Origin of the sequence: Mycobacterium sp. E3339 (genome assembly GCF_001666915.1) — a bacterium.
Taxonomy (GTDB): Bacteria; Actinomycetota; Actinomycetes; order Mycobacteriales; family Mycobacteriaceae; genus Mycobacterium.
Genome location: NZ_LZIZ01000118.1, coordinates 1 through 56,760, shown reverse-complemented (window position 1 = coordinate 56,760; position 56,760 = coordinate 1). Strand labels below are relative to the sequence as shown.

Sequence of the window (56,760 nt, the reverse complement as noted above, 5' to 3'; positions counted from 1 at the left end):
TTCCGCCAACGACAGGTCGGCGACCTTGAAATCGATGCCGTTGCGGACGTCGGCGGTCAGCGAGCTTTCGGTCGTCGTCATAAAAGTTCTCATTCCTTCTGCGGCTTGGGTTCCAAGCGGATTACTTAGCTTAGGTATCCGCTCTTGCGCCACTGTAGTCGGCGGCCTGGGCACCGGGAGGCGTCAGGGGACGTTGACGACGCCGTGCCGCTCGGCGAACGGCGTCATCAGCCGCGCCAGGTCCGCCGCCACATCGTGATCGGCCTCGGGCGGCATCGACACGTAACTCATCGCCAGCCGCACGATCGCCCGCGCCAGCACGCCGGCGTCCTCGTCGCTGGTGGCCACCCAGCTCTGGGTGAAGGCGGTGCTCAGCCGCTCCGACGCCCGGGTGATGATCGGACCGCTGTCGGTGGTGATGATCTGCAGCAGGTCCGGCTTGGCGACGCCGGTCAGCAGGGAGATCACCAGCGGGTCGGCCGCCGACTCCGCGAAGAAGGCGCGAAAACCCTGCAGAAACGCTTCGTAGATGTTGCCGACGTTGGCGTCGATCGCGCCTCCGACCGCGTCGACCAGCCGGTCGGCCAGGCGCAGGGCGTATCCCTGCGCCAGGCCTTGCCGCGAGCCGAATTCGTTGTAGATGGTCTGCCGGCTGATGCCCGCGGCGCGGGCCACGTCCGACAGCGTGATGGCGGACCAGTCGCGGCTGCCCAGCAGCTCGCGCATCGCGTCCAGCACCGAGTCGCGCAGCAGGACGCGCGACGCCTCGGGGTAGGGCATCCGCTTCACAGGCGCGACAATAGCCGCTTTCACCGCGGCGCCGGTGCCGATCACGACCGGGCTATCTCCACCATTTCGAAGTCGGATTTCGCGGCGCCGCAGTCCGGGCAGCTCCAGTCGTCGGGGATGTCGTCCCAACGGGTTCCGGGCGCGATGCCGTCCTCGGGCCAGCCCTTGGCCTCGTCGTACTCGAACCCGCACTGCACGCAGATGAAGAGCTTGTAATCGGTCATCGGATGGCTCCTATTTCTTGGAAATCGATCTTTTCGCGCACCGCGCAATCAGGGCAGCACCAGTCGTCGGGGATGTCGCCGAAGGGCGTGCCCGCGGGAAAGCCTTCCCGCGGATCGCCTTTCGCCTCGTCGTAGGTGTAGTCGCAGCCCGGGCAGCGGTAGGCGGTCATGCCGACGCCCCGTAGCGCGCCAGCACGCGCTCGCGCACCCGCGGGTGGATGTTGACCTTGGTGATGTCGCCGTCGTAGTGCTCGAGCACCCGGTGGTCCATCACCCTGCGCCACAGCGGCGGCACGTAGGTCAGGGAGATCATCGACGCGTAGCCGCTGGGCAGGTTGGGCGCGCCTTCCATGCTGCGCAGCGTCTGGTAGCGGCGAGTGGGGTTGGCGTGGTGGTCGCTGTGCCGCTGCAGGTGGTACAGGAACAGGTTGGTGACGACGTGGTCGGAGTTCCAGCTGTGCACCGGCGCGCAACGCTCGTAGCGACCGTTGGCGTTCTTCTGCCGCAACAGCCCGTAGTGCTCCAGATAGTTGACGGCCTCGAGCAGGCTGAAGCCGAAGACGGCCTGGATGATCACGAACGGGATGAGCGCCGGGCCGAAGACCGCGATCAGCACGCCCCACAACACGATTGACATCAGCCACGCGTTGAGGACGTCGTTGGACAGATACGTCGCCGGGTTCCACGGGTTCTTGTCCTGGCGGCGCAGGCGCTGGGCCTCGAGCCGCAGCGACGAGCGCAGGCTGCCGAACACGCTGCGCGGCAAGAACTCCCAGAAGGTCTCCCCGAAGCGGGCCGACGCGGGGTCTTCCGGCGTCGACACCCGCACGTGGTGGCCGCGGTTGTGCTCGATGTAGAAGTGGCCGTAGCAGGTCTGCGCCAGGGTGATCTTGGACAGCCACCGCTCCAGCGCGTCCTTCTTGTGGCCCATTTCGTGGGCGGTGTTGATGCCGACACCGCCGAGGACGCCCACTGACAGCGCCACGCCCAGCTTGCCCGCCCAGCCCAGCGGGCCGTCAGAACCAGCCGGGAAGCCCAGCCAGCTGAGGTTCGAGGCGGTGAACAGGTACGCGCCGAAGACCACGCTGAGGTACTGGAAGGGGATGAAGATATAGGTGCAGTAGCGGTAGTACTTGTCGTTCTCCAGCTGCTCCATCACCTCGTCGGGCGGGTTCTGCCCGTCGGGCCCGAAGCGCAGGTCCAGGATCGGCAGCAGGACGTAAACCAGGATCGGCCCGATCCACAGCGGCGCCTGCGCGGCGGCGTGCCAGCCGAGCTGGTTGAGCCCCCAGACGACCGGCAGCATCACGAACAGCGCCGTCGGGGCGATCAGTCCCATCAGCCAGAGGCGACGCTTCTTGTCCCGCCAGACGGGCGGCTCGGCCGCTTCCGGGTTTACCTGCCGTTCGACTGTGGTCATATGCCAAACCTCCTTGTGAGTCACACCACGCTTGAGGTTGACAATATCGACTCTTCCGTCTCGTGTCTAGACACAGAATGCTATTTTGTAAACCAGTTTGAGCGTGCGTCCACGGCGTCGAACGTGCAGTGAGGTCGCTGACCGGGCCCGTTTTTCGCCCGGGACGCACCCGCGAAAGCCGCAAGCGCACGCGCAAGGCCCGGCGCGCACACCGGACGAGCTGGATTTGCGCCCGCCGGCGCCCGTCGGCCTACGCCGCGGTGGAAGTCGCGTCGGGGTCGGGTTCCTTGTCGGGATGCCCGGCGTCGCGCGTGCCCTGCACGGAGTGCCGGTAGCCGTAGCCGACGTAGATCGCGGTGCCCACCACGAGCCAGACGCCGAACCGCACCCAGGTCAGCGCGGTGAGGTTGAGCATCAGCCACACGCAGGCGCAGATCGACGCGATCGGCAGGGCCGGCACCCACGGCGCCCGGAAGCCGCGCTCCAGGTCGGGGCGGGTGCGGCGCAGCACGACGACGCCGGCCGAGACCAGGACGAACGCGAACAGCGTGCCCACGTTCACCATCTCCTCGAGCTTGGCGATCGGAAACACCGAGGCCGTCGCGGCCACGACGATCGCGACGAGCACGGTGATGCGCACCGGGGTGCCGCGCGAACCGGTCTTGGCCAGCTGCCGCGGCAGCAGGCCGTCGCGCGCCATCGCGAACAGGACGCGGCACTGGCCGAGCATCAGAACCATGACCACGGTGGTCAGTCCGGCGAGCGCCCCGATGGCGATGATCTTGCTGGCCCAGTTGATGCCGTTGGCCGTGAACGCCGTGGCCAGGTTCGCCGGCTTGTGGCCGGGCGCGGTCTTGAGCTGGGTGTAGGACACCATCCCGGACAGCACCACCGACACCGCCACGTAGAGCACGGTCACGATCGCCAGCGACGCCAGGATGCCCCGCGGGACGTCGCGCTGGGGCCGCTTGGTCTCCTCGGCCATGGTGGCGACGATGTCGAACCCGATGAACGCGAAGAACACGATCGAGGCGCCGGCCAGCACGCCGTACCAGCCGTAGTGGCTGCTGTGCGCCCCCGTCAGCAGCGACAGCACCGACTGGTTGACGCCGGAGGCCTCGTGCCCGGCCTCGGGCTTGGGAATGAACGGCGAATAGTTGGAGGCCTTGATATAGAAGGCTCCGACGACGACCACCAGCAGCACCACCGACACCTTGATGCCGGTGATCACCGCGGAGAACCTGGACGACAGCTTGGTGCCCAGCGCGATCAGGGTCGCCACCCCGGCGACGATCAGCAGTGCGCCCCAGTCCAGGTTGACCGACCCGAACTGGCTGGTGCCGCCGGCGAACCCGAACACGTTGCCCAGGTAGCTCGACCACCCCTTGGCCACCACCGCCGCGCCGATGGCCAGCTCCAGCAGCAGGTTCCAGCCGATGATCCAGGCCAGGAACTCGCCGAAGGTGGCATAAGAGAAGGTGTAGGCGCTGCCGGCGACCGGCAGGGTCGAGGCGAACTCGGCGTAGCACAGCGCCGCGAGCGCGCAGGTGACGGCCGCGATCACGAACGAGATCCAGATCGCCGGGCCGGTGATGTCGCCGGTGGTGGACGCGGTCACCGTGAAGATTCCGGCGCCGATCACCACGGCCACCCCGAAGACGACCAGGTCCAGCCAGGTCAGTTCCTTGCGTAGCCGGGTGTCTGGCTCGTCGGTGTCAGCGATCGATTGTTCGACCGACTTCATGCGCCATCGATTGGCCATCCGCCGCCCTTTCCCAACGAGTGGGACCCATTGGTCCGTCACAGTACTGGGTACTCTGCCGAGATGCCGGACACCAAAGCAAACACCAGGGACCACGCGGTGGTCATCGGAGCGAGCATCGCCGGCCTGTGCGCCGCGCGGGTGCTCTCGGACTCCTATGCCCGCGTCACCGTCTACGAACGCGACGAGCTGCCGAGCACGCCGTCGAACCGCGCGACGGTCCCCCAGGACCGGCACCTGCACATGCTGATGGCCCGTGGCGCAATGGAGTTCGAGAGCCTGTTCCCCGGCCTGCTGGAAGACATGGTCGCCGCCGGCGTGCCCATGCTGGAGAACCGGCCGGATTGCATCCACCTCGGCGCCGCCGGGCACGTGCTCGGGACCGGACACACCCTGCGCGACGAATTCACCGCGTACGTGCCCAGCCGCCCGCACCTGGAGTGGCAGTTGCGCAAACGGGTCCAGAACACCGCCAACGTCACCATCGCGCGGCGCTCGGTGGCCGAACCGCGGTTCGACCCGGTGCGTCAGCGGGTGACCGGGGTGCTGCTGGATCCGGCGGGCGACGGCGGCGGGGAGCCGGAATTCGTTGCCGCGGACCTCGTCGTCGACGCGGCCGGCCGGGGCACCCGGCTGCCGGTGTGGTTGACCCAGTGGGGCTACGAGCGCCCGACGGAGGAAGTCCTCGACATCGGCATCTACTACGCCACCCAGCAGTTCCGCATCCCCGACGGGCTGATCGCCGAGAAGGTGGTGGTCGCCGGCGCCTCGCACGACAAGTCGCTGGGGCTGGGCATGCTGTGCTACGAGGACGGCACCTGGGTGCTGACCACCTTCGGGGTGGCGAATGTCAAACCGCCGCAAACCTTTCCCGAGATGCTGGAGCTGGCCGAGGAGCTGGTGCCGGCGCACGTGAACGCGGCGCTCAAGCAGGCCGACCCCATCGGCGAGCCGGCATTCCACGCCTTCCCGGCCAGCAAGTGGCGGCGCTACGACAAGCTGGACCGCCTACCCGCCGGCATCCTTCCGTTCGGAGACGCCGTGGCCAGCTTCAACCCCACCTTCGGGCAGGGCATGACGATGACCTCGCTGCAGGCGGGGCATCTGCGCCGCGCGCTGCAGCTGCCCGACGACGAGGTGGCCGCCGCGCTGAGCCGGGCGACGGCCAAGAGCACGTTCCCGGTCTGGACGATGAACGCCATCGGCGACGTCACCTTCCACCACGCCGAGCCGAAGCAGCCCGCCCCGTGGTGGTGGCGGCCGTCCGGCGCGCTGTTCGACCAGTTCCTGGGGGCCGCGGAGACCGATCCCGTTCTGGCGGAATGGTTTTTGCGGCGGTTCTCGCTGCTGGACAGCCTTTACATGGTTCCGCCGCCGCGCATCGTCGGGCGGACCATCGCGCACAACATGCGGCTGTGGCTGGGCGAGCGCCGTCAGGCGGTCCGTGGCGACCGCCGGCGCACTCCTACAGCCCTACGGTCGCCCTGAACAACTTCGTGGGCTCGCGCGCGACCAGCCGGATCGGGGCGTCGTCGGCCGCCACCCACGCGGCCATCCCCCGCTGCAGCGTCAGCGATCCGGACTTGCCGTGCACGGTCGTGCAGCCCTCGGTGCACAGCAGGATCTGCGGGCCCTCGTGGCTGCACGACGCGTCGACCTCGTGACCCAGATACTCACCGTCGAGCTCCAGCAGCGCGACGGCGAACTCGTCGGCCGGGGTCTCGTAGATCAGGCCGAAGCCCTCGCGGCGCATCGGGGCCCGCACCTGTTCCTCGGTGGTGGGCGTGAAGTTCAGCACCCGCAACAGCTCGGGGACGTCGACGTGCTTGGGGGTCAGGCCGCCGCGTAACACGTTGTCCGAGTTGGCCATCACCTCCAGCGCGAAGCCGCGCAGGTAGGTGTGCAGGCTGCCCGCCGACACGAAGATCGCCTCGCCCGGGGCCAGCGTGATGCGGTTCAGCAGCAGCGCCGCCAGCACGCCGGCGTCGCCGGGGTAGCGCTCCCCCAGCTCCAGCACCGTCTTCACCTCGCCGGCGAATTCCGTTGCCCCGGAGCTGATGTACTGGATGGCGCCGTCCAGCACGGCGGGCACCAGCACGTCGATGTCGGGCTGCGGCGCGGTGATCCAGGTGGTGAACAGCGCGCGCAGGCCGTCGGCGTCGGATTGGTCGTTGAGCAGGTCGATGAACGGGTCGAGGTCGGAGACGGCCAGCGCCCGCAGCAGCGCGATGGTGCGCGAGGCCTGGCGGAATCCGGCGAGCGCCTCGAACGGCTGCAGCGCCACCAGCAGTTCGGGTTTGTGCGACGTGTCGCGGTAGTTGCGCACCGGGGAGGTCAGCGGGATGCCCAGCCGCTCCTCCCGCAGGTAGCCCTCGGCGGCCTGCGCCGCGCTCGGGTGGGCCTGCAGCGACAGCGGCTCGTCGGCCGCGAGCACCTTGACCAGGAACGGCAGCACGTCACCGAACCGGGCCCGCGCGCCGGGACCGAGCTGGCCCTCCGGGTCGGCGACCAGGGCGTCGAGCAAAGATATCTCGCCCGCGTCGGTTTCCAGCCAGGCCGGGTCGCCGGGGTGGGCGCCGAACCAGAGCTCGGCCTCGGGATGGGCGGCCGGTACCGAACGCCCGGTGAATTCGGCTATGGCGGTACGCGATCCCCAGGCGTAAGTACGCAACGCCCCGCGAAGCAGTTCCACTGTTCTATCTATCCCCGCGCCAGGCGCGCGTAAACCGCGGCCATCTCCAGTCGAACGGCTAATACTGCCAGTTGCTGCTCGGCGCTGATGGCACCGCCCAACTTCGGCGCAACCGTCGAGCCGGCCGAGCCGCCGGGTCCGTCGGGCACGTCCTCGGCGGCGAGCAGGTACACGTCGTCGAGCCCGGCCGTCCGGGCGGCCACCACCGTCTGTTCGGCGGACAGGGTGAGCGCCAGCACCAGCAGCCGCTGGGGCAGCGGCCCGTCGATCTGTTCGTCGTGGAAGATCGCGTCGGCGGGATCCGGCAGGCCGCCGGGCCCCCCGGCGCGCAGCGCGACGACGGCGTCCGCCAGCCCGCTGGCGGCGACCACCTGATGGGCCACCCGCAGCAGCACCGAGCTGCCGTGCCGGGCCAGCGCCAGCGTGGCGGCGCAGTCGCCGGTCAACGCGACCTGCCGGCCGGCCAGGCGCGCGGCGATGGTCTTGGCCGGGTTGGTGAACAGCTCGCGGGCCGCGCTGTTGCGCAGCGCCTCGGCGGCCAGCTCGTCGGCCAGCGCCCGCAGGTCGATGCTGGGTCGCTGGTCCACCGCCTGCACGACGGCCAGGCCGGCGGCCAGGTAGCGGCACAATCCGAACTCGTCGGGGATCGGGAGCCGCGGGGCCAGCACCGCCGCCCGCCCCGCCGTGGAATCCCGCAGCGGGCCCTCGTACGGCGCGGCGACGACGACGCGCGCCCCACGGCGCACCCCGGTGGCGGCCGCGCTGACCAGCGCGGGATCGCCGGGGTCGTCGCCCGCGACCACCAGCACGTCGAGCGGGCCGATCCACGGCGGCACCTCGGCGGTCAGCGCGATCGGCTCGGAGGCGGCACCGGCCACCGTCGCGGCCACCATCGCGCCGGCGGCCTCGGCGGCCCCGCGGCCGGCGACCCAGATCAGGCTGCGCGGCCGGTCGTCGGACCGCAGCGGGTCCAGCGCGCCCTCGTCGACGGCGGCGGCGACGGCGCGCACCTGCGCCCCGGCCGACGAGGCCGAGCGCAGCAGGCCGTCCCGGTCGGCGGCGAGCAGGCCCTCGGTGTCCTCGAGATCGATCGCCCGCACGGCGTTCACGTCGCGGCCCCCGCGGGGGCGGACTGGGCGCGGATCTCGGCGCTGACCTCGGCGACCACCGCGTCGACGTCCTCGGTGCTGCGCGCCTCCACGTTGAGCCGCAGCAGCGGCTCGGTGTTGGAGCTGCGCAGGTTGAACCAGCTGCCGTCGCCGAGGTCTACGGTCACCCCGTCCACATGGTCTATGGAGTGGATGCGGCTGCCGAAGCACTTGAGCACCGCCTCGGTGCACAGCGCGGCGTCGGACACCGTGAAGTTGATCTCGCCGGACGATTCGTAGCGCTGGTAGTCGGCGGTCAACTCCGACAACGGCCGGTCCTGCTCGCCGAGGGCGGCCAGCACGTACAGCGCCGCCAGCATCCCGGAGTCCGCGCCCCAGAAGTCACGGAAGTAATAGTGCGCCGAGTGTTCCCCGCCGAAGATGGCGCCGGTGTCGGCCATCATCGCCTTGATATAGGAGTGCCCGACGCGGGAGCGCAGCGGCGTGCCCCCGCGCTCGGTCACCAACTCCGGCACCGCCCGCGAGGTGATGACGTTGTGGATGATGGTGGCGCCGATCTCCCGGCCCAGTTCCCGCGCGGCCACCAGGCTGGTGACCGTCGACGGCGACACCGGGCGGCCGAGTTCGTCGACGACGAAGCAGCGGTCGGCGTCGCCGTCGAAGGCCAGCCCGACGTCGGCGCCGGTCTCGCGGACGTAGGCCTGCAGGTCCACCAGGTTGGCCGGATCCAGCGGGTTGGCCTCGTGATTGGGAAACGAGCCGTCGAGCTCGAAGTACAACGGCAGCAGGGTGATCGAGTCGATCGCGCCGAGCACGGCGGGCGCGGTGAGACCGGCCATGCCGTTGCCGGCGTCCACGGCGACCCGCAGGGGCCGCAGCCCCGAGGTGTTCACCAGCGAGCGCAGGAACGCGCCGTAGTCGTCGAGCACGTCGCGGTCGGTGACGGTTCCGGGTTGTCCGTCGTAGGGCTCGACCCCGGCGATGACGTCCTCGCTGATCGCGCGCAGGCCGCTCTCGGCGCCGACCGGCTTGGCGGCGGCGCGGCACAGCTTGATGCCGTTGTAGGCCGCCGGGTTGTGGCTCGCGGTGAACATCGCGCCCGGGCAGTCCAGCGACCCCGAGGCGAAGTAGAGCTGATCCGTGGAGGACAGGCCGATCCGCACCACGTCCAGGCCCTGGCCCAGGACCCCGGCCGCGAACGCCTCGGCCAGCGCCGGCGAACTGTCCCGCATGTCGTGGCCGATCACCACCCGCCCGGCACCCTCGCCGCGCATCAGCTTGGCGAAGGCCGCCCCCAACGCGGTGACCAGAGGCTCGTCGATCTCCTCGCCGACCAGCCCTCGCACGTCGTACGCCTTGACGACACGATGCACAGTCGCGGCGAGCCGAGACATGCGGGGGCCTCCTGACGCCTTGGAATTGCTTCGTTCCTTCGCCTCTTGGCCGTCAGCCTATCGGCCCGGAGGAAACACGGGACCGCAGTGGTGCGCGGGGATTGCCCGCGACGCCGGAACGGCTAGTCACTGGGGTCGGGCAACACCCGCAGATGCCCGCGGCGCCGGCCGGAACGATGCTCGGGCGGCGCCAGCACACTGCTGCTGGGCGCGGTGGCCTGCGACCCGCCGTGATGGACGAGCGGATCGCCGAAGCCGTCAAATCCGTTGCGGGGCGCGCCGGTGCCGCCGTAGGCCGCGCCGCGCTCGCCGGGAGCGCCCTCGCGCACCGCGTCGGCGAGGGCGACCAGGTCGTCCTCATCGGGATGGGTCGGCTCGGTGAAGAGCGGGCCGGCGTGGCGCACGAGATCCCATCCGCGGGGCGCGGTGATCCGGCCGGCGTGGCCGACGCACAGGTCCCACGAATGCGGTTCCCGCGCGGTCGCGAGTGGGCCGACCACCGCCGTCGAGTCCGAGTAGACGAACGTCAAGGTCGCCACGGCGTAGTGCGGACACCCGGGCCGACAACAGCGACGGGGAACGTTCACGCCGAAAGGCTATCGTGCGCAAACGTCCGGGAAGCGCCGGACACGCGCAACGCCTCGGCGCCCGATGTGCAACCGTTACCATCGGCCCGTGGGCGATTCGCGCAGCTCCCCGCACAGGGGCCGGTCTCCGGGCCGGTTCGCCTCCCACCGGTCGTCGCGGCGGGGCCGCGATGTGCGCGGTCCGCTGCTGCCGCCGACGGTGCCGGGCTGGCGCAGCCGGGCCGAGCGGTTCGACATGGCGGTGCTCGAGGCCTACGAACCGATCGAACGACATTGGCAGGCCCGGCTGGCCGAGTTGGACGTGGCGGTCGACGAGATTCCCCGCATCGCGGCCAAGGATCCCGACAGCGTGCAGTGGCCGCCGGAGGTGATCGCCGACGGGCCGATCCCGCTGGCGCGATTGATCCCGGCCGGCGTCGACGTCCGCGGCAACGCCACGCGGGCACGAATTGTCTTGTTCCGCAAGCCGATTGAACGACGGGCCAAGGACACCGTCGAGCTCGGTGATTTACTGCACGAAATCTTGGTGGCCCAGGTGGCCATCTACCTCGATGTCGAACCGTCGGTCATCGACCCGACGATCGACGACGAATAAACTCCGGCGGCGCGGGCGCGCTAGATGATGCCGCGCTTGAGGCGCCGACGCTCGCGCTCGGAGAGACCGCCCCAAATGCCGAAGCGCTCGTCGTGCTCCAGGGCGTACTCCAGGCACTCATGACGCACCTCGCACCCCAGGCAGATCTTCTTGGCCTCGCGGGTGGATCCGCCCTTCTCCGGGAAGAAGGCCTCGGGATCCGTTTGAGCGCACAGCGCCCGGTCCTGCCACTGGTCCGCAACGGGCATCGGCATCGGCTCGGGCTCGAATGCGACTGGCGCATCAGGAACCACGGTCAGGTGCGGCCGCGCGGGCAGGGCCGGCGCCGAAGCGATGGGGGTGTGCGGCGTGCTCGCCATGACTCCTCGAAGATGTTCGTAAGACATACGGTCGTCCGCCTCCTCAGTTTGATTGAGAGAGTGAGTGGTTCCCACTTTTCTGATGTGTACAGACAATTCGAACAAGTGATCGAATCTCGGTCTGCGACACCGGAACCGGCCGGCCAACCGGGAAATGACACTGTTGTGATTAGACACGGGTTGACCTGCCGGGTCAAGCATTACGGCGCATTTCCATACCATCTCGTGACCGAATTACGGCGTTTCCGTTGTTTTGCGCATTCGGCGTGTCGATCACACCGCCCGCAACTATGCTTAAGGGCCGCGTAACGGCCCCGACACCGCACGGTCGCCGGGCAGTACTGTCGTCCAAGTGAAGGTCACCGTTCTGGTCGGTGGGGTTGGCGGCGCCCGCTTCCTGCTGGGGGTTCAACAGCTGCTCGGGCTCGGTCAGTTCGAAACGCAACGGCACCCGGATGCGGGAACCAGCAACCACGAACTCAACGCCATCGTCAACATCGGCGACGACGCCTGGATTCATGGACTGCGGGTCTGCCCGGATTTGGACACCTGCATGTACACCTTAGGTGGAGGCGTAGACCCGGAGCGAGGGTGGGGTCACCGCGACGAAACCTGGCACGCCAAAGAGGAATTGGCGCGCTACGGCGTGCAACCGGACTGGTTCGGTCTCGGCGACCGGGATATCGCCACCCACCTGGTGCGCACCCAGATGCTCAACGCCGGCTACCCGCTGTCACAGATCACCACGGCGCTGTGCGACCGCTGGCAACCCGGCGCCCGTCTGCTGCCGGCCAGCGACGACCGCTGCGAGACCCACGTGGTGATCACCGATCCCGACGACGGCAACCGGCGGGCCATCCACTTCCAGGAATGGTGGGTGCGCTACCGCGCCGACGTGCCCACCCACAGCTTCGCCTTCATCGGCGCCGAAAAGGCCTCCGCCACAAGTGAAGCGGTGGCGGCCATCGCCGACGCCGACGTCATCCTGCTGGCGCCGTCCAATCCGGTGGTGAGCGTCGGCGCCATCCTGGCCGTCCCCGGAATCCGCTCCGCGCTGCGCTCGGCGCGCGCCCCGGTCGTCGGCTACTCGCCGATCATCGGTGGAAAGCCATTGCGCGGCATGGCAGATGCGTGCCTGTCGGTCATCGGGGTCCCATCCACCGCGGAGGCGGTCGGCCGGCACTACGGGGCGCGCCGCGGCACCGGGATCCTCGATTGCTGGCTGGTGCACGAGGGCGATCACGCCGACATCGACGGCGTGGCGGTGACCGCCGTTCCGCTGTTGATGACCGATCCCAAGGCGACGGCCGAGATGGTCGCCGCGGGGCTCGAGCTTGCGGGCGTGACGGCGTGACCGAACACGGCACGGCCGCGGCGATCGAAATCCTGCCCGTCGCGGGGCTGCCCGAATTCCGGCCCGGCGACGACCTGAGCGCGGCGTTGGCCGCGGCCGCCCCCTGGCTGCGCGACGGCGACGTCGTGGTGGTGACGAGCAAGGTGGTGTCCAAGTGCGAGGGCCGGCTGGTGCCGGCGCCGCAGGACGCCGAGGAGCGCGACCAACTCCGCCGCAAACTGGTCGACGACGAGGCGGTGCGGGTGTTGGCGCGCAAGGGGCGCACCCTGATCACCGAGAACCGCATCGGCCTGATCCAGGCCGCCGCGGGCGTGGACGGATCCAACGTGGGCCGCGACGAACTGGCGCTGCTGCCGCTCGACCCGGACGGCAGCGCCGCCGCCCTGCGCGCCGGGCTGGCCCGGCTGCTCGGCGTCGACGTCGCCGTCGTCATCACCGACACCATGGGCCGCGCTTGGCGCAACGGCCAGATCGACGCGGCGGTGGGATCGTCCGGTCTGGCTGTGCTGCACGGCTATTCGGGGTCCGTCGACCGGCACGGCAACGAGCTGGTGGTCACCGAGATCGCGGTCGCCGACGAGGTGGCGGCGGCGGCCGATCTGGTGAAGGGGAAATTGACCGCCATGCCGGTGGCCGTGGTGCGCGGCCTCACGGTGAGCGACGACGGCTCGACGGCGCGGCAGCTGCTGCGGCCCGGCGAGGAGGACCTGTTCTGGCTGGGCACCGCCGAGGCCATCGACCTGGGCCGGCGGCAGGCCCAGCTGTTGCGCCGATCGGTGCGCCGGTTCAGCGCGGAGCCGGTGGCGCCCGAGCTGATCGAAGCCGCCGTCGCCGAGGCCCTCACCGCCCCGGCCCCGCACCACACCCGCCCAGTCCGGTTCGTCTGGCTGCGGGCCCGCGACGCCCGGATCCGGTTGCTGGACCGCATGAAAGACAAGTGGCGCGCCGACCTTTCCGGTGACGGCCGGCCCGCCGACTCGGTGGAGCGCCGGGTGGCGCGCGGCCAGATCCTTTACGACGCACCCGAGGTCGTCATCCCGATGCTGGTCCCCGACGGCGCGCACTCCTATCCCGACGCCGCCCGCACCGAGGCCGAGCACACCATGTTCACCGTCGCGGTCGGGGCGGCCGTGCAGGCGCTGCTGGTCGCGCTGGCAGTGCGGGGGGTGGGCAGCTGCTGGATCGGCTCGACGATCTTCGCCGCCGACCTGGTGCGCGCCGAGCTCGAATTGCCCGCCGACTGGGAGCCGTTGGGCGCCATCGCGATCGGCTACCCGGAGGAAACCGCCGGGCCGCGCGACGCGGTGGACCCCGGGGATTTGCTGATCCGCAAGTGAGCGGCGTCCGTCGGCGATAATCGGCCCATGAGATTCGCGGGCAAGCCGGCGGCGTCCGCCGACAAGGTCCGCGGCGGCTACTACACGCCCGCGCCGGTGGCCCGGTTCCTGGCCCGCTGGGTCGGCGAAGCCGGCCCGCGCATCGTGGAACCGTCCTGCGGCGACGGCGCGATCCTGCGCGAGCTGGCCGCCCTCGGCGGCGGGGCGCGCGGCGTCGAGCTGGTGCCCGGAGAGGCGGCCAAGGCGCGCCGATTCGCCCCCGTCGACGCCGCGAACCTGTTCGCCTGGCTCCCCGCGGCCGAGCCCGGCGGCTGGGACGGGGTCGCGGGGAATCCGCCCTACATCCGGTTCGGCAACTGGGCGCCCGAGCAGCGCGACCCCGCGCTGGAACTGATGAGGCGCGCGGGTTTGCGGCCGACCCGGCTGACCAACGCGTGGGTGCCCTTCGTGGTGGCGAGCTCGATCCTGGTGCGCGAGGGCGGTCGGGTGGGGCTGGTGCTGCCCGCCGAGTTGCTCCAGGTCTCTTACGCCGCGCAGCTGCGCGAGTTCCTGCTGGGCCGCTTCGCCGACATCACGCTGGTCACGTTCGAGCGCCTGGTCTTCGACGGCATCCTGCAGGAGGTCGTGCTGTTCTGCGGGGTCGCCGGCGCCGGGCCGGCGCGCATCCGCGCGGTCCACCTCGCCGGCGCCGACGCGCTCGCGGGCGCGGACTTCGACGTCGAGGCGGCTCCCGCGTTGTTGCACGAAAACGAGAAGTGGACCAAGTACTTCCTGGACCCGGCCGCGATCCGGCTGCTGCGCACGCTCAAGCGATCGCCGGCCCTGACCCGGCTCGGGTCGGTCGCCGCGGTGGACGTGGGCATCGTGACGGGCCGCAACAGCTTCTTCACCTTCACCGACGCGCAGGCCCGCGAACTCGGGCTGCTCCCCCACTGCGTCCCGCTCGTGTCGCGCAGCGCGCAGCTGTCCGGACTGGTCTACGACACCGATTGCCGGGCAGGCGATGTCGCGTCCGGGCGACGGACCTGGCTGCTCGACGCGCCGCGCGAGCCGGACGACCCCGCGCTGATCGCACACATCCGGGCCGGTGAGTCCGCCGGCGTCCACCGGGGCTACAAATGCTCGATCCGCAAGCCGTGGTGGACCACGCCGTCGCCGTGGGTCCCGGATCTGTTCCTGCTGCGCCAGATTCACCTGGCGCCGCGGCTGACCGTCAACGCCGCCGCCGCGACGAGCACCGACACCGTGCACCGGCTGCGCCTGAACGCGGGCTCCGATTTCGAAGACGCGACCGCGCTGGCCGCCGTCTTCCACAACAGCGTGACGTTCGCCTTCGCCGAGATCATCGGCCGCAGCTACGGCGGGGGCATCCTGGAGCTCGAACCCCGCGAAGCCGAGCAGCTGCCCATTCCCCCACCGGCGCTCGCCGGCCCCGGCCTCGCCGGCGACGTCGATGTGTTGTTGAAGGCCAACGAGATCGAGAAGGCGCTCGACCTCGTCGACCGCCGCGTGCTGATCGACGGGCTGGGGCTGCGGCCCGAGGCGGTGGCGGACTGCCGCGCGGCCTGGGCGTCGCTGCGGGATCGCCGGAAACGGCGGGGTTCCCGGTGAGCGTGCGGGAGTCGGTGATCGCGTTGCTGACCGATTGGCGGGGGCCCGACGCGGCCCAGGATTCGTTGCGGCACGCGGTGCTGGCCTTCGTGCTCGCCCGACCGGACGCCTGCCGGCGCGAGTGCGTGCCGGGCCACGTCACCGCCTCGGCGCTGGTGGTCGACCACACCGGCGACCGGGTGCTGCTCACCTTGCACCCGCGGGTGGGCCGCTGGGTGCAGCTGGGCGGCCACTGCGACGAAGACGACGGCGACATCGTCGCCGCCGCGCTGCGGGAGGCCACCGAGGAGTCCGGCGTCACCGGTCTGCGCATCGAGCCCGAGCTGGCCGCCATCCACGTGCACCCGGTCACCTGTTCGCTGGGCGTACCCACCCGGCACCTGGACCTGCAGTTCGTGGCCCACGCGCCGCCCGGCGCGCGGATCGCGATCAGCGACGAGTCCGACGATTTGCGGTGGTGGCCCGCCGACGCGCTGCCGGACGGCAGCGACCACGCGCTGGCGTACCTCGTCGCCCGCGCGACGGGCCGAGCGTCACGCTAGCGCGGCCGTCGGCGTCGAGCGCTACGCCAGCGTGACGTTCGAGAGGATGCGGCCTCACACGTCGGACGAGTAGCGGATCCCGCCGTCGGGAATCGAGACGCCGGGCCACACCCGGGCGCCGCGCAGCAGCTCGCAGCGCGCCCCGATGTCGGCGCCGTCGCCGATCACGCCGTCGCGGATCAGCGCCCGCGGCCCGATGCGCGCGCCGAATCCGATGATCGAGCGCTCGATCACGCTGCCGGCCTCGACCTTGACACCGTCGAAGATCACCGCGCCGTCCAGCCGGACGCCGGGGCCGATCTCGGCGCCCCGCCCGACGACGGTGCCGCCCACCAGCACCGCGCCCGGTGACACCGCGGCGCCGTCGTGCACCAGCTGCTCGCCGCGGTGGCCGTGCAGGGCCGGCGACGACACGATCCCCCGGACCAGGTCGGCCGAGCCCCGGACGAAGTCCTCCGGCGTGCCCATGTCGCGCCAGTAGCTGGCGTCGACGTAGCCGCACACCTTGACGTCCGGATCGGAGAGCAGGGCCGGGAACACCTCGCGTTCCACCGACACCTCGCGGCCCCGCGGGATCCGGTCGATGATGTCGCGGGCGAACACGTAGGTGCCGGCGTTGATCTGGTCGGTCGGCGGGTCCTGCGTCTTCTCCAGGAAGGCGGTGACCCGGCCGTCCTCGTCGGTGGTCACGCAGCCGAAGGCCCGCGGGTCGCCCACCCGCACCAGGTGCAACGTGACGTCGGCCTGCTGGGCCCGGTGGAACTCGATCATCTCGCCGAGGTCGGACCCGGCGAGGACGTCGCCGTTGAACACCATCACGGTGTCGTGCCGCAGGTGCCCGGCGACGTTGGCGATGCCGCCCCCGGTGCCCAGCGGCCGCTCCTCGGTGACGTATTCGATCTGCAGGCCCAGCTTGGACCCGTCGCCGAACTCGGCCTCGAACACCGCGGCCTGGTACGAGGTGCTCAGGATGACGTGCTCGATGCCCGCCGCGGCGATCCTCGACAGCAGGTGGGTCAGAAACGGCAGCCCGGCCGTGGGCAGCATGGGCTTGGGCGCGGACAGCGTCAGCGGCCGCAGCCGGGTGCCCTTGCCGCCGACCAGGACCACGGCATCGACCTGGGGGTTAGCCATGTGAGCGCCGCCCTTCCGCCAGTTTGCGTCTCCGGTCGCGCAGCGCGCCGCGCACCATCAGGCGGGAGCGCAGCGCCAGCGAGGCCCGCAGCGTCCACCGCAGCGGCGCCCGCCACCAGCCCGAATGCCGGTCCGCCAGGAACAGGTAGGTGCTCTGGTGGTGTGCCGCCAGGTGGCTGGCCGGGTCGTGCCCGGTGGAGTGGCCCTTGTGGTGCAGCACCTCGGCCGACGGCACGTAGACGCTCAGCCAGCCGGCCCTGCCGAGCCGGTCACCCAGGTCGACGTCCTCCATATACATGAAGTAGCGCTCGTCGAACCCGCCGACCTGGCCGAAGGCCGACCGGCGCACCAGCAGGCACGAGCCCGACAGCCAGCCCACCACCCGCTCGCTGGGCTCCTGCCGTTCCTGGCGGTAGGCCGCCGTCCACGGGTTGCGCTTCCAGAACGGCCCGACGACCGCGTGCATGCCGCCGCGGACCAGGCTGGGCAGGTGGCGCGCCGACGGGTAAACCGAGCCGTCCGGATCGCGGATCAGCGGGCCCAGCGCGCCGGCCCGCGGCCAGCGGGCGGCGGCGTCCAGCAGGGCGTCGATGCTGCCCGGCCCCCACTGCACGTCCGGGTTGGCCACGATCACCCAGTCGGCGTCGACGTCCGCCGACTCGGCGAGCTGCGCGACCGCGCGGTTCACCGCGGTGCCGTAGCCGAGGTTGGCCCCGGTGTGGAACAGCCGCACGTTCGGGTACCGCTCGACGGCGGCCTGCGGGGTGCCGTCGGTGGAGCCGTTGTCGGCCATCAGCACGCACACCGGCCGCTCGGTGGCCAGCGACAGCGAGGCCAGGAAGCGCTCGAGGTGTGGGCCCGGTGAGTAGGTCACCGTCACGACCGGCAGAACGTCAGTCACGCGTAGAGGGTAACGGTCGAGCGGCCGCCAGCGCCGCGACAAGCGCAGGGCGCCAGGGCCTTAACGGTCGCAGCCCGGCCGCGGCGGACTGCCGGCCGGACAGCGCGGTGTAGGGCGGGCGCGGCGCCGGCCTGGGGAACTCCGCGGTGCTGACCGGCTGCACCCGCTCCGGGTCGGCGCCGCATTCGGCGAACACCGCGCGCGCCTGCTCGAAGCGGGACACCGCGCCCTCGTTGGCGGCGTGCAGGATGGGCCCCGGCACGTCGTCGTCGATGACCTGCAGCAACGCGGCGGCCAGGTCGCCCACGTAGGTCGGTGACCCGATCTGGTCGGCGACCACCCGCACCGGGCCGTCGCCCGCGGCCAGCCGGCGCATCACGGCGACGAAGTCCTTGCCGGTGCCGCCGGTGTAGACCCACGCGGTGCGCACCACGACCGCCTCGGGCAGCGCCGCCAGCACGGCCCGCTCGCCGGCGAGCTTGCTGCGGGCGTACACGCCCTGCGGGGCGGTCGGGTCGTCGGGCTCGTAGGGGCGCGGCTGCGCGCCGCCGAAGTCGCCGTTGAACACGTAGTCGGTGGAGACGTGGATCAACCGGGCGCCGGCACCGGCGCAAGCTTTGGCCATGTGCTCGGGACCCTCGGCGTTGACGGCGTAGGCGCCGGCCTCGTCGCTCTCGGCGCCGTCGACGTCGGTGTACGCCGCGCAGTTGATCACCACGTCGCCGCGCTCGATGATCCGCTCGGCGGCGGCCGGGTCGGTGATGTCCCACTCCGACGACGTCAGCGCCAGCACGTCCCGCTCCTGATCGGCCGCCAGCGCGCGCAAATGGGCGCCCAGCTGCCCACCGGCGCCGGCGATCACAATCCTGCTCGACATGGTTTGAGTCTGGCATGCCCGGGAAAGCGCGGGCGAACGCCCGGGGCGCGCGGGGCTTCGCTACCCACGAAGCATGTGTGCCGCAAGTAATCTAGTGGGATGCCTGTGCAACGTGTGGTTCGTGTGATTGCCACTGCGCTCACGCTCGTCGTCGTTCTCGGCACCGGGCTGGCGTGGAGCAACGTCCGCTCGTTCGAGGACGGCATCTTCCACATGTCCGCACCCTCGCTGGGCAAGGGCGGCGACGACGGCGCGATCGACATCCTGCTGGTGGGCCTCGACAGCCGCACCGACGCCCACGGCAACCCGCTGTCCGCCGACGAGCTGGCCTCGCTGCGGGTCGGCGACGAGGAGGCGACCAACACCGACACGATCATCCTGATCCGCATCCCCAACAACGGGAAGTCGGCGACCGCCATCTCGATCCCCCGCGACTCCTACGTCGCCGCGCCGGGCCTGGGCAAGACGAAGATCAACGGCGTCTACGGCCAGGCCCGCGAGGCCAAGCGCACCAGCCTGGTCAAGGCCGGCGACTCGGCCGCGGACGCCGCGGCACAGGGCACCGAGGCCGGGCGCGAGGCGCTGATCAAGACCGTCGCCGACCTCACCGGCGTCACCGTCGACCACTACGCCGAGATCGGCCTGCTCGGCTTCTCCCTGATCACCGACGCGCTGGGCGGCGTTGACGTCTGCCTCAAAGAGCCGGTGTTCGAACCGCTTTCGGGCGCCGACTTCCCGGCCGGCCAGCAGCGGCTCGACGGGCCGGAGGCGCTCAGCTTCGTCCGGCAGCGCCACGAGCTGCCGCGCGGCGACCTGGACCGGGTGGTGCGTCAGCAGGTGGTGATGGCCTCGCTGGCCCACCGCGTCATCTCCGGCAAGACGCTGTCCAGCCCCACCACGCTGAAGCGGCTGGAGGCGGCCGTGCAGCGCTCGGTGGTGATCTCGTCGGGCTGGGACGTGATGGACTTCGTCCAGCAGATGCAGAAGCTGGCCGGCGGCAACGTCGCGTTCGCCACCATCCCGGTGCTCGACGGCGCCGGCTGGAGCGACGACGGCATGCAAAGCGTGGTGCGGGTGGACCCGCACCAGGTCGCCGATTGGGTCAGCGGGCTGCTGCACGAGCAGGAGCAGGGCAAGACCGAGGAGATCGCCTACACCCCGGCCAAGACCACCGCCAGCGTGGTCAACGACACCGACATCAACGGGCTGGCGTCGGCGGTCTCACAGGTGTTGACCGCCAAGGGATTTGGCGCGGGCACGGTCGGGAACAACGACGGCGGCCACGTCAAGGGCAGCCAGGTGCGCGCCGCCAAGACCGACGACCTGGGCGCCCAGGAGGTGGCCAAGGAGCTGGGCGGGTTGCCGGTGGTCGCGGATCCGTCGCTGGCGCCGGGCTCGGTGCGGGTGGTGCTGGGCAACGACTACAGCGGGCCGGGCTCGGGGCTTTCCGGCACCGGCTCGGTGATGCCGGCCCGGGTGTCCAACGTCGGTTCGGTGGCGGCCGACCCGAACGTCCCCGCGCCGTCGCCGATCCTGACGGCCGGTTCCGACAAGCCCGAGTGCATCAACTGAGCACGCTCTCCGCCGCGATCCTCGACCCGATGCTGCGGGCCGACCCGGTGGGCCCGCGCATCACCTACTACGACGACGCGACCGGCGAGCGCATCGAGTTGTCGGCGGTGACGCTGGCCAACTGGGCCGCCAAGACCGGCAATCTGTTGCGCGACGAACTGGGCGCCGGGCCGGGCAGCCGGGTCGCGATCCTGCTGCCGGCACACTGGCAGACCGCGGCCGTGCTGTTCGGGGTGTGGTGGATCGGCGCCGAGGCGGTCCTCGGGGCGCACGGCCCGGCCGACGTCGCGCTGTGCACCGCCGACCGGCTGGACGAGGCGGACGAGCTGGGCGCCGCCGAGGTGGCGGTGCTGTCGCTGGATCCGTTCGGGCGCCCCGCCGGCGACCTGCCGATCGGCGTCACCGACTACGCCACGGCCGTGCGGGTGCACGGCGACCAGATCGTTCCCGAGGGCCGGCCCGGGCCCGCGCTCGACGGGCGATCGGTCGACGAGATCCTGGCCGCGTGCCAAAGTTCTTCCGCCGCAAGGGAATTGGCGGCCACCGACCGTGTCCTGTCCACCGCCGCGTGGTCGCGACCCGACGACCTGGTGGACGGCCTGCTGGCGATACTGGCCGCCGGCGGGTCGCTGGTACAGGTGGCCAACCCCGACGCGTCGGCGCTGGCGCTCCGGATCGAGACGGAGAAGGTCACCAAGACGCTGTAGCCCGCCGATTCATATTGATATCGCTATATTTCAATGTTAACGTCGAGCGAGCATCAGCTGTCGCGGCGACGATACGGAGGTCCGGGCAAATGGCGGGGTACGCACTCTTGGCGAAGGCGGCATCGACGGTGGTCACCGGCCTGGTCGGCGTGACGGCCTACGAGGTGGTGCGCAAGGGGTTGGCCAAGGCGCCGCTGCACGAGACCGCGGTGTCGGCGGCGGAGCTGGGGCTCCGTGGAACCCGCAAGGCCGAGGAGGCCGCCGAGTCGGCGCGGCTGAAGCTCGCCGACGTGATGGCCGAAGCCCGCGAACGCATCGGCGAGGAGGCGCCCACACCGGCCGTCGCAGACGTCCACCAGCACGATCACTGAATCTTTCGCGGACATGCCCGCCCATCTGGCCGTGGTGCCCGACATCGCCACGAATGACGCCGCGCTGCGGGTCATTTCGGACGCCGCCGGGCGTATGCGGGTCTCCGTCGAATGGCTGCGGGGCGATTCGCGCCGCGCGGTGGCCGTCGAGGAGGGGGTCGCCGCGCAGGACGGCGTGCGCGTGGTGCACGCCTACCCGCGCACCGGATCCGTCGTCGTCTGGTATTCGCCCCGGCGCTGCGACCGCGCCGCGGTGCTGGCCGCGATCGGCTCCGCCGCCCACGTCGCGGCGGAGCTGATCCCGGCGCGCGCGCCGCATTCGTCGGAGATCCGCAACACCGACGTGTTGCGGATGGTCGTCGGCGGCGCGGCGCTGGCCCTGCTCGGCGTGCGGCGCTACGTGTTCGCCCTGCCGCCGCTGCTCGGCCCCAACGGCCGGGTGCTGGCCACCGGGGTCACGATCTTCACCGGCTACCCTTTCCTGCGCGGCGCCCTGCGCTCGCTGCGCTCGGGGCGCGCCGGCACCGACGCCCTGGTGTCGGCGGCGACGGTGGCGAGCCTGGTGCTGCGGGAGAACGTGGTGGCCCTGACCGTGCTCTGGCTGCTCAACATCGGCGAATACCTGCAGGACCTCACCCTGCGCCGCACCCGGCGGGCCATCTCGGAGCTGCTGCGCGGCAGCCAGGACACCGCGTGGATCCGGCTGGCCGACGGCCAGGAGGTGCAGGTCCCCATCGACAGCGTGCAGATCGGCGACGAGGTGATCATCCACGACCACGTCGCGATACCGGTCGACGGCGAGGTGGTCGACGGCGACGCGATCGTGAACCAGTCCGCGATCACCGGCGAGAACCTGCCCGTTTCGGTGATGGTCGGCGCGCACGTGCACGCCGGATCGGTCGTGGTGCGCGGCCGGTTGGTGGTGCGCGCCCAGGCTGTCGGCAACCAGACCGCGATCGGGCGCATCATCACCCGGGTGGAGGAGGCCCAACACGACCGCGCGCCCATCCAGACCGTCGGCGAAAACTTCTCCCGCCGTTTCGTTCCCACCTCGTTCGTCGTCTCGGCCCTGACCCTGGCGGTCACCGGCGACGTGCGCCGCGCGATGACGATGCTGCTGATCGCGTGCCCCTGCGCGGTGGGCCTGTCCACGCCGACGGCGATCAGCGCCGCGATCGGCAACGGCGCGCGCCGCGGCATCCTGATCAAGGGCGGATCCCACCTCGAACAGGCCGGCCGGGTGGACGCCATCGTGTTCGACAAGACCGGCACGCTGACCGTCGGCCGTCCGGTGGTCACCAACATCATTGCCCTGCATAAGGATTGGGAGCCCGAGGGGGTGCTGGCGTACGCGGCCAGCTCGGAGATCCACTCCCGCCATCCGCTGGCCGAGGCGGTGATCCGCTCGACCGAGGAACGGCACATCACCATCCCGCCGCACGAGGAGTGCGAGGTGCTGGTGGGCCTGGGCATGCGCACCTGGGCCGACGGCCGCACCCTGCTGCTGGGCAGCCCCGGGTTGTTGCGCGCCGAGAAGGTGCGGGTGTCGAAGAAGGCGTCGGAGTGGGTGGACAAGCTGCGCCGGCAGGCCGAGACCCCGCTGTTGCTGGCGGTCGACGGCAAGCTGGTGGGGCTGATCAGCCTGCGCGACGAGGTGCGGCCCGAGGCGGTCGAGGTGCTGAAGCGGCTGCGGGACAGCGGAATTCGCCGGATAGTGATGCTCACCGGGGACCATCCCGACATCGCCCGGGTGGTCGCCGAGGAGCTGGGGATCGACGAGTGGCGCGCCGAGGTGATGCCCGAGGACAAGCTCGAGGTGGTGCGCGCGCTGCAGAACGACGGCCACGTGGTCGGCATGGTCGGTGACGGCATCAACGACGCGCCGGCCCTGGCGGCCGCCGACATCGGGATCGCCATGGGCCTGGCCGGAACCGACGTCGCCGTGGAGACCGCCGACGTGGCGCTGGCCAACGACGACCTGCATCGGCTGCTCGACGTGCGGGACCTGGGCGCCCGCGCGGTGGACGTCATCCGGGAGAACTACGGCATGTCGATCGCCGTCAACGCCGCCGGGCTGATCATCGGCGCCGGCGGCGCGCTGTCCCCCGTGCTGGCCGCCATCCTGCACAACGCGTCGTCGGTCGCGGTGGTGGCCAACAGTTCCCGACTGATTCGGTATCGGTTGGATTAGCAGCAGCACGCGTGGCCGCGCCAGGCGCGCACGCCCTGCCAGGCCGCGACGCCGGCGATGCCCAGCCCGACCGCCGGGTCGATCCACCACCCGCCGGACCACAGCGCCGTCGCCGCCAGCCCGACGAGCACCCCGGCCGCCTGGGCGGCGCACAGGTAGTTCTGGATCCCCTCGGCCTCGGTGGCGCCGGAGTCCAGCCGCGCGCCCAACCGGCGGTTGGCCCGGCCCAGCATCGGCATCAGCAGCAACCCGGCGGCCGCGAGCGCGATGCCGATCGGCGACGCCTCGGGATGGCGCTCGCCGATCAGCTCGCGGATCGACTCGGCGGCGATGTAGGGGGCGGTCAGCCAGAACGACACCGCCACGCCGCGCTGCGCGTGCCGCTCGGCGTGGGCGGAGAAGGTCCGCGCGCCGCTGAACCGCCACACCACCATCGCGCTGGCCAGCGCCTCGGACACCCCGCCAAGGGCCCACCCGGTCAGCGCCACCGACCCCACGGCGAGGCCCTGCCACAGGCCGATGCCGCCCTCGACGAGCACCGCGACCAGGCTGACCCACGCCAGGCGCCGGGCCCAATCGGCGTCGCGCCGCCACCCGGCGTCCCGCGTCGCGGCGACGGTGCATTCATCGGCGACGGCGGGGAACGTGGTCATCTGCGCGAGGCTAGCGGCGATCGGCCGCGCCCGCGCGCCCTGACACGAGGTGGTAACACAACCGTGTCAAAGGCCCCCTGAATCGGCTGCCGGCCGACACGGGTTACCTTTGCAGCGCACCACGGCACGGAAGGCCACCCATGGCAAACAGCACCCCCGCCAAGCCACTTGACGGATTCCGGGTACTCGATTTCACCCAGAACATCGCCGGGCCGCTGGCCGGGCAGGTGCTGGCCGACCTGGGCGCCGAGGTGATCAAGGTCGAGGCGCCGCTGGGCGAGGCGGCCCGGCAGATCACCGCGGTCCTGCCCGGGCGCCCGCCGCTGCCCACGCTGTTTCTGCCCCACAACCGGGGCAAGAAGTCGGTGGCGGTGGACCTCACCGACGACGAGGCCAAGCAGCAGATCCTGCGGCTGGTCGACACCGCCGACGTCGTGCTGGAGGGTTTTCGCCCCGGCGTGATGGAGCGCATGGGCCTGGGACCCGACGACTTGCGGGCCCGCAACCCCCGGCTCATCTACGCGCGCCTGTCGGCCTACGGCGGCAACGGTCCGCACGGCAGCAGGCCCGGCGTCGACCTGATGGTCGCCTCGGAGTCGGGCATGTCCACCGGCATGCCGACGCCCACCGGCAAGCCGCAGATCATCCCGTTCCAGCTCGTCGACGCCGCCAGCGGTCACGTGCTGGCCCAGGCGGTGCTGGCCGCCCTGCTCAATCGCGAACGCCACGGGGTGGCCGACGTGGTGCGGGTCGCCATGTACGACGTCGCGGTGAACCTGCAGGCCAGCCAGCTCACCATCCATTTGAACAAGCCCAGCGCGGCGCACAAGCCGGACGCCGCGCCAAAAGCCAAGAAACGCAAGGGGGTTGGCTTCGCCACCCAACCGTCCGACGCGTTCAAGGCCGCCGACGGCTACCTCGTGATCAGCGCGTACGTGCCCAAGCACTGGGCGAAGCTGTGCGAGCTCATCGGCCGGCCCGACCTGCTGACCGACGAGCGGTTCGTCGACCAGCGTTCGCGCGCAATGAATTACCCCGAGTTGACCGACGAGCTCGAGTCGGCGCTGGCGGCCAAGACCGCGGCGGAATGGGTGGCGCTGCTTCAAGAAGGCGGCCTGATGGCCTGCCTGGCGTACACCTGGAAGCAGGTGGTCGACACCCCGCTGTTCGCCGAGAACGAGCTGGCGTTGCGGGTGGGCAGCGGCGACGACGCGATCACGGTGGTCCGCATGCCCGCGCGCTATTCGAGCTTCGACGCGGTGGCCACCGATCCCCCGCCCGCGCCGGGGCAGCACAACGACGAGTTCCTCACCGCGCCGCAGGCGGCGCCGTAAGCCGTCACAGACTGGGCAGGCGCACCACCTGAACGAAGAACTCGTCGATCTGCCGTACCGCCTTCATGAACTGGTCCAGGTCAACGGGTTTGGTCACGTACGCGTTTGCGTGCAGCTTGTAGCTGCGCAGGATGTCCTCCTCGGCCGAGGACGTGGTGAGCACCACCACCGGGATGCGGGCCAGGTCCGGGTCCGACTTGATCTTCTCCAGCAGCTGGCGGCCGTCGTACTTGGGCAGGTTCAGGTCAAGCAGGATGAGGTCGGGCCGCGGCGCGTCCTCGAACTGGCCGCGTCGATAAAGGTAGTCGAGGCCCTCCTCGCCGTCGTGCGCGACGTGCAGCCGGTTCTTGAGCTTGTTGTGCTCGAACGCTTCTCGCGTGATGAGCTCGTCTCCCGGGTCGTCTTCGACGAGCAGGATGTCGATGGCTCTACCGTCGGATGTCACTGATGCGCTCCTTCCAAAGCGTCTGAGTCTGCTTGCTCTGCGGCTGCGGGCATGGGGAGGGTGAACTCGAACCGGGTGCCGTCGGTGCGGGTGGTGTCGATCCGGATCGTGCCGCCATGGTGCTCGACGATCTTCTTGACCAGCGCGAGCCCGACGCCGGTCCCGGCGTACACGTCGCGGCCGTGCAGGCGCTGGAAGATGACGAAGACCTTGTCGGCGAATTCCTCGGGGATGCCGATGCCGTTGTCCGACACGCTGATCACCCATTCGCCGTCGCGACTGCCGGTGCCGGCTTCGCATTCGATGACGACGCGTGGCCGGCGATCCTTGTGCCGGAACTTCACCGCGTTGCCAATGAGGTTCTGCCACAACATGGTCAGCAGCATCGGGTCGCCCTTGATCTGCGGAAGACGCTCCGGGCGCACGATTTCGGCGTCCGACTCCTCGATCGCGGTGGCCAGATTGGCGATGCCGGAGTCCAGCGTCGTGTCGAGTTCCACGTCGGCTTCCGTGGTGCCCAGCCGGCCCACGCGCGAGAAGGTGAGCAGATCGTTGATCAGCGCCTGCATCCGTTTGGCGCCGTCCACCGCGAAGCCGATGTATTCGATGCCGCGCTCGTCGAGCTGGTCGCCGTAGCGGCGCTCCAGCAGCTGGCAGAACGAAGCGACCTTGCGCAGCGGCTCCTGCAGGTCGTGCGACGCGACGTAGGCGAATTGCTCGAGTTCGGTGTTGGACCTTCGCAGTTCGGCGGCCTGCTCATCCAACTGCGCCTGGGCCGCACGCGATACTTCCAGTTCCTCGACCATCCGCTTGCGCATGTTGTCCACGTCGAGCGCCATGTCGCGAACGTCCTTGGGCCGCTTGGGCGGCGCGATGTTCTCCTCGAAATTGCCGTTGGTGATCCGCCGGCACGCCGCGGCCAGCGCCGCGAGCGGTCGGGCGACGGTGTCCCGGATCAAGAATCCCAGCAGGGCGGCGGTGACGAAGAACAACAGCACCATCGCGAAGAGCGCCCGGTCGCGCCACGCGTCGGTGCGTTTGAGGTCGCCGGCCGCGGCCGCCCGCGCCGCGGACAGGTTGGCATTCTGCTTGTCGAAAAGCGTTCGCAGATGGTCGAATTGGGCCTTGCCGCGTTCCGCGGACGGTTTGTTCGTGACGTTCTTGCCGTTGGGGATCACGTCGGCGATCACCGGTTCGGCATAGCTTGCGCGCCAGTTGCCCGCGGCGTTCTCGATCGCGTCCAGGTCGCCGATGAGGTCGGGCCGCTGACCCAGCCGTCGCCGGATCTCTTCCGCCGCGGCCTGTTCGGCGTGCTGCCCGTCGTAGTACGGGGTCAGAAACTGCCGATCCCCGGCGATCAGATAGCCACGGATGCCCGTCTCCTGGTCGCGCAACGCGGCCTGCAGCTCGAAGGCCGCCACCCGCGCAGGCTGGATGTTGTCGACGAGCTGGTGCGTCATGTCGTCGGTGCGGTTCAGCAGCAGCGCGCCGACGACCGCGCCGGCCAGCACCATCACACCCATGCTGATCAGCACGACGGCCTGCCACCCGCGCACGGTGAGCTCCGAGAGACGCAGGCCGCGCAACGTCGCGGTCACGCGGTGGTCCTTTCGATCCGCAGCACGGCGATGTCGTCGGTGAGCCCGCCGTGGGACTGGGCGAGCCCCTGGGCGCCGTCGATCAACGCGTCGACGAACTCCGGGCCGGCCTTGTCCGCGTGCGCCCGGGCCAGCTCGAGCAGGCCGTCCTCGCCGAGGCGTTGGTTGCCGCGTCCGGCGTAGCCCTCGAACAGCCCGTCGGTCAGCAGCAGCAGGCCCTGCCCCGCCGGCAGGTCCATCTCGTAGCGGGGCCAGTCGTCGGCGCGCAGCCCCAGGGCCGGGCCCCCCGGCGGCTCCACCCATTCGACGGTCCCGTCGCGCTGCAACAGCATCGCCGGGTGGCCGGCGCGGATGGCGGTGATGCGCGGGCCGTCGGCCGGGATCTCGAGGCCGAGCACCGTCGCGAAAACCCCTGTGCCCGTTCGCTCGGAGTGCAGCACCCGCTCCAGCTGACGCATCAGATCCACGCCGTGCACACCGGCGAAGGTGAGCGCGCGAAATGCGATCCGCAGCGCCGCGCCGAGCGCGGCCTCGTGCGGCCCGTGGCCGGCGACGTCGCCGATCAGGACGTGGACCACCCGGTCGGGCGTCTGGACGACGTCGTAGAAGTCGCCACAGAGCAACGCATTCTCCCGGCTGGGCCGGTACCGGGCGACGATGTCGACCCCGGGGTGGTCCAGCAGCAGGGGCGAGGGCAGCAGGCCGCGTTCCAGCAACGCGTTCTCGCGGGCACGCAGCTGGGTCGCGTGCAGGTCGGCGGCGATCAGCTCCGCGCGCTTGCGCTCGATCGCGTACAGCAGCGCCCGGCGCAGCATCTCGGGCTCGACGCGGCCCTTGACCAGGTAGTCCTGCGCGCCCGCCGCGACCGCGGAGGCCCCGAAGTACTCGTCGTTCAGCCCGGTCAGCACGACGATCGGGACGGTGGCATCGCGCTGGGCGATGCGGTCCAGCGCGTCGATGCCGTTGGCGTCGGGCAGGTGCAGGTCCAGCAGCACGCAGTCGGGGCGGGCGGACGCCAGCTCGCGCTCGGCGTGCGCCATCGACTGCGCCCACACCACCCGGATGTCGGCCAGCGCGTCGGCGATCAGTTCCTCCACCAGCAGGGCGTCGGCACGGTCATCCTCGACCAGCAGCAACGACAGGGACTGCCAACTCGCCGCCGGCGTCACGGGAGCGCCCGCGGGCATCAAATCCCGGTCACCCGTCGACGCGCAAAGGAAGTCGCGCTGTTCACTTCGACCCCCCTGGCTGCGGAACGACCCATCTGGACGACTCTACGGTGGCCGTACGGCCCGAGAGCGGTTAACCGCCGGAGATCCTATAGGTCAACGCAGCAACGCCCGCGACATGACCACCCGCTGAATCTGGTTGGTCCCCTCATAGATCTGGGTGATCTTGGCGTCGCGCATCATCCGCTCCACCGGGAAGTCGACCGTGTAGCCGGCGCCGCCGAAGAGCTGCACCGCGTCGGTGGTCACCTCCATCGCCACGTCGGAGGCCCAGCACTTGGACGCCGCGGAGATGAACCCGAGGTTGGATTCGCCACGCTCGGCGCGGGCGGCCGCGTGGTACACCATCAGCCGGGCGGACTCGAGCTTCATGGCCATGTCGGCCAGCATGAACTGGACGCCCTGGTTGTCGCTGACCGGGCTGCCGAATTGCTTGCGGTCCTTGGTGTATGCGATGGCGGCGTCCAACGCACCCTGGGCGATGCCGACCGCCTGGGCGCCGATGGTCGGCCGGGTGTGGTCCAGCGTCGCCAGCGCGGTCTTGAAGCCGGTGCCCGGCTCGCCGATGATCCGGTCCCCCGGGATGCGGCAGTTCTCGAAGTACAGCTCGGTGGTGGGCGAACCCTTGATGCCGAGCTTGCGCTCCTTCGGGCCGACGGTGAACCCCTCGTCGTCGGCATGCACCATGAACGACGAAATGCCGTTGGCGCCCTTGTCCGGGTCGGTCACCGCCATGACCGTGTACCAGCTCGACTTGCCGCCGTTGGTGATCCAGCACTTGGCGCCGTTGAGGATCCAGTCGTCGCCGTCGGCCTTGGCCCGGGTCCGCATCGAGGCCGCGTCGCTGCCGGCCTCCCGCTCGCTCAGCGCGTAGGACGCCATCGCGGTGCCGTCGGCGATCGACGGCAACACCTGCTTCTTCAGCTCGTCGGAGCCGCGCAGGATCAGCCCCATGGTGCCCAGCTTGTTCACCGCGGGAATCAACGACGCCGACGCGTCGACGCGCGCGACCTCCTCGATCACGATGCACGCCGCCACCGAATCGGCGCCCTGGCCGCCGTACTCCTCCGGGACGTGCACGGCGTTGAAGCCCGACGCGTTCAGCGCCTCCAGCGCCTCGTCCGGGAAGCGCGAGTTCTCGTCCACATCGGCGGCGTGCGGGGCGATCTCCTTCTCCGCCAGCGCGCGGATCGCCGCCCGCAACTCGTTGTGCTCCTCGGGCAACTGGAACAGATCAAACGTGGGGTCTCCGGCCCAACCAGCCATCCTGGCCTCCTCTTTGCTACTAGCCGGTAACTTTACCCTGGCGCTGCTGCAGCGCCTCATCCTTGGCCCGCACGGCCTCGGCCAGCTGCTCTTGGAAGTCGGCGATCCGCGCCCGCAGCGCGGGGTCCGACGAGCCGAGGATGCGCACGGCGAGCAGGCCCGCGTTGCGGGCGCCGCCGATCGAGACCGTGGCCACCGGGACGCCCGCCGGCATCTGCACGATCGACAGCAACGAGTCCAGGCCGTCGAGCCGGCCCAGCGGCACCGGCACGCCGATCACCGGCAGCGGGGTCGCCGACGCGACCATCCCGGGCAGGTGGGCGGCGCCGCCGGCGCCGGCGATGATCACCTCGAGGCCGCGGCCGGCCGCGGTGCGCGCGTAGTCGAACATCACCTGCGGGGTGCGGTGCGCCGAGATCACCCGGACCTCGCTCGGGATGTCGAACTCGGCGAGCGCCTCGGCGGCGTCGGCCATCACCGACCAGTCGCTGTCGCTGCCCATGATCACCCCGACTCGCGGGTTGCTAGTCATGCGGATCCCATCCGTCCGTCCAAATCCCGTGTGACAACCAGTGTGCCGCGAGCTCGGCACGCTCCCGCAACGCGGGCAACTCCGCCACGTCGGTGCCGAGGAAATTGATGTGCCCGACCTTGCGGCCGGGCCGTTCCTCCTTGCCGTACAGGTGGACCCGGGCGTCGGGCATCCGCGCGAAGAGGTGGTGCAACCGCTCGTCGACGCTCATCGCCGGGGCGTCCCGCGCGCCCAGCACGTTGGCCATCACGGTCACCGGCGCCAGCGCGTCGGTGTCGCCGAGCGGATAGTCCAGCACCGCGCGCACGTGCTGCTCGAACTGGCTGGTGCGCGACCCGTCCATGGTCCAGTGGCCGGAGTTGTGCGGCCGCATCGCCAGCTCGTTGACCAGCAGCTCGCCGTCGACCGTCTCGAACAACTCGACCGCGAGCACCCCGACGACGCCGAGCTCGGCGGCCAGCCGCAGCGCCAGCTGCTGGGCCTCGGCGGCCCGCGCGGGCGCCAGCTCCGGCGCGGGAGCGATCACCTGCACGCAGATCCCGTCCCGCTGCACGGTCTCGACAACCGGCCACGCCGCGCCCTGGCCGAACGGCGACCGGGCCACCAGCGCCGACAGCTCGCGGCGCAGGTTCACCTGCTCCTCGGCCATCACCGGCACCCCGTCCCCCAGGAAACTGGCCGCGATCTCGCGGGCGTGCGACGGGTCGCGGGCCATCCGCACCCCGCGGCCGTCGTAACCGCCGCGGACCGCTTTCACCACCACGGGGCCGGCGATGCGCCGCGCGAAGGCGTCCAGTTCGTCGACGCTACGGATCTCGGCGTAGCGGGGCACCGCGGCGCCGAGGGCCTCCATCCGTCGCCGCATGACCAGCTTGTCCTGAGCGTGCACCAGCGCCTGCGGCGGCGGCGCCACGTTGACGCCCTCGGCGACCAGCTTGTCCAGCAGTTCGGTCGGCACGTGCTCGTGGTCGAACGTCAGCACGGTGGCCCCGGCCGCGACCCGGCGCAGGTCCTCGAGGTCGGCGTGCGAGCCGATCACCACGTCGGGCGTGACCTGCGCGGCCGACTCGTCGCGCGCGGTGGCCAGCACCCGAAGCGTCTGCCCCAACGCGATCGCGGCCTGGTGGGTCATCCGGGCAAGCTGGCCGCCGCCGACCATGGCGACCAACGGCGCTGCTGCGGGGGCGCCCCCCGCCGGGGGTGTACTCGGCACGGCGTTCATGGTGTCACGGCGCGCGCGGTGTGTTGACCGGCGGTGACACCGAATCGTTATGTACGATTTTGCGTCGATTTTGTGTCCGTCCGTACACTGACCACTTGTGCCCTTCGCCGAAGCCGCAATCGAGCGTATGCCCGGGTTTATTCAGCCCTATTTGCTGCGCCACCACGAACTGATCAAATTCGCCATCGTCGGCGGCACCACGTTCGTGATCGACTCGGCGATTTTCTACACGCTGAAGCTGACAATTCTGGACTACAAGCCGGTCACCGCGAAGGTCATCGCCGGCATCGTCGCGGTCATCGCGTCCTACGTGCTGAACCGGGAGTGGAGCTTCCGCGATCGCGGCGGCCGCGAACGTCACCACGAGGCGCTGCTGTTCTTCGCGTTCAGCGGGGTGGGGGTGCTGCTGTCGATGGCGCCGCTGTGGTTCTCCAGCTACGTTCTGCAGCTGCGCGAGCCGACGGTGTCGCTGACCGTGGAGAACATCGCCGACTTCATCTCCGCCTACATCATCGGCAACCTGCTGCAGATGGCGTTCCGCTTCTGGGCGTTCCGGCGCTGGGTGTTCCCCGACGAGTTCGCGCGCAACCCCGACAAGGCCCTGGAATCCGCCCTCACCGCCGGCGGCATCGCCGAGATGCTCGAGGACGAGATCGAGGGCGGCAACGTCACGCTGCTGCGCGCCTGGCGCAACCGGGCCGGCCGGTCGGCTCAGCTGGGCGACTCGTCCGAACCGAGGGTGTCGAAGACTTCGTGATACAGCAGCGCGTGCACCTCGCGCAGCCGCGGAATGTCGTAGAACTCCAACGGATCCTGTGACGCCGATTCGATAATCAGTGTCCCGGTGCGAAACATCCGTTCGGTGATCCGGTCGCGGAATTCCACGCTGTTGATCCGCGCCAGCGGAATATCGATCCCGGTGCGGGTCAGCACGCCGTGCCGAAACATCACCCGCCGGTTGGTCACCACGAAATGGGTGGTCAGCCAGGTCAAGAACGGCCACAGCGTCAGCCAGCCGACGATCACCAGCCAGATGCCCCAGATCACCCCGTAGATGATGTTTTTGGCCAGCTGCCCCCAATGCGTCGAGTTGAGGTACCCGGACCCGAACGACGCGAGCGCGGTGACCAGCAGCAGGGCCACGACCGGCCAGATCAAGCGCTTCCAGTGCGGGTGGCGGTGGACGATCACCTGTTCGCCGGCGGCCAGGACGTTATCCGGGTAGCTCACCCGCCCGAAGCTACCGCAAATGCACCACGTCACCGGCCGAAACGACGACGGTTTGGCCGCCGGCCTCGATGCACAGCCTGCCCTGGTCGTCGACCGCGGTCGCGGCGCCGACGATTTCCTTGCCGCCCGGCAGGTGCGCCCGCACCCGGGTGCCGACGGTCAGGCTGCGCGCCCGATAGTCGGCGGCCAGCGCCCAGTCGGCCCCGCGTGCGGCGCGCCAGGCCACGATCCGCCGGCCCAGCTCGGACAGCAACCCGGACACCAGCCGGGTCCGGTCGGGCGCCGGCACGCCCAGGTCGAGCAGCGAGGTGGCCCCATCGATGCCGGCTGGAGCCTCAAACACGTTGAGCCCCAAGCCGATAACCACTACCGGCCGCGCCACCTCGGCCAGGATGCCCGCGAGCTTGCCCGGGGGGTCACCCGCCAGCACGTCGTTGGGCCACTTGAGCCCCACCGGGACGCCGGCGAGCAGCGGGGCCACCGCGTCGACCACGGCCACCCCGGTGGCCAGCGGCAGCCAGCCCCAGCCGGCCGTCGGCACGTCGACGATGCTGACGCCGACCGACATCGTGATCTGCGCCCGCGGGGCGGCCGACCAGCCGCGGCCGTGCCGCCCGCGCCCGGCGGTCTGGTGCTCGGCGATCAGCACGGCCCCGGCCACGTCGGTGCCCGACGCCGCTTGCGCCAGCAGGTCGGCGTTGGTGGAGCCGGTGTGTTCGACGACGTCGAGCCGGCGCCAGCCGAGTCCGGTGCCGATCAGCTCGGCGCGCAGCGCGCTCTCGTCCAGCGGTGGCCTGAGCTGATCCCCGTCTGTCATCGCCTGTCCCCCATATCCATCACGGCCAGTTGGCTAAACAACATGTCCGTCCAGATCGCCGTGGCCGCGCGGAAACCGCCTCCAACCAAGCATGAAGCCTGCCGTGAGCAATGCCGCCCCGCCGGCGACCGCCGCCCGGACGCCGCCGATGAAGTCTTTATCGGCGACGCGCACGACCAGACGCTCCTGCGCTGACGTCATTGGGTGGCTCGGCCCGATATTTGCGGGGTGGGCGGACGGATTCGCGCCCTTCACCACGGCCGCGATGACCGCTTTGCGTTCGACGGGGTCGGCGATGACGGGGTCCAGCCGGGTCGGCAACGTCGCGCTTAGCCAAACCGCGAGGACGGAGCCGAAAAGTGCGACGCCGAAAATGCTGCCCAGCGACCGCTGCAGATTGATCAGGCCGGCACCCATACCGGCTCGGTGATCGTCAACCTCGGTCATCGCCAGCTGCACTAGTGGCGTGGCACAGCCGCCATACCCCGCGCCGAATAGCGCCAGCCCCATGATCACCACGGGCATCGCGCGGCCGATGCCGGCCGCGAACAGCGCCAACCCGATGATCGATGCCGCCAGAAAGACCAGCGCCGGCAGCCGTGGGCCCCAACTTTCTACCGCTCGGCCGGCCAGTACGCTCGCGACCCCGAATGCCACCGGGACCGGCAACAGCAACAGACCCGCGTGCACGGGCGAGAACGTGCGGACGTTTTGGAAATGCTGGGTGGCCACCATCAACAGTCCAAAAAAGCTGGATGCCACCAGGAAGTAGACCAGCAGCGCCGACCTGTACACCGGCCGGGTGAGCAAGTGAAGATCGATCAACGGGAATGCCGCGCGGCGTTCGTGCCGAACAAACAGCCAGAGCAGCACGACAGCCAGCAGCAGCGTCGTCCCTACGACGGCAAGTTCCCGATGCATGCGCGGGACCTCGATCAGTCCGTAAGCGATCATTGCGATCGCGGGGGCGAACATCAACTGACCCGGCCAGTCGGGTTGGGTCGGGTCGGGATCCCTGGACTCGGCGACAGCTACCAGCGTGAGGAGCCCGACGATTGCCCCCATCGGGACGTTCACCGCGAAGACGCTGCGCCATCCGAGGTCCTGGACTAGAAACCCGCCCAGCGCCGGGGAAACCGCCGCACCGACACTCCCGATGGCCATCCAGCCGGCAATCGCCCGCGCCTTCAATCCCGGGTCGGGAAACGCGTGACTGAGCAGGGCGAGAGACAACACCGAAATGAACGCCGCCCCAACGCCCTGAACGATGCGCGCCACCGTGAACAGTCCAAGGCTCACCGGTAGCGCGCACACCACGGAGGAGCCGACGAACACCGCGAGCCCGATCAGAAAACCGCGCTTGCGACCGTACCGATCACCCAGCAAGGCACAGCTCATCAGCACGGCAGCCATACCCAGGCTGTAGCCTGCGACCGCCCACTGAAGACCTCGCTCACCCGCCTTGTACGCCGCCTGGATGCTGGGCAGCGCGACGTTGACGACGTTGACGTCCACACACACGGTGAAGATTCCCAGCCCGGCCGCGACCACCGTCATCCGCTGGCGCGCCGTCATCGCCGGATGGACACGCTGCACCCCGGTCATTGCGACAAGCTTCTCGCGACGGGTTCGGGACGGTGGCCCATCACGCCCTCCTTGGACACAGCCCGGGTGGTAGCCCGATTTTGGCGGTGTTGACGATCGCCGCGCAGCTAATTTGCTCTTCTCGGCCGACTTCGGCGGCATTGGCCTACCACGTACACGGGCGGGCCCTTCATTCGGAGACGGGGTAAGCCGCCGCTAAGCTCGACTCCCATGACGAGCGTTACCGACCCCTCTTCTCATACCGCGGAGCCCGCAGCCGAACACACCATCGACATCCACACCACGGCGGGCAAGCTCGCCGAGCTGCACAAGCGCCGGGAAGAGTCGCTGCACCCGGTGGGTGAAGAGGCCGTCGACAAGGTGCACGCCAAGGGCAAGCTGACCGCCCGCGAGCGCATCTACGCCCTGCTGGACGAGGACTCGTTCGTCGAGCTCGACGCGCTGGCGCGGCACCGCAGCAAGAACTTCGGCCTGGAGAACAACCGCCCGCTCGGCGACGGCGTGGTCACCGGTTACGGCACCATCGACGGCCGCGAGGTGTGCATCTTCAGCCAGGACGCCACCGTGTTCGGCGGCAGCCTCGGTGAGGTGTACGGCGAGAAGATCGTCAAGGTCCAGGAGTTGGCGATCAAGACCGGCCGCCCGCTGATCGGCATCAACGACGGCGCCGGCGCGCGGATTCAGGAGGGCGTCGTCTCGCTCGGCCTGTACAGCAAGATCTTCCGCAACAACATCCTGGCATCCGGTGTGATCCCGCAGATCTCGCTGATCATGGGCGCGGCCGCCGGCGGGCACGTCTACTCCCCCGCCCTGACCGACTTCGTGGTGATGGTCGACCAGACCAGCCAGATGTTCATCACCGGGCCCGACGTCATCAAGACCGTCACGGGCGAGGACGTCACGATGGAGGAGCTCGGTGGCGCCCACACCCACATGGCCAAGTCCGGCACGCTGCACTACGTCGCCTCCGGCGAGCAGGACGCCTTCGACTGGGTGCGCGACCTGCTGAGCTACCTGCCGCCCAACAACGCGACCGACCCGCCGCGCTACGCCGAGCCCGTCCCCGAGGGCGCCATCGAGGACAACCTCACCGACGAGGACCTCGAGCTGGACACGCTGATCCCGGACTCGGCCAACCAGCCGTACGACATGCACGAGGTGATCACCCGCATCCTCGACGACGACGAGTTCCTCGAGATCCAGAACGGCTACGCCACCAACATCGTCGTCGGATTCGGCCGCATCGAGGGCCGCCCGGTCGGCATCGTGGCCAACCAGCCCACCCAGTTCGCGGGCTGCCTGGACATCAACGCCTCGGAGAAGGCGGCGCGGTTCGTGCGGACCTGCGACTGCTTCAACATCCCGATCATCATGCTGGTGGACGTGCCGGGCTTCCTGCCGGGCACGGGTCAGGAATACAACGGCATCATCCGGCGCGGCGCCAAGCTGCTGTTCGCCTACGGCGAGGCCACCGTTCCGAAGATCACCGTCATCACCCGCAAGGCCTACGGCGGAGCGTACTGCGTCATGGGCTCCAAGGACATGGGCTGCGACGTCAACATCGCCTGGCCGACGGCCCAGATCGCGGTGATGGGCGCGTCGGGCGCCGTCGGCTTCGTCTACCGCAAGCAGCTGGCCGAGGCGGCCAAGGAGGGCAAGGACGTCGACGAGCTGCGGTTGCAGCTGCAGCAGGAGTACGAGGACACGCTGGTGAACCCGTACGTCGCCGCCGAGCGCGGATACGTCGACGCGGTGATCCCGCCGTCGCACACCCGCGGCTACATCGGCACGGCGCTGCGCCTGCTGGAACGCAAGATCAGCCACCTGCCGCCGAAGAAGCACGGGAACATCCCACTGTGAGCAACGGAAACGATTCCCAGACAACAGAAACCGCGCACGAGCCGCACATCCACGTGCTCAAGGGTCACCCCACCGACGAGGAGCTGGCCGCCCTGGTCGCCGCGCTCGGCGTCGTCGGCGGGGGCGTGCCCGAACCCCGCGAGCCCGAGCCCACCCGCTGGGGGCTGCCGGTGGACCGGCTGCGTTTCCCGATGTCCAACTACCAGCGGCTCACCATGCAGCAGATGACGCACATGAGGCATTGACCCGCCTGGTCCTGGGCTCGGCGTCGTCGGGTCGCCTGAAGGTGCTGCGCCAGGCCGGCGTCGATCCGCTGGTCGTGGTTTCCGGCGTGGACGAGGACGCCATCGTCGCCGGGCTGGGGCCCGACGCCGCGCCGGCCGAGGTGGTGTGCGCGCTGGCGACGGCCAAAGCCGAGCGCGTGGCGGGCGAGCTGGACGCCGCGGAAGCCGCGGATTGCGTTGTCCTGGGCTGTGATTCGATGCTTTACCTCGACGGCGAGCTGTGCGGCAAGCCCGGGTCCCCCGACGCCGCGGCGGCCCAGTGGCGCCGCATGGGTGGCCGGTCCGGCCGGCTGCACACCGGGCACTGCCTGCTGCGGCTCAGCGGTGCCGCGATCACCCACCGTGAAGCGCAATCCGCTTGCACCACAGTGCATTTCGGCACGCCCACGGACGCGGACCTGCGGGCGTACGTCGCCGCCGGTGAGCCGCTGCACGTGGCCGGCGGGTTCACCCTGGACGGGCTGGGCGGCTGGTTCGTCGACGGCATCGACGGTGACCCGTCCAACGTGATCGGCGTGAGCCTGCCGCTGCTGCGCACGCTGCTGGCGCGGGTCGGGCTGTCGGTGGCCGCGCTGTGGGCGGCCAATCCGCTGGGCTAGCCGCTCGGGCCCACGCCGGCTGGTCGGGCAATGGGGCCCCAAGCGGGCCAACCTAATCCAGGGCCCAGCGCGCCGAGTTGGACTATATTGATCGCCATGCGGACGATACCGCCGAAGCCCAAGACAAGCTTTCCGCGCTAGTTCGAATCCGCCGATGACCTCGACAGAATCCAGGGACCACGCAGATCTCGGCGCAGCGTTCGACGAGCTCGATGCCAAGATCAACGCGGGCATGACGGCCCATGCGATTCCGGGCGTCGCGGTTGCCGTCTGGGCCGGCGGCCAGGAATACGTCAGGGGCTACGGGGTCACCAATGTCGACCACCCGCTGCCCGTCGACGGCGACACGATTTTCCGAATCGGTTCCACCACAAAGACTTTCACGGGCACCGCGTTGATGCGGCTGGTCGAGCAGGGCCAGGTGGACCTGGATTCACCCGTGCGCCGCTACCTCCCGGACTTCGCGGTGGCCGACGAGTCGGCCAGCGCCGCGGTGACCGTGCGCCAACTGCTCAACCACACCGGGGGCTGGGACGGCCGCAACGGCCAGGACTTCGGGCGCGGCGATGATGCGGTGGCGCGCTACGTCAACGCGATGACACGTTTACCGCAGCTGACCCCACCGGGAACCGCGTTCGCCTACAACAATTCGGCTCTCGTGGTCGCGGGCCGCATCATCGAGCTCGTCACCGGGACAACCTACGAGTCCGCGGCGCAGGCACTGGTGCTCGACCCGCTGCAGCTGCCCCACACCCGCTACTTTTCCGATGAGATCATCGGCCTGAACGTGGCGGCACCCCACAAGGTGGTCGACGGCAAACCGGTGGTCGATACCGGCTTTTGGGCATTCCCACGCAGCTGCAACCCCACCGGTGGCTTGATGTCCACAGCGCGAGATCAACTGCGCTACGCACGGTTCCACCTCGGCGACGGCACGGCGCCCAACGGCGAGCAGATCCTGAGCCGACGGTCGCTGGAGGCGATGCGCTCGAACCCGGGCGCGGGCGGAACGCTTTTTGTCGAGCTGACCGGGATGGGCGTGACCTGGATGCTGCGGCCCTCCGCACAGGATGTCACCGTCGTCGAGCACGGGGGCACCTGGAAGGGGCAACGCTCCGGTTTCGTCATGGTGCCCGATCGCAACTTCGCCATGACCGTGCTGACCAATTCCGATGGCGGATTCCATCTGATCAACGAACTCTTCGCCTGCGACTGGGCGCTGCGCAGGTTCGCCGGGCTCACCAACCTGCCCGCCATCCCGCTGCACATGGACGCCGCCGACCTGGAGCCCTACGAGGGCCGCTACATCGCCGAGCAAGTCTCCCAAGACGGCACCATCGAGCAGACGGTCATCGACTTCCGGGCCAGGGACGGCCGGCTCGCCGGCACCATGGACATCGTCGGTGCCGAGCCGTATAGCGTCAAACTGGGCCTGGCCTTCTACCGGCCCGACTATGGGCTCGACCTCGGCCCCGACAACCAGCCCACCGCCAGTCGATCCAACTTCGCCCGCGGACCGGACGGCAACATCGCCTGGTTCTGCAGCCAACACGGGCGCCTGTTCCGACGGCAATAGCGCGGCGCCGACGAATCCAGCGGGGCTAAGGTGGGCTGATGTCGCGCACGGACGACGACAACTGGGATCTGGCGTCCAGCGTGGGCGTCACCGCGACCATTGTCGCGGCCGGGCGCGCGATGGCCACCAGGGACCCGCGTGCTTTGATCGACGACCCGTTCGCCGAACCTCTGGTCCGCGCGGTGGGCCTGGATCTGTTCACCAAGCTGATGGACGGCGAACTCGACATGTCGGCGATCGCGGACGTCTCACCGGCCGTGGCGCAGGCGATGGTCGACGGAAACGCGGTGCGCACGAAGTACTTTGACGACTACTTCCTCGACGCCACGGCTCGGGGTGTTCGGCAGGTGGCGATCCTCGCGGCCGGGTTGGACGCCAGGGCCTACCGGCTGCCATGGCCGACCGGAACGGTGGTGTACGAGATCGACCAGCCTTCGGTGATGGAGTTCAAGACGACGACCCTGGCGGACCTGGGCGCCGAGCCTTCCGCTACTCGGCGCGCCGTGCCGATCGACTTACGCGCCGATTGGCCAACGGCATTGCAAGTCGCCGGCTTCGACTCGGCGGCACCGACGGCGTGGCTGGCCGAGGGGCTGCTGATCTACCTGAAGCCGGACGACCAGGACCGGCTGTTCGACGACATCACCGCACTCAGCGCGCCCGGGAGCATGGTCGCCACCGAATTTGTATCCAGCATCGTCGATTTCGGCGCTGATCGAGCGCGGACCATTTCCAACCCATTCCGCGACCACGGCGTCGACGTCGACCTGGCTTCGTTGGTCTACACCGGCCCGCGCAACCACGTCCTGGACTACCTCGGCGCCAGGGGTTGGCAGCTCGAAGGCGTACCGCTGGCAGAACTGTTCCGGCGCAGCGGCCTCGACGAGCCCGCTGCCAACGACGACGACACCGTCTTCATCAGCGGCAGCCTGACCGGCCAGCCACGGTAACCAAACCCCGCGTCCCCCGATCAGGGGACGAAGCGTTCATCACCATTGCGGGCCGATCGGCGGAGTTCCGCGAGGCCGAATCTTCCTAAATTCGAAGTGTCCAAACTCGGCAGTCCCTCAGCCGGGGAGATCCCACGCCAGAAAGGCGGAACTGTGATGCGCAAAGACGGCGACAGCTGGGATCTGGCCAGCCATGTCGGCGCGACCGCGACGCTGGTCGCCGCGGGCCGCGCCCGGGCCACCAATTCGCCCGAGCGGTTGATCGAGGACCCGTTCGCCGAGCCGTTGGTCCGGGCGGTGGGTGTCGAGTTCCTTACCAAGTGGGCCACCGGGGAGCTCCGCGCGTCCGACGTGGACGAGCCCGAAGCGGCCTGGGGTCTGCAGCGAATGACGACCGATTTGGTGGCCCGCACGCGCTATTTCGATCACTTCCTTACCGACGCGACGGCCACCGGAATTCGGCAGGTGGTGATCCTGGCGTCTGGGCTCGACGCGCGGGGCTACCGACTGCCGTGGCCGTCGGGCACGGTGGTGTTCGAGATCGATCAGCCGGACGTGCTGCGGTTCAAGGCCGAAACGCTGGCACGGCTGGGCGCGGAGCCCACGGCGCAGCTGCGGATGGTGCCGGCCGACCTGCGCGACGATTGGCCGGCCGCGCTGCTGCGTCGCGGATTCGACCCGGCGTTACCGACCGCCTGGATCGCCGAAGGATTGTTCGGTTACCTCCCCCCGGAAGCTCAGGATCGCCTGCTGGACAACGTCACCGGTCTCAGCGCGCCGGGAAGCCGGATGGCCATCGAGGCGTTCGTGGGGTCGGCGGAGCTGGACTCCGGGCGGGTCCAAGAGATGATCCGCGGCGCGACTCGCACCTGGCGCGAGCATGGATTCGATCTGGACATCTGCTCGCTGAACTATCCCGGGGCGCGCAACGAGGTCTCCGGCTATCTCGACAACCGCGGGTGGCGGTCGACGGGAATCACGGCCGCGCAGCTGCTGGCCGATCACAACCTGCTCGGGACGCCCGGCGATGAGAACTCGCCCTCCGACAAGCCCAGCTACTACACTTCGGTTCTCGCTGCATAAAGGGGAACACATTGCGGATTCTGGCGGTCACGCGTGCCCAGAATGCCGGGAAGACCTTGGCCGAAACGCTGGACTCGCTGGCCACCTTCTGCGACGACATCTACGCGATCGACGACCGCAGCACCGACGACACCGCCGCGATTCTCGCGAACCATCCCGCGGTCACCAACGTTGTTCGGGCACGGGCAGATCTACCGTCCACACCGTGGCTGATCCCCGAGTCCACCGGGCTGGACCTGCTGTACCGGATGGCCGATTTCTGTCGCCCGGACTGGGTGGTGATGGTCGACGCCGACTGGATTTTCCACATTGACGTCGACATCCGTGCGGTGCTCGCGCACACGCCCGACGACGTCGCGGCGCTGATGTGTCCGATGGCTTCCCGCTGGGACGATCCGCAATACCCGGACATGGTGCCGGTGATGGGCACCGCCGAGGCGATGCGCGGGCCGTTTTGGCGCTGGTATCCGGGCCTGTATGCGGGACCCAAGTTGATGCACAATTCGCACTGGCCGGCCAACATCACCGAGCACGGCCAGATAGGGCAGCTGGACGGTATTCGCTTGACGCACAACGGGTGGTCGACGCTGGAGGAACGGATTTCGCGGGTCAGGCACTACATACGGCTCGATCCGGATTTCCGGCACAACTTCGGTGTGGCCTATGACCGCTCCCTGCTGTTCGGCTACGCACTCGACGAGGTCGACCTCCTCAAAGCGGACTACCAGCGGCGGGTGCGCGGCGACTTCGACCCGACGGAGCCGGGTGCGCGGCTGCCGATCGACGCGGAGCCACGCGCGATCGGCCGCGGGTACGGGCCCCGCGCGGACGGTTTCCATCCCGGTGTCGACTTCGCCGCCGACCCGGGCAGCCCGGTCTACGCCGTCACATCCGGAACTGTCTGCCGCGCAAGCGATGTCGATCAACTTCAGTCGGTGGTCATTTCCAACGGGGACATCGAAATCCGCTACGTGTTTCGTCCCGGTGATGACCGGCGTATCGCGGTCGGTGATCGGATAAGCGCGGGAACCCGCATCGGCAGCCTCGGCGCCGAAGACCAATCAACCGACGGCTACCTGCATTTCGAGACGCGGGTGGGCCGCCAACATGTCAACCCGCTGCGCTACCTGGGCAACATGGGGCTGCGGCCCTGGCCGCCGCCGGGGCGGCTGCGCGCGGTATCGGGCAGCTACCCGCCCGCCACACCGTGCACCATCACCGCCGACGAGTGACCTTGGGCGACCTCAACGCGGCGCGAGTGCTGTCGGTCGGCAGGCCGTGACCCGTTCCAGCAGAGCGCGGGCGGCCCGGATCGTCGAGCGGACCTCCTGCAGCAGTTTGGCGGGATGCTGCAGGTCCATCTCGTGCAGTCCTTGGTAGCGGTCGATGCCGAAACCCACCGTCTCGATCCGGATTCCGAACGGCACGGTCAAAGTTCGCAGCGCGTCGAAGTTCTGATAAGGCACGAACGGCTGGCCGGTCACCAGTAGACAATTCGATCGCTGCATGTCGAGTGTCCGCGCGGTGAAGGTGAAGGTGTCCGCGGAGGTCGCGCGGCGGTTGTCCGGGTCCGGCGACGGTGCCTCGATCAGCGTCACGGGCAGCCCGAGGTCATTGCTGTCTTCGCCGAAGCGCCAGACCATCTGGCCCCGATGCGGGTCGCCGGCCCGCAGCCGCGCCCGCCGTACCACCTCGCGGGTGTCCATCCCGAACGCGTCCGCCGCGGCGGCCGCCAGCAGATCGAACTCGGTACGCGCGCCCGGCGCACAGGATGCGACCGCGTCGTCTTCGGACGGCAACAGCCGTCGAGAAGCGGCGGCCAGCACGATATGACCGACGCGATGCTTCTCAGCCAGGTCCCGCGCCAACCGGGCCCGGAGCAGGTTCGAGTAACGTGCGGTGCCGATCACCAGCATGTAGTCGAACGTTGTTTGCGTGGGCCATGTTTCGTCCGTCAGGCCCAGCCGTCGCGCCAGCGTCGTGATGGTGTCCAGTTGCCCATCTTCGAGGTCAAGCGGGGGGATCATCCATCGTGCCCCGCCGCCGGCGTCTTGGCAGTGCACCCGCTCGCCGGTGCGTGCCCTCGTCCGGCTCCGGTAGTCCCATACCGCGCTGAACTCGTCCAGGGCGGCCAACCGGGCTGCCAGATTGTCGTGCCGCGGGAAAACTCCGCCGAACATCTCAACCAACTGCGCCAGCGCGTCATGCGCACTCCACGCGTCGACCTCCCTGAGCAGCGGCGTCAAGAACTCGCCGCCGGGTGTCGACACCTCAGCCGGACCGTTCACTTCAATTCCGTGCTCCTCGAACGAGCCATGACACCATCCGCATTCAGTAAGCCTAACTGCGGTGAACTGTGTCCGGATGCGCCTTTTTCGGAAAGCGGAGATCGCGCAATCACCGTGGCGACAAGACGCCTCCGAACCCGTCGTGTTCGTAGGCGTACTGGGGCTGATCCTTCGCCCATTGGATATACCGGTCGATGCCTTCCCAGATACCGACTTGGGGCCGAAATCCGATGCTCTTCGCGAGTTCGATGTTGGCCGGGAAGCGAGCGACTTCGCCGGCGCGCGCTTCGCGGTGTGCGATCCTGGCGCCGAACTTTCCGGCGATGTATTCGACGATGTCCTTCACCCGGGTGTTTGTGCCGCTCGCGAAATTGATCGCCTGTCCGCGAAGCGCGGGATTGTGCAGCACGAGGTTGTATGCGCGGACGATGTCGCTGACGTACAGATAGTCGCGCGTTGACGAACCGTCGCCGAAGATCGTGAGGTCTTCCCCGTTGATGGCCTGCCGGACGAGTCGTGGAATCAGCGCACCGAATCGCCCGGTTTTCTGGCGCACCCCAAAGATGTTGAACGGGCGGACAATTGTGACGTCGAGACCGTAGGAGCGGTAGTAGGAATAGCACAACCGGTCGGCCGCCGCCTTCGAGGCGCCGTAGGGGCTGTTCGGTTTCAGCTCCGCCCTCTCGTCAAGAAGCTCGCCCTCCTGCAGATTGTGTCCGTCGCCGTACACTTCGCAGGTCGACACGTAAATCAGCCGATTCTTGTAGCGCCGGACGGCCTCCAGCACGCGGTAGGTGCCCATGACATTGGTTTCGAGAAAGCTCTCCGGTTCACCGAGAGACTGATCCACATTGATATTGGCGGCCAGATGAAAAACGACGTGGTGACCGCGCACCGCGCGATGCACGGTTTCCCCGTCGGTCACCGACCCCGAGATAAATGCCGCTCGCTCGTGCGAACGAAAGTCACTGGTGTTTCGGGTCGCACTCTTCGACGACGTATTCAGGACCGTCACCCAATGCCCGTCCGCCAGTAGCGACTCGGATAGATGACTGCCCTGAAAGCCCGCGCCCCCCGTGACAAGTATCTCCATTTGATTTGGCCCCTCGCGTTTGACGCAGTAATGGCCAGTTTAATCGATGCCGACGGCCCCAAACCCGCTTTCTGCGCTGGCGGTAGGCTCGAGAGCGTGGCCTTACCTCCCGATCCAAGCCCGACGCTGTCCGACTACGCCCACCCCGAACGGCTGGTCACCGCCGACTGGGTCTCCGCCAACCTGGGCACCCCCGGCCTGGTGATCGTCGAATCCGACGAGGACGTCCTGCTCTACGACGTCGGCCACATCCCCGGCGCGGTCAAGATCGACTGGCACACCGACCTCAACGACCCGAGGGTCCGCGACTACATCAACGGCGAGCAGTTCGCCGAATTGATGGACCGCAAGGGCATCTCGCGCGACGACACCGTGGTGATCTACGGCGACAAGAGCAACTGGTGGGCCGCCTACGCGCTGTGGGTCTTCACGCTGTTCGGCCACCCGGACGTGCGCCTGCTCAACGGCGGGCGCGACCTGTGGCTGGCCGAGCGCCGGGAGACCACCCTGGACGTGCCGACCAAGACCTCCACCGGCTACCCCGTCGTCGCGCGCAACGACGAGCCCATCCGGGCGTTCAAGGACGACGTGCTCGCCATCCTGGGCAGCCAGCCGCTGATCGACGTGCGTTCACCGGACGAGTACACCGGCAAGCGCACCCACATGCCCGAGTACCCCGAGGAAGGCGTGCTGCGCGGCGGCCACATCCCCACCGCCCGGTCCATCCCGTGGGCTAAGGCGGTCGACGAGAGCGGTCGCTTCCGCAGCCGCGCGGAGCTCGAGGAGCTCTACGACTTCATCGACCCCGACGACAAGACGGTCGTCTACTGCCGCATCGGCGAGCGGTCCAGCCACACCTGGTTCGTGCTCACCTACCTGCTGGGCAAGCCAGGGGTGCGCAATTACGACGGATCGTGGACCGAGTGGGGCAACACCGTGCGCACGCCGATCGTCGGGGGTGAAGAGCCGGGGACAGTTCCGGTCCGATGAGCCTGCCCGCCCCGCTGGCCGAGGTCGTGTCCGACTTCGCCGAAGTGCAAGGCCAGGACAAGCTGGCGCTGCTGCTGGAATTCGCCAACGAACTCCCGCCCCTGCCACCCGAATTGGAGGAGCGGGCCATGGAGCCCGTGCCCGAGTGCCAGACGCCGCTGTTCCTGCACGTCGACGCCAGCGACCCGGACCGGGTGCGGCTGCACTTCAGCGCGCCCGCCGAGGCGCCGACCACCCGGGGGTTCGCCTCGATCCTGGCGGCCGGTCTCGACGAGCAACCCGCGGCCGACATCCTGGCGGTGCCCGAGGATTTCTACACCGACCTGGGGTTGGCCGCGCTGATCAGCCCGCTGCGGTTGCGCGGGATGTCGGCGATGCTCGCGCGCATCAAGCGGCGGCTGCGCGAATCGGGCCAGAATTCCGGCACCGCCTCATCGGCCTGACGGCGCGGCGCTTAGACTTCCCAGTCAGTGTAAGAAACTCTCTTAAAGAAGCCCACGGCGGAAACACGTCCGCTTGAGATATGCCAAACAGGAGGCGCAGTGGCTAGTCACGCCAGCTCGAGGATCTCCAAAGTGCTTGTCGCCAACCGCGGCGAGATCGCTGTCCGGGTGATCCGCGCGGCCCGCGATGCGGGTCTGGCCAGCGTGGCGGTGTACGCCGAACCCGACGCCGACGCGCCGCACGTGCGGCTGGCCGACGAGGCGTTCGCCCTGGGTGGCCAGACCTCCGCGGAGTCGTACCTGGACTTCGGCAAGCTGCTCGACGCGGCGGCCAAGTCGGGAGCCAACGCGGTGCACCCCGGCTACGGGTTCCTCTCGGAGAACGCCGATTTCGCGCAGGCGGTCATCGACGCCGGCCTGATCTGGATCGGCCCCAGCCCGCAGTCCATCCGCGACCTCGGCGACAAGGTGACCGCCCGCCACATCGCCGCGCGCGCCCAGGCGCCCCTGGTGCCCGGCACCCCCGACCCCGTCAAGGACGCCGACGAGGTGGTCGCCTTCGCCGAGGAGTACGGCGTCCCGATCGCCATCAAGGCGGCGTTCGGCGGCGGCGGCCGCGGCATGAAGGTGGCCCGCACCATCGAGGAGATTCCCCACCTGTACGAGTCGGCGGTCCGCGAGGCCGTCGCCGCCTTCGGCCGCGGCGAGTGCTTCGTCGAGCGCTACCTGGACAAGCCGCGCCACGTCGAGGCGCAGGTGATCGCCGACCAGCACGGCAACGTCATCGTGGCCGGCACCCGCGACTGCTCCCTGCAGCGCCGGTTCCAGAAGCTGGTGGAGGAGGCGCCCGCGCCGTTCCTGACCGACGCCCAGCGCAAAGAGATCCACGAGTCGGCCAAGCGCATCTGCAAGGAGGCGCACTACTACGGCGCCGGGACGGTGGAGTACCTGGTCGGCCAGGACGGCCTGATCTCGTTCCTGGAGGTCAACACCCGCCTGCAGGTCGAGCACCCGGTCACCGAGGAGACCGCCGGCATCGACCTGGTGTTGCAGCAGTTCAAGATCGCCAACGGCGAAAAGCTGGACCTCACCGAGGATCCCACGCCGCGCGGCCACGCCATCGAGTTCCGGATCAACGGCGAGGACGCCGGCCGCGGCTTCCTGCCGGCGCCCGGCCCGGTGACCAAGTACGAGACGCCCAGCGGGCCGGGGGTCCGGCTGGATTCCGGTGTCGAGGCCGGTTCGGTGATCGGCGGCCAGTTCGACTCGATGCTGGCCAAGCTGATCGTGTACGGCGCCACCCGCGAGGAGGCGCTGGCCCGCTCGCGCCGTGCCCTCGACGAGTTCCACGTCGAGGGCCTGGCCACCGTCATCCCGTTCCACCGCGCCGTGGTGTCCGACCCCGCGTTCATCGGCGACGAGAACGGCTTCTCGGTGCACACCCGCTGGATCGAGACCGAGTGGAACAACACCATCGAGCCCTTCACCGGTGGCGAGCCCCTCGACGAGGAGGACGCCCGGCCCCGCCAGACGGTGGTGGTGGAGGTCGGCGGCCGTCGCCTCGAGGTGTCGCTGCCCGGCGATCTGGCCCTGTCCAACGGCAGCGCGGGCGAGGCCGGTGTCATCCGCAAGAAGCCCAAGCCGCGCAAGCGCGGGGCGCACTCGGGTGCGGCGGCCTCCGGTGACGCGGTGACCGCCCCCATGCAGGGCACCGTGGTCAAGGTCGCGGTCGAGGAGGGACAGGAGGTCGCCGCGGGCGACCTGGTCGTCGTCCTCGAGGCGATGAAGATGGAGAACCCGGTGACCGCGCACAAGGACGGCGTCATCACCGGACTCGCGGTGGAGGCCGGTGCGGCCATCACCCAGGGCACGGTGCTCGCCGAGATCAAGTAACCAGCGGAACAATAATCCCCGGAAACAGTTGTCGGGCTCGCCCTGCGCGGGTACCGTTCGGGGCAGGTTGAGTTCACAGCCGTCCGGATCACGTCAAGGCGCGCGGGGCAGGTGAATTCCCTGTCCTCAAAAGCACTCCTGACGTCTTCGCGCATCCTGCTTTCGGATGGAGTCAGTAATGTCTGTGGCCCAATCTTGGCAACACAGCCGCCCGGCGCATTTCACCGCGCGCTGGGAACCCACGGGGACCCTGATCACGGTGGACGGTGAGCTCGACGCCGCCAACGCCGACCAGCTGGTGGCCTACGTGCGGCACGGCATCGGTCGCACCCGGCGCGTGATCCTGGACCTGCGCGGCCTGAAATTCATTGGCACGGCCGGGTTTTCGTCCCTGCACCGGATCAACGTGGTGTGCTCGGGCGCCCAGGCGTCCTGGGCGATGGCGCCCAGCCCGGCGGTGGCGCGCCTGCTGCGGATCTGCGACCCCGACGGCACCCTGCCGGTGACGACGCCCGCGCTCGAGCCGCTGTTGGGAGAGCTGCACGACGGCGAGGAAGAGCCGCGCTCCCTACTGCAGTTGGTCACGCAGCCGCGTTAGCGACTTCGCCAGCAGGCGGGAGACGTGCATCTGCGAGATGCCGACCCGTTCGGCGATCTGTGTCTGCGTCATCGACTCGAAGAACCTGAGCACCAACACCGTTCGTTCCCGCTCGGGCAGCGCCTCGAGCAGTGGCCGCAGCGACTCCTGATCCTCGATCCGGTCCAGCCCGGTGTCGACGTCGCCCAGCGTGTCGGCGATGGCGCGGGCCTCGTCCTCGTCGCTGCCGCCCCCGCTGTCGATGGACAGGGTGTTATAGGAGCTGCCCGCCACCAGGCCCTCGACCACCTCCTCGCGGTCCATGCCCAGCTCGGCGGCGAGTTCGGTCGCGGTGGGCGCCCGGCCCAGCCGTTGCGACAGATCGGCGGTGGCGGTGCCCAGGCGCAGGTGCAGTTCCTTCAGGCGCCGCGGCACCTTGACCGACCAACTGTTGTCCCGGAAGTGCCGGCGGACCTCGCCCATGATCGTGGGCACCGCGAACGACACGAAGTCGGAACCGGTCTCCACGTCGAAGCGGACCACCGCGTTGACCAGACCGACGCGCGCAACCTGCACGAGGTCGTCGCGCGGTTCGCCGCGTCCCTCGAACCGGCGGGCGATGTGATCGGCGAGCGGCAGGCAGCGCTCGACGATCTTGTCCCGTTGACGCTGGAATTCCATCGAGTCCGGAGCGACATCGGCCAACTCGCGGAACATGTCCGGGACATCGGCGTACTCGTTCGGGCGCGAGACGGAACCGCCGGCAGCTGGTGGGGTCACCTGCTGGAGGCCGCCCGTCGCGCCGTTAGCGTGATACCGAAGACGCTGCCGGTTTGGTTGGGTTCGCGACCATCGTGGAAGGTCTGGACGTCGTCGGCCAGCGACGTCAGGACGTGCCAGCTGAAGCTGCCGGGCGCCACCACGTCGTGGGTGTCGCACGCCGCGGACGCCTCCACCACCAGTTGGTCGTCCTGCGGGTCGACCACGACCACCAGAGTCGCGTCGGGGGTGGCACAGCGGATCAACCGGGTGCACACCTCGTCCACCGCCAGGCGCAGGTCGGCCACGGCGTCGAAGTCCAGGTCCTCGAAGGTGCCGATCGCGCCGACCAGCGTCCGGAGCATCGCGAGGTTCTCCAGGCGTGCCGCGACGTGCAGCTCGACGGCGCGATGGCCACGCTGACGTTTGTTAGTGCGCAATCCCGCGTCGTTCATCTGGTCTCCCGGCAATGGTTGACTGACACTACTACCACCCCTCAGCCCGCCGTGTACCGGCCGTTCGAGCCGATTAGTCATGGCTGCCGCCGGGTATTCGACCCGGCACAAGCGCGCCTGAACCGCCGATCCGGTTCGGGCGCGGCGGCTCAAGCGCGTGGCGGTGATCGCCGGGATCGCGCTGCTGATACTGGTCGTTCTCGCTGTATTCATCTATGTCGGTGTCTTCGTGATCCTGGCCCACATGATGGGGCGACCACGCTGACGCAACCGTTCCGGCACTCATCATGGTGCACACCTGATACCCGCTCGACGGGGCCGGTAACCCACGGGTTTGCTTGCTGGCAAAAATGGCCTCGCCGCGGGGTCGGCCGCGCCGGACGGGCCCCTAACTGGCGGGCCGCTGCCGGTAGACCTCGGGGTGTTCGGCGTACCAGCGATCGGCGATCCGGCGAATCCGCCGGTGCTCCACCGCCACCCACGCCAGCCCGAGGACGGCGGCGACGATCGCGAGCACGCCCGCGGTCATGCCCTCGTGGTGGTGTCCGGTGCCGAAGGCCGCCAGGCTTCCGCACCCCCCGATCACGCCGGCCACCACCAGCAAATAACCGGGCCAGTGCAACACGTCGATCAACGACTCCCCGGCGAGCGGCCGCGTAGTCCTCAGATGGTCGACGGGGTCATGAAAGGTGTCTCCCATGGCTGCTCCTAGTGGAGATCTCTTGCGCAGCTCAATACGGGTTGCACCATCAACGGTAGATCGCCCGGGAGGCTTTTGGCGAGACCCAGTCAGAGGGGCAGCGCCGAGCCCGCGATCGGGGCCACGCCCAGCGCCACCATCAAGACCATCAGGGTGAACAGGAACCAGCCCGCGCCGTGCCAACCCCACCAGGTGCCCTGCGCCTTCCACACGCGATAGGTGCGCAGGAACGCCCACAGCCCGGACGCCAGCAGGATCAACGGTCCCCCCACCGCCAGCAGCGTCCGCTGCGGCGCGCCGCAGGCGACGGTGTCGACGCCATTGCTCGGGCAGGTGCTCACCCACAGCGCGGCCATGACCAGAAAGACCACCGCCGCAGCGGCGGCCACGACAGCGAACCGGATGGCGGCGCGCACCTCGCCGTCTTCCTGTCCCAAGCGGTCACCACCGGACCGCTCATCCGCCTTGTGCATTCGTGCCCCTCATATCCCCCATGTGGCCAACGCATTGTTCATCGTTTGCTACGTCGCAATAGTTACCGCGCAATGACGAATTGTCCGGCGACCGGCCGGGCAACCGCGCTGGCACCAAACGGAAAGCGCATGGGTTCAAATACCCGTCGGCAAACCCGGCAAAACCGGCCCGGCGCGTCGACGTCACCGTCAATTACTCCGACGAATCATGGCTGGCCCGGGGCTCGGAGGCCGGAAAGACACAATGTGGTTGGTGTCTCAGCACCGATGAGTACTATCTCTGACATGCCGACAGCCCGAAGGCGCTTGTCCCCCGAGGATCGACGCGCTGAGCTGCTCGCGTTGGGGGCGGAAGTCTTCGGAAAGCGACCCTACGACGAGGTGCGGATCGACGAGATCGCCGAGCGCGCCGGAGTGTCGCGGGCGCTGATGTATCACTACTTCCCCGACAAGCGGGCCTTCTTCGCCGCGGTGGTCAAGGACGAGGCCGATCGGCTGTACGAGACCACCAATATGGACGACGCCACCGGCCTGACGATGTACGAAGAGGTGCGGACCGGCGTCATGGCCTACATGGCCTACCACGAGCAGAACCCCGAGGCCGCCTGGGCGGCGTACGTCGGGCTGGGCCGGTCGGACCCGGTTCTGCTGGGCGTCGACGACGAAGCCAAGAACCGCCAGCTCGAGCACATCATGAGCCGCATCCACGACCTGGTGGCCAACATCTCGGGGGCCAAGCTGGAGGCCGACGTGGAGCGCGACCTGCGGGTGATCTGTCACGGCTGGCTGGCGTTCACCTTCGAACTGTGCCGCCAGCGCATCATCGATCCGACGATCAACGCCGAACGACTCGCCGACGCGTGCGCGCACTCGCTGTTCGACGCCATCGCCCGGGTGCCGGAGATACCCGAGGAACTGTCGCACGCGATGGCGACGGCCCGGATCCAGCCGCGCTGACCTTTTGTCGGTGCGCCTTGGCACCATGGTTGGGTGACCACCCGTGAGCCGTTGAGCCGTTTTAGCGCGACCACGCGCGAATGGTTCACCAGCACGTTCGCCGGGCCCACCACCGCGCAGGCCGAAGCATGGGACGCCATCGCCGACGGCGACAACACGCTGGTGATCGCGCCGACCGGATCCGGCAAGACGCTCGCCGCGTTCCTGTGGGCGCTGGACAAGCTCGCCTCCGATCCCGTCGGCCCGGCCGAGAAGCCGCCCGGCACCCGCGTGCTGTACGTGTCCCCGCTCAAGGCGCTGGCGGTCGACGTCGAACGCAACCTGCGCACCCCGCTGGCGGGCCTCACCCGCATCGCCGAACGCCACGGCCTCCCGCCGCCCGACATCAGCGTGGGCGTCCGCTCCGGCGACACCCCGCCCGCCGAACGCCGCCAGCTCATCGCGCGGCCCCCCGACGTGCTGATCACCACGCCGGAGTCGCTGTTCCTGATGCTCACCTCGGCCGCGCGCGAAACCCTGGCCGGCGTGCAGACGGTGATCGTCGACGAGATCCACGCCATCGCCGCCGGCAAGCGCGGTGCGCACCTGGCCCTGTCGCTGGAGCGGCTGCAGGATCTGTCCCAAGAGCTGCGGGACGCGCCGCCCGCGCAGCGCATCGGGTTGTCGGCGACGGTGCGGCCGCCCGAGGAGCTCGCCCGGTTTCTGTCGGGAGCAAGCCCGACCACCATCGTGGCGCCCCGCGCGGCCAAGACCGTCGAGCTGACGGTGCAGGTGCCGGTGCCCGACATGGCCAACCTGGCCAACAACAGCATCTGGCCCGACGTCGAGGCGCGCCTGGTCGACCTGATCGAGGCGCACAACTCGACCATCGTGTTCGCCAACTCGCGGCGGCTGGCCGAGCGGCTCACCGCGCGGCTCAACGAGATACACGCCGAACGGTGCGGCGTGGATCTGTCCGGCGAGACCAACCCGAAGGTGGCGGGCGGGGCGCCCGCGCACATCATGGGCAGCGGCCAGACCTACGGCGCCGAGCCGATACTGGCGCGCGCCCACCACGGCTCGGTCAGCAAGGAGCAGCGGGCGCTGGTCGAAGAGGACCTCAAGCGGGGGCTGCTAAAGGCGGTGGTGGCGACGTCGAGCCTGGAGCTGGGCATCGACATGGGCGCCGTCGACCTGGTGATCCAGGTGGAGGCGCCGCCCTCGGTGGCCAGCGGCCTGCAACGCATCGGGCGGGCCGGCCATCAGGTCGGGGAGGTGTCCCAGGGGGTGCTGTTCCCCAAGCACCGCACCGACCTGATCGGCTGCGCGGTGACCGTGCAACGGATGCTCGCCGGCGAGATCGAAACCATGCGGGTGCCCGCCAACCCGCTGGACATCCTGGCGCAGCAGACGGTGGCGGCCGCCGCGCTGGAGCCCCTGGACGCCGACCGGTGGTTCGACACCGTCCGCCGCAGCGCGCCCTTCGCGACGCTGCCGCGCAGCGTGTACGAGGCCACCCTGGACCTGCTGGCGGGCAAGTATCCGTCCACCGAGTTCGCCGAGCTGCGTCCCCGCCTGGTCTACGACCGCGACACCGGCACGCTGACCGCGCGGCCCGGCGCGCAGCGGCTGGCCGTCACCTCCGGCGGCGCCATCCCCGACCGCGGCATGTTCACGGTCTACCTCGCCACCGAGGCGGAGAAGCCGTCGCGCGTGGGCGAACTGGACGAGGAGATGGTCTACGAGTCGCGGCCCGGCGACGTGATCTCGCTGGGCGCCACCAGCTGGCGGATCACCGAGATCACCCACGACCGGGTGTTGGTGATCCCCGCGCCCGGCCAGCCGGCCCGGCTGCCGTTCTGGCGCGGCGACGACGCCGGCCGGCCGGCGGAGCTGGGCGCCGCGCTGGGCGCGTTCACCGGGGAGCTGGCCGGGCTCAACCGAGACGCCTTCGACGCCCGCTGCGCGGGCCTGGGCTTCGACGCCTACGCGACCGACAACATGTGGGCGCTGCTGGACGAGCAGCGCACCGCCGCCGGGGTGGTCCCCACCGACACCACCCTGCTGGTCGAGCGGTTCCGCGACGAACTGGGCGACTGGCGGGTCATCCTGCACTCCCCGTACGGGCTGCGGGTGAACGGGCCGCTGGCGCTGGCGGTGGGGCGGCGGCTGCGGGAACGCTACGGGCTCGACGAGAAGCCGACCGCCTCCGACGACGGCATCGTCGTGCGGCTGCCGGACGTCCTGTCCGACACCGGCGAGGCCCCGCCGGGCGCCGAACTGTTCGTCTTCGACGCCGACGAGATCGATCCCATCGTCACCGCCGAGGTGGGCGGCTCGGCGCTGTTCGCCTCCCGGTTCCGGGAGTGTGCGGCCCGGGCGCTGCTGCTGCCCCGCCGCCACCCGGGTAAGCGGTCGCCGCTGTGGCACCAGCGCCAGCGGGCGGCCCAGTTGCTGGACGTGGCCCGCAAGTACCCGGACTTCCCGGTCGTGCTGGAGACCATCCGCGAATGCCTGCAAGACGTGTACGACGTCCCCGCCCTGACTTCGCTGATGGCCGGGATCGCGCAGCGCAAGGTGCGGGTGCTCGAAGCCGAGACGGCGCGGCCGTCGCCCTTCGCGTCGTCGCTGCTGTTCGGTTACGTCGGCGCGTTCATGTACGAGGGCGACACCCCGCTGGCCGAGCGGCGGGCCGCCGCGCTGTCGCTGGACAGCACGCTGCTGGCCGAGCTGCTCGGCCGCGTCGAGCTGCGCGAGCTGCTCGACGCGGACGTCATCGCCGCGACCGGCCGCCAGCTGCAGCACCTGTCGGAGGACCGGGCGGCGCGCGACGCCGAGGGCGTCGCGGACCTGTTGCGGCTGCTGGGTCCGTTGACCGAGGAAGAGGTCGCCGCCCGGGCCGGCGGTGCCGAGGTCGGCGGCTGGCTCGAAGGCCTGCTCACGGCCCGGCGGGCCCTGCCCGTGTCGTTCGCCGGCCGCGGCTGGTGGGTGGCCATCGAGGACATCGGCCGGCTGCGCGACGGGGTCGGGGTGCCGGTGCCGCTGGGCGTGCCGGCCGCCTTCACCGGGGCGGTCGCCGACCCGCTGGGCGAGCTGCTGGGCCGCTACGCGCGCACCCACACCCCGTTCAGCACCGCCGAGGCCGCGGCCCGCTTCGGGCTGGGGTTGCGGGTCACTGCCGACGTGCTGGGCCGGCTGGCCGCCGACGGCCGGCTGGTGCGCGGCGACTTCGTCGCCGCGGATCACCCCGAGGGGGCCGGCGGCGAGCAGTGGTGCGACGCCGAGGTGTTGCGGGTGCTGCGCCGGCGCTCGCTGGCCGCGCTGCGCGCGCAGGTCGAGCCGGTGAGCACCGCCGCGTACGGGCGGTTCCTGCCGGCCTGGCACCGGATGCCCACCGGGCATTCGGGCCTGGACGGGCTGATGTCGGTGATCGACCAGCTGGCCGGTGTCCGGATGCCGGCCTCGGCGATCGAACCGCTGGTGCTGGGTCCCCGGGTCCGCGACTACGCCCCCGCAATGCTCGACGAGCTGCTCGCCGCCGGGGAGGTGACCTGGTCGGGCGCTGGGTCGATCTCGGCCGGCGACGGCTGGCTGGCGCTGCACGTCGGCGAGTCCGCGCCGTTGACCCTGGCGGCGCCGGCCGAGATCGACTTCACCGGCGCCCACCGCGCGATCCTGGACACCCTGGCCGGCGGCGGCGCGTACTTCTTCCGCCAGCTGGCCCAGGACGGGATCCCCGACGCCGAGCTCAAAGCCGCGCTGTGGGAGCTGATCTGGGCCGGCTGGGTCACCGGTGACACGTTCGCGCCGGTGCGCGCGGTGCTCGGCGGCGCCGGGAGCCGCAAGCGCTCGGCCCCGGCGCACCGGTCGCACCGGCCGCCGCGGCTGAGCCGGTACAGCGTCGCGCACGCGCAGTCCCGCCCGTCCGACCCGACGGTGGCGGGCCGATGGTCGGCCCTGCCGGTGCCCGAGCCCGATTCCACCATGCGCGCCCACTACCAGGCGGAGCTGCTGTTGGGCCGGCACGGCGTGCTGACCCGCGGCGCGGCGGCGGCCGAGGGGGTCACCGGCGGGTTCGCCACGCTCTACAAGGTGCTGAGCACGTTCGAGGAAGCCGGCCGGTGCCAGCGCGGCTATTTCGTCGAGTCGTTGGGCGGCGCCCAGTTCGCCGTCGCGTCGACCGTCGACCGGCTGCGCACCTTCAGCGAGGGCATCGACCCGGAGCGCCCGGAATACCGGGCGGTCGTGCTGGCCGCCGCCGACCCGGCCAGGTGACCGTCGACCAACACCACGAGGGCGCCGGCCTTGCGGCCCGGCCGCGCGCCCTCCGCGCCCGAGCCGG

The 56,760-nt window shown here is 69.8% G+C and carries 55 protein-coding genes and 1 pseudogene (1 of these 56 only partly in view); 25 read left to right on the top strand and 31 right to left on the bottom strand.

From position 1 onward, the window contains the following. The 6 genes from ahcY to A5702_RS10655 all read right to left on the bottom strand — a co-directional run. On the bottom strand, positions 1-81 hold the 5' portion of the coding sequence (ahcY, locus tag A5702_RS10680) for an adenosylhomocysteinase (RefSeq protein WP_055399088.1). It extends 1,392 nt beyond the left edge of the window; the window shows 81 of its 1,473 coding nt (coding positions 1-81); it begins with the start codon at positions 79-81; its stop codon lies beyond the left edge, outside the window. Positions 82-183: 102 nt separating this feature from the next. After that, the gene (locus tag A5702_RS10675) at positions 184-780 is read right to left on the bottom strand and encodes a TetR family transcriptional regulator (RefSeq protein WP_068220509.1); all 597 of its coding nucleotides are present in this window, start codon (positions 778-780) and stop codon (positions 184-186) included. 50 nt (positions 781-830) lie between these two features. Further along, a complete protein-coding gene (locus A5702_RS10670) occupies positions 831-1,013 on the bottom strand; it encodes a rubredoxin (RefSeq protein WP_055399090.1) in 183 nt (60 codons plus the stop codon). Further along, complete coding sequence (locus tag A5702_RS10665; protein ID WP_067905024.1) at positions 1,010-1,183, bottom strand: rubredoxin; 174 nt, start codon at positions 1,181-1,183, stop codon at positions 1,010-1,012. Before A5702_RS10665 ends, A5702_RS10670 begins: the two co-directional genes overlap by 4 nt. Further along, complete coding sequence (locus tag A5702_RS10660) at positions 1,180-2,433, bottom strand: alkane 1-monooxygenase (protein ID WP_068220495.1); 1,254 nt, start codon at positions 2,431-2,433, stop codon at positions 1,180-1,182. The genes A5702_RS10665 and A5702_RS10660 overlap by 4 nt, the downstream gene beginning before the upstream one ends. 250 nt (positions 2,434-2,683) lie before the next feature. After that, positions 2,684-4,195: an APC family permease gene (locus tag A5702_RS10655; RefSeq protein ID WP_067815590.1), complete on the bottom strand. Its 1,512-nt coding sequence runs from the start codon at positions 4,193-4,195 to the stop codon at positions 2,684-2,686. A 99-nt stretch (positions 4,196-4,294) separates the two neighbouring features. Here A5702_RS10655 and A5702_RS10650 point away from each other — a divergent pair, with 99 nt between their 5' ends. After that, positions 4,295-5,683, top strand: coding sequence for an NAD(P)/FAD-dependent oxidoreductase (locus tag A5702_RS10650; protein ID WP_197506540.1), 1,389 nt, complete (start codon positions 4,295-4,297; stop codon positions 5,681-5,683). On the opposite strand, the gene manA is transcribed toward A5702_RS10650, so the two are convergent. From manA to A5702_RS10630, 4 genes are all read right to left on the bottom strand, one after another. Continuing rightward, complete coding sequence (manA, locus tag A5702_RS10645; protein WP_067815584.1) at positions 5,661-6,887, bottom strand: mannose-6-phosphate isomerase, class I; 1,227 nt, start codon at positions 6,885-6,887, stop codon at positions 5,661-5,663. The genes A5702_RS10650 and manA overlap by 23 nt on opposite strands. 8 nt (positions 6,888-6,895) lie before the next feature. Further along, the gene (locus A5702_RS10640) at positions 6,896-7,996 is read right to left on the bottom strand and encodes a TobH protein (protein ID WP_068220488.1); all 1,101 of its coding nucleotides are present in this window, start codon (positions 7,994-7,996) and stop codon (positions 6,896-6,898) included. Beyond that, positions 7,993-9,390, bottom strand: coding sequence for a phosphomannomutase/phosphoglucomutase (locus A5702_RS10635; protein WP_068220485.1), 1,398 nt, complete (start codon positions 9,388-9,390; stop codon positions 7,993-7,995). Before A5702_RS10635 ends, A5702_RS10640 begins: the two co-directional genes overlap by 4 nt. 122 nt (positions 9,391-9,512) lie before the next feature. After that, positions 9,513-9,977, bottom strand: coding sequence for a DUF3499 domain-containing protein (locus A5702_RS10630; protein ID WP_082459688.1), 465 nt, complete (start codon positions 9,975-9,977; stop codon positions 9,513-9,515). A 172-nt stretch (positions 9,978-10,149) separates the two neighbouring features. On the opposite strand from A5702_RS10630, the gene A5702_RS10625 reads away from it, so the two are divergent. After that, on the top strand, positions 10,150-10,572 hold the full coding sequence (locus A5702_RS10625; RefSeq protein ID WP_047322002.1) for a metallopeptidase family protein: 423 nt from the start codon (positions 10,150-10,152) through the stop codon (positions 10,570-10,572). A 20-nt stretch (positions 10,573-10,592) separates the two neighbouring features. Here A5702_RS10625 and A5702_RS10620 read toward each other — a convergent pair whose 3' ends face one another. Beyond that, positions 10,593-10,931, bottom strand: coding sequence for a WhiB family transcriptional regulator (locus A5702_RS10620; protein ID WP_055399109.1), 339 nt, complete (start codon positions 10,929-10,931; stop codon positions 10,593-10,595). Between the two features lie 352 nt (positions 10,932-11,283). Between A5702_RS10620 and cofD the strand changes: the two genes are divergently transcribed. From cofD to A5702_RS10600, 4 genes are read left to right on the top strand one after another with little or no spacing between them, the layout of a single operon-like run. After that, positions 11,284-12,285: a 2-phospho-L-lactate transferase gene (gene cofD / locus A5702_RS10615; protein WP_055399111.1), complete on the top strand. Its 1,002-nt coding sequence runs from the start codon at positions 11,284-11,286 to the stop codon at positions 12,283-12,285. Further along, positions 12,282-13,622 carry a coenzyme F420-0:L-glutamate ligase gene (locus tag A5702_RS10610; RefSeq protein WP_055399113.1) on the top strand — a complete coding sequence of 447 codons (1,341 nt, stop codon included), beginning with the start codon at positions 12,282-12,284 and terminating at the stop codon, positions 13,620-13,622. The genes cofD and A5702_RS10610 overlap by 4 nt, the downstream gene beginning before the upstream one ends. 27 nt (positions 13,623-13,649) lie before the next feature. Further along, a complete protein-coding gene (locus A5702_RS10605; RefSeq protein WP_068220482.1) occupies positions 13,650-15,233 on the top strand; it encodes a class I SAM-dependent methyltransferase in 1,584 nt (527 codons plus the stop codon). Then, complete coding sequence (locus A5702_RS10600) at positions 15,230-15,775, top strand: NUDIX hydrolase (protein ID WP_068220478.1); 546 nt, start codon at positions 15,230-15,232, stop codon at positions 15,773-15,775. The genes A5702_RS10605 and A5702_RS10600 overlap by 4 nt, the downstream gene beginning before the upstream one ends. Before the next feature lie 54 nt (positions 15,776-15,829). Here A5702_RS10600 and A5702_RS10595 read toward each other — a convergent pair whose 3' ends face one another. Genes A5702_RS10595 through rfbD form a run of 3 tightly spaced genes read right to left on the bottom strand, consistent with a single transcriptional unit; the run spans position 15,830 to position 18,687 of the window. Continuing rightward, the gene (locus A5702_RS10595) at positions 15,830-16,909 is read right to left on the bottom strand and encodes a sugar phosphate nucleotidyltransferase (RefSeq protein ID WP_068220477.1); all 1,080 of its coding nucleotides are present in this window, start codon (positions 16,907-16,909) and stop codon (positions 15,830-15,832) included. Continuing rightward, positions 16,902-17,810, bottom strand: a complete 909-nt coding sequence (locus tag A5702_RS10590; protein WP_055399121.1) for a glycosyltransferase family 2 protein — start codon at positions 17,808-17,810, stop codon at positions 16,902-16,904. Before A5702_RS10590 ends, A5702_RS10595 begins: the two co-directional genes overlap by 8 nt. Beyond that, the gene (rfbD, locus tag A5702_RS10585) at positions 17,803-18,687 is read right to left on the bottom strand and encodes a dTDP-4-dehydrorhamnose reductase (RefSeq protein ID WP_068220475.1); all 885 of its coding nucleotides are present in this window, start codon (positions 18,685-18,687) and stop codon (positions 17,803-17,805) included. Before rfbD ends, A5702_RS10590 begins: the two co-directional genes overlap by 8 nt. Before the next feature lie 99 nt (positions 18,688-18,786). Here rfbD and A5702_RS10580 point away from each other — a divergent pair, with 99 nt between their 5' ends. From A5702_RS10580 to ctpC, 4 genes are all read left to right on the top strand, one after another. Beyond that, entirely contained in the window at positions 18,787-20,259 is a 1,473-nt protein-coding gene (locus tag A5702_RS10580) for an LCP family protein (protein WP_067815564.1), read from the top strand. Next, complete coding sequence (locus A5702_RS10575; RefSeq protein ID WP_197506539.1) at positions 20,247-20,966, top strand: TIGR03089 family protein; 720 nt, start codon at positions 20,247-20,249, stop codon at positions 20,964-20,966. Before A5702_RS10580 ends, A5702_RS10575 begins: the two co-directional genes overlap by 13 nt. An 89-nt stretch (positions 20,967-21,055) precedes the next feature. Continuing rightward, on the top strand, positions 21,056-21,337 hold the full coding sequence (locus A5702_RS10570) for a DUF1490 family protein (RefSeq protein ID WP_055399127.1): 282 nt from the start codon (positions 21,056-21,058) through the stop codon (positions 21,335-21,337). Between the two features lie 13 nt (positions 21,338-21,350). Then, positions 21,351-23,528 carry a manganese-exporting P-type ATPase CtpC gene (gene ctpC, locus A5702_RS10565; RefSeq protein WP_068220472.1) on the top strand — a complete coding sequence of 726 codons (2,178 nt, stop codon included), beginning with the start codon at positions 21,351-21,353 and terminating at the stop codon, positions 23,526-23,528. On the opposite strand, the gene A5702_RS10560 is transcribed toward ctpC, so the two are convergent. After that, positions 23,525-24,181 carry a cation transporter gene (locus A5702_RS10560; RefSeq protein WP_067815557.1) on the bottom strand — a complete coding sequence of 219 codons (657 nt, stop codon included), beginning with the start codon at positions 24,179-24,181 and terminating at the stop codon, positions 23,525-23,527. The genes ctpC and A5702_RS10560 overlap by 4 nt on opposite strands. Positions 24,182-24,321: 140 nt before the next feature. On the opposite strand from A5702_RS10560, the gene A5702_RS10555 reads away from it, so the two are divergent. Next, positions 24,322-25,515 carry a CoA transferase gene (locus A5702_RS10555; protein ID WP_068220469.1) on the top strand — a complete coding sequence of 398 codons (1,194 nt, stop codon included), beginning with the start codon at positions 24,322-24,324 and terminating at the stop codon, positions 25,513-25,515. A 4-nt stretch (positions 25,516-25,519) separates the two neighbouring features. Here A5702_RS10555 and A5702_RS10550 read toward each other — a convergent pair whose 3' ends face one another. The 6 genes from A5702_RS10550 to A5702_RS10525 form a co-directional block, all read right to left on the bottom strand. Then, positions 25,520-25,960, bottom strand: a complete 441-nt coding sequence (locus A5702_RS10550) for a response regulator (protein WP_055399136.1) — start codon at positions 25,958-25,960, stop codon at positions 25,520-25,522. Then, on the bottom strand, positions 25,957-27,483 hold the full coding sequence (locus A5702_RS10545; RefSeq protein WP_156669564.1) for a sensor histidine kinase: 1,527 nt from the start codon (positions 27,481-27,483) through the stop codon (positions 25,957-25,959). The genes A5702_RS10550 and A5702_RS10545 overlap by 4 nt, the downstream gene beginning before the upstream one ends. 71 nt (positions 27,484-27,554) lie before the next feature. After that, positions 27,555-28,745 (bottom strand): PP2C family protein-serine/threonine phosphatase, encoded by a 1,191-nt coding sequence (locus tag A5702_RS10540; protein ID WP_068220463.1) that lies wholly within the window; start codon positions 28,743-28,745, stop codon positions 27,555-27,557. Positions 28,746-28,883: 138 nt separating this feature from the next. Continuing rightward, positions 28,884-30,053, bottom strand: coding sequence for an acyl-CoA dehydrogenase (locus A5702_RS10535; protein ID WP_067815552.1), 1,170 nt, complete (start codon positions 30,051-30,053; stop codon positions 28,884-28,886). Positions 30,054-30,072: 19 nt separating this feature from the next. Further along, a complete protein-coding gene (gene purE, locus A5702_RS10530) occupies positions 30,073-30,585 on the bottom strand; it encodes a 5-(carboxyamino)imidazole ribonucleotide mutase (RefSeq protein WP_068220460.1) in 513 nt (170 codons plus the stop codon). Continuing rightward, positions 30,578-31,807, bottom strand: coding sequence for a 5-(carboxyamino)imidazole ribonucleotide synthase (locus A5702_RS10525; RefSeq protein WP_082956019.1), 1,230 nt, complete (start codon positions 31,805-31,807; stop codon positions 30,578-30,580). The genes purE and A5702_RS10525 overlap by 8 nt, the downstream gene beginning before the upstream one ends. Before the next feature lie 97 nt (positions 31,808-31,904). On the opposite strand from A5702_RS10525, the gene A5702_RS10520 reads away from it, so the two are divergent. Continuing rightward, the gene (locus tag A5702_RS10520) at positions 31,905-32,564 is read left to right on the top strand and encodes a GtrA family protein (RefSeq protein WP_055405325.1); all 660 of its coding nucleotides are present in this window, start codon (positions 31,905-31,907) and stop codon (positions 32,562-32,564) included. On the opposite strand, the gene A5702_RS10515 is transcribed toward A5702_RS10520, so the two are convergent. From A5702_RS10515 to A5702_RS10505, 3 genes are read right to left on the bottom strand one after another with little or no spacing between them, the layout of a single operon-like run. Then, entirely contained in the window at positions 32,519-33,037 is a 519-nt protein-coding gene (locus A5702_RS10515) for a PH domain-containing protein (protein WP_068220453.1), read from the bottom strand. The two genes, A5702_RS10520 and A5702_RS10515, sit on opposite strands and share 46 nt — an antisense overlap. A 10-nt stretch (positions 33,038-33,047) precedes the next feature. Next, positions 33,048-33,854 (bottom strand): biotin--[acetyl-CoA-carboxylase] ligase, encoded by an 807-nt coding sequence (locus A5702_RS10510; protein ID WP_068220450.1) that lies wholly within the window; start codon positions 33,852-33,854, stop codon positions 33,048-33,050. A 33-nt stretch (positions 33,855-33,887) separates the two neighbouring features. Next, positions 33,888-35,429: an MFS transporter gene (locus tag A5702_RS10505; RefSeq protein ID WP_068220504.1), complete on the bottom strand. Its 1,542-nt coding sequence runs from the start codon at positions 35,427-35,429 to the stop codon at positions 33,888-33,890. A gap of 240 nt (positions 35,430-35,669) precedes the next feature. Here A5702_RS10505 and A5702_RS10500 point away from each other — a divergent pair, with 240 nt between their 5' ends. The 7 genes from A5702_RS10500 (at position 35,670) to A5702_RS10470 (ending at position 43,043) form a co-directional block, all read left to right on the top strand. Further along, entirely contained in the window at positions 35,670-37,319 is a 1,650-nt protein-coding gene (locus A5702_RS10500; protein WP_068220448.1) for an acyl-CoA carboxylase subunit beta, read from the top strand. Further along, a complete protein-coding gene (locus tag A5702_RS10495; protein ID WP_068220446.1) occupies positions 37,316-37,564 on the top strand; it encodes an acyl-CoA carboxylase subunit epsilon in 249 nt (82 codons plus the stop codon). Before A5702_RS10500 ends, A5702_RS10495 begins: the two co-directional genes overlap by 4 nt. Further along, positions 37,561-38,202 carry a nucleoside triphosphate pyrophosphatase gene (locus A5702_RS10490; RefSeq protein ID WP_068220443.1) on the top strand — a complete coding sequence of 214 codons (642 nt, stop codon included), beginning with the start codon at positions 37,561-37,563 and terminating at the stop codon, positions 38,200-38,202. Before A5702_RS10495 ends, A5702_RS10490 begins: the two co-directional genes overlap by 4 nt. Before the next feature lie 154 nt (positions 38,203-38,356). Next, positions 38,357-39,778, top strand: a complete 1,422-nt coding sequence (locus A5702_RS10485) for a serine hydrolase (RefSeq protein WP_068220440.1) — start codon at positions 38,357-38,359, stop codon at positions 39,776-39,778. Positions 39,779-39,816: 38 nt separating this feature from the next. Beyond that, positions 39,817-40,728 carry a class I SAM-dependent methyltransferase gene (locus tag A5702_RS10480; protein ID WP_068220437.1) on the top strand — a complete coding sequence of 304 codons (912 nt, stop codon included), beginning with the start codon at positions 39,817-39,819 and terminating at the stop codon, positions 40,726-40,728. A gap of 153 nt (positions 40,729-40,881) precedes the next feature. Further along, positions 40,882-41,811 carry a class I SAM-dependent methyltransferase gene (locus A5702_RS10475; RefSeq protein WP_068220434.1) on the top strand — a complete coding sequence of 310 codons (930 nt, stop codon included), beginning with the start codon at positions 40,882-40,884 and terminating at the stop codon, positions 41,809-41,811. A gap of 11 nt (positions 41,812-41,822) precedes the next feature. Next, positions 41,823-43,043 carry a peptidoglycan DD-metalloendopeptidase family protein gene (locus A5702_RS10470; RefSeq protein ID WP_068220431.1) on the top strand — a complete coding sequence of 407 codons (1,221 nt, stop codon included), beginning with the start codon at positions 41,823-41,825 and terminating at the stop codon, positions 43,041-43,043. Between the two features lie 12 nt (positions 43,044-43,055). Here the strand turns inward: A5702_RS10470 and A5702_RS10465 are convergent, their stop codons facing one another. Together A5702_RS10465 and A5702_RS10460 are read right to left on the bottom strand one after the other, a co-directional pair. Then, a complete protein-coding gene (locus A5702_RS10465) occupies positions 43,056-44,099 on the bottom strand; it encodes a hypothetical protein (RefSeq protein WP_068220428.1) in 1,044 nt (347 codons plus the stop codon). Positions 44,100-44,208: 109 nt separating this feature from the next. After that, complete coding sequence (locus A5702_RS10460) at positions 44,209-45,192, bottom strand: NAD-dependent epimerase/dehydratase family protein (RefSeq protein ID WP_068220425.1); 984 nt, start codon at positions 45,190-45,192, stop codon at positions 44,209-44,211. Between the two features lie 96 nt (positions 45,193-45,288). Here A5702_RS10460 and A5702_RS10455 point away from each other — a divergent pair, with 96 nt between their 5' ends. From A5702_RS10455 to A5702_RS10440, 4 genes are all read left to right on the top strand, one after another. Continuing rightward, on the top strand, positions 45,289-46,182 hold the full coding sequence (locus tag A5702_RS10455; RefSeq protein WP_055405331.1) for a sulfurtransferase: 894 nt from the start codon (positions 45,289-45,291) through the stop codon (positions 46,180-46,182). Next, positions 46,179-46,625 (top strand): SufE family protein, encoded by a 447-nt coding sequence (locus A5702_RS10450; RefSeq protein WP_055405332.1) that lies wholly within the window; start codon positions 46,179-46,181, stop codon positions 46,623-46,625. The genes A5702_RS10455 and A5702_RS10450 overlap by 4 nt, the downstream gene beginning before the upstream one ends. 99 nt (positions 46,626-46,724) lie before the next feature. Further along, a complete protein-coding gene (locus tag A5702_RS10445; RefSeq protein ID WP_067905132.1) occupies positions 46,725-48,518 on the top strand; it encodes an acetyl/propionyl/methylcrotonyl-CoA carboxylase subunit alpha in 1,794 nt (597 codons plus the stop codon). A gap of 166 nt (positions 48,519-48,684) precedes the next feature. Next, complete coding sequence (locus tag A5702_RS10440) at positions 48,685-49,116, top strand: STAS domain-containing protein (protein ID WP_055405182.1); 432 nt, start codon at positions 48,685-48,687, stop codon at positions 49,114-49,116. Here A5702_RS10440 and A5702_RS10435 read toward each other — a convergent pair. The 5 genes from A5702_RS10435 to A5702_RS10420 form a co-directional block, all read right to left on the bottom strand. Then, positions 49,087-49,875, bottom strand: a complete 789-nt coding sequence (locus tag A5702_RS10435; protein ID WP_055405181.1) for an RNA polymerase sigma factor SigF — start codon at positions 49,873-49,875, stop codon at positions 49,087-49,089. The genes A5702_RS10440 and A5702_RS10435 overlap by 30 nt on opposite strands. Beyond that, positions 49,872-50,309 carry an ATP-binding protein gene (locus A5702_RS10430; RefSeq protein ID WP_055405180.1) on the bottom strand — a complete coding sequence of 146 codons (438 nt, stop codon included), beginning with the start codon at positions 50,307-50,309 and terminating at the stop codon, positions 49,872-49,874. The genes A5702_RS10435 and A5702_RS10430 overlap by 4 nt, the downstream gene beginning before the upstream one ends. Before the next feature lie 73 nt (positions 50,310-50,382). Then, entirely contained in the window at positions 50,383-50,598 is a 216-nt protein-coding gene (locus A5702_RS26270) for a hypothetical protein (RefSeq protein WP_156669562.1), read from the bottom strand. Between the two features lie 99 nt (positions 50,599-50,697). Further along, positions 50,698-51,009 (bottom strand): protein UsfY, encoded by a 312-nt coding sequence (gene usfY / locus A5702_RS10425; RefSeq protein ID WP_055405179.1) that lies wholly within the window; start codon positions 51,007-51,009, stop codon positions 50,698-50,700. Positions 51,010-51,098: 89 nt separating this feature from the next. Further along, on the bottom strand, positions 51,099-51,482 hold the full coding sequence (locus A5702_RS10420) for a hypothetical protein (protein WP_068220422.1): 384 nt from the start codon (positions 51,480-51,482) through the stop codon (positions 51,099-51,101). Between the two features lie 285 nt (positions 51,483-51,767). Here A5702_RS10420 and A5702_RS10410 point away from each other — a divergent pair, with 285 nt between their 5' ends. Then, positions 51,768-52,439, top strand: a complete 672-nt coding sequence (locus A5702_RS10410) for a TetR/AcrR family transcriptional regulator (RefSeq protein ID WP_055405176.1) — start codon at positions 51,768-51,770, stop codon at positions 52,437-52,439. Between the two features lie 33 nt (positions 52,440-52,472). Then, positions 52,473-56,687: pseudogene (locus A5702_RS10405) on the top strand (ATP-dependent helicase); the annotation flags it as partial. Positions 56,688-56,760 lie beyond the last annotated feature (73 nt).

What these genes read in the sequence shown, in the direction of transcription:
- A5702_RS10665 (WP_067905024.1), bottom strand. Translation starts at nt 1,183, where the DNA reads ATGACCGCCTACCGCTGCCCGGGCTGCGACTACACCTACGACGAGGCG.
- A5702_RS10560 (WP_067815557.1), bottom strand. Translation starts at nt 24,181, where the DNA reads ATGACCACGTTCCCCGCCGTCGCCGATGAATGCACCGTCGCCGCGACG.
- rfbD (WP_068220475.1), bottom strand. Translation starts at nt 18,687, where the DNA reads ATGTCGAGCAGGATTGTGATCGCCGGCGCCGGTGGGCAGCTGGGCGCC.
- A5702_RS10460 (WP_068220425.1), bottom strand. Translation starts at nt 45,192, where the DNA reads ATGGAGATACTTGTCACGGGGGGCGCGGGCTTTCAGGGCAGTCATCTA.
- A5702_RS10660 (WP_068220495.1), bottom strand. Translation starts at nt 2,433, where the DNA reads ATGACCACAGTCGAACGGCAGGTAAACCCGGAAGCGGCCGAGCCGCCC.
- A5702_RS10535 (WP_067815552.1), bottom strand. Translation starts at nt 30,053, where the DNA reads ATGGCTGGTTGGGCCGGAGACCCCACGTTTGATCTGTTCCAGTTGCCC.
- A5702_RS10620 (WP_055399109.1), bottom strand. Translation starts at nt 10,931, where the DNA reads ATGGCGAGCACGCCGCACACCCCCATCGCTTCGGCGCCGGCCCTGCCC.
- A5702_RS10580 (WP_067815564.1), top strand. Translation starts at nt 18,787, where the DNA reads ATGCCTGTGCAACGTGTGGTTCGTGTGATTGCCACTGCGCTCACGCTC.
- A5702_RS10410 (WP_055405176.1), top strand. Translation starts at nt 51,768, where the DNA reads ATGCCGACAGCCCGAAGGCGCTTGTCCCCCGAGGATCGACGCGCTGAG.
- A5702_RS10430 (WP_055405180.1), bottom strand. Translation starts at nt 50,309, where the DNA reads ATGAACGACGCGGGATTGCGCACTAACAAACGTCAGCGTGGCCATCGC.
- A5702_RS10420 (WP_068220422.1), bottom strand. Translation starts at nt 51,482, where the DNA reads ATGCACAAGGCGGATGAGCGGTCCGGTGGTGACCGCTTGGGACAGGAA.
- A5702_RS10545 (WP_156669564.1), bottom strand. Translation starts at nt 27,483, where the DNA reads ATGGGTGTGATGGTGCTGGCCGGCGCGGTCGTCGGCGCGCTGCTGCTG.
- A5702_RS10670 (WP_055399090.1), bottom strand. Translation starts at nt 1,013, where the DNA reads ATGACCGATTACAAGCTCTTCATCTGCGTGCAGTGCGGGTTCGAGTAC.
- usfY (WP_055405179.1), bottom strand. Translation starts at nt 51,009, where the DNA reads ATGGGAGACACCTTTCATGACCCCGTCGACCATCTGAGGACTACGCGG.
- A5702_RS10605 (WP_068220482.1), top strand. Translation starts at nt 13,650, where the DNA reads ATGAGATTCGCGGGCAAGCCGGCGGCGTCCGCCGACAAGGTCCGCGGC.
- A5702_RS10635 (WP_068220485.1), bottom strand. Translation starts at nt 9,390, where the DNA reads ATGTCTCGGCTCGCCGCGACTGTGCATCGTGTCGTCAAGGCGTACGAC.
- ctpC (WP_068220472.1), top strand. Translation starts at nt 21,351, where the DNA reads ATGCCCGCCCATCTGGCCGTGGTGCCCGACATCGCCACGAATGACGCC.
- A5702_RS10655 (WP_067815590.1), bottom strand. Translation starts at nt 4,195, where the DNA reads ATGGCCAATCGATGGCGCATGAAGTCGGTCGAACAATCGATCGCTGAC.
- A5702_RS10485 (WP_068220440.1), top strand. Translation starts at nt 38,357, where the DNA reads ATGACCTCGACAGAATCCAGGGACCACGCAGATCTCGGCGCAGCGTTC.
- A5702_RS10480 (WP_068220437.1), top strand. Translation starts at nt 39,817, where the DNA reads ATGTCGCGCACGGACGACGACAACTGGGATCTGGCGTCCAGCGTGGGC.
- A5702_RS10570 (WP_055399127.1), top strand. Translation starts at nt 21,056, where the DNA reads ATGGCGGGGTACGCACTCTTGGCGAAGGCGGCATCGACGGTGGTCACC.
- purE (WP_068220460.1), bottom strand. Translation starts at nt 30,585, where the DNA reads ATGACTAGCAACCCGCGAGTCGGGGTGATCATGGGCAGCGACAGCGAC.
- A5702_RS10510 (WP_068220450.1), bottom strand. Translation starts at nt 33,854, where the DNA reads ATGACAGACGGGGATCAGCTCAGGCCACCGCTGGACGAGAGCGCGCTG.
- A5702_RS10540 (WP_068220463.1), bottom strand. Translation starts at nt 28,745, where the DNA reads ATGCCCGCGGGCGCTCCCGTGACGCCGGCGGCGAGTTGGCAGTCCCTG.
- A5702_RS10675 (WP_068220509.1), bottom strand. Translation starts at nt 780, where the DNA reads ATGCCCTACCCCGAGGCGTCGCGCGTCCTGCTGCGCGACTCGGTGCTG.
- A5702_RS10440 (WP_055405182.1), top strand. Translation starts at nt 48,685, where the DNA reads ATGGAGTCAGTAATGTCTGTGGCCCAATCTTGGCAACACAGCCGCCCG.
- A5702_RS10500 (WP_068220448.1), top strand. Translation starts at nt 35,670, where the DNA reads ATGACGAGCGTTACCGACCCCTCTTCTCATACCGCGGAGCCCGCAGCC.
- A5702_RS10595 (WP_068220477.1), bottom strand. Translation starts at nt 16,909, where the DNA reads ATGGCTAACCCCCAGGTCGATGCCGTGGTCCTGGTCGGCGGCAAGGGC.
- A5702_RS10525 (WP_082956019.1), bottom strand. Translation starts at nt 31,807, where the DNA reads ATGAACGCCGTGCCGAGTACACCCCCGGCGGGGGGCGCCCCCGCAGCA.
- A5702_RS10555 (WP_068220469.1), top strand. Translation starts at nt 24,322, where the DNA reads ATGGCAAACAGCACCCCCGCCAAGCCACTTGACGGATTCCGGGTACTC.
- A5702_RS26270 (WP_156669562.1), bottom strand. Translation starts at nt 50,598, where the DNA reads ATGATGAGTGCCGGAACGGTTGCGTCAGCGTGGTCGCCCCATCATGTG.
- A5702_RS10450 (WP_055405332.1), top strand. Translation starts at nt 46,179, where the DNA reads ATGAGCCTGCCCGCCCCGCTGGCCGAGGTCGTGTCCGACTTCGCCGAA.
- A5702_RS10505 (WP_068220504.1), bottom strand. Translation starts at nt 35,429, where the DNA reads ATGACGGCGCGCCAGCGGATGACGGTGGTCGCGGCCGGGCTGGGAATC.